This window comes from Pseudomonas sp. AU12215 (assembly GCF_001675465.2).
In the GTDB taxonomy this organism is placed as follows: Bacteria; Pseudomonadota; Gammaproteobacteria; order Pseudomonadales; family Pseudomonadaceae; genus Pseudomonas; species Pseudomonas nitroreducens.
This window is the reverse complement of record NZ_MACM02000168.1, coordinates 1-42,525: the sequence shown is the minus strand read 5'-3', so window position 1 is coordinate 42,525 and position 42,525 is coordinate 1. Positions and strand designations below refer to the sequence as shown.

The following is a 42,525-nucleotide window of genomic DNA, read 5'->3' as shown; positions in this document are numbered from 1 at the left end:
CGAATGCGCCTGATAGGGCATCCGGCGGCCTTCTGGACGCTGAGAAAATCCACCGGCAGTTTATTGCCATCACTTGCTGCGTTTTTACACGGCCTGGGCCGGTAGCTGCCCCTGCTGAGAGGCGGCTACCGGTCCAAAGCAAGCACCTCAGAAGTCGGCTTTCAGGGTGACGGCGTAGTTGCGTGGGTCGCCGTACTGGTTACTCGCGTTCAGCCAGCCGATGGAGGAGTAGTACTTCTTGTCGAACAGGTTGTTGCCGTTCAGGGCGACGCTGAAGTTCTTGTTGATCTGGTAGCCCAGGCGCGCGTTCCAGATGGCGTAGCCGGACTGCTTGATATCGCCTACGCCACCGGTGCCACCGAAGTTGGTGTTGTAGTTTTCGCTCTGGATGCTGGCGCCCGCGCCGACGGTCCACTGGCTCAGTGCTCCCGGCAGGTTGTAGTCACCCCAGAAGCGCAGGAGATGGCGCGGCGTGTAGCTGTTGAAGGTGGAGCCGGAAGATGAGGTGCCGTCGCCCGGATCGTTGAGGAACTTGGTCGAGGTATAGGTATAGCCGGCGAACAGCTGCAGGCCCCTGAGCACTTCGCCGCTGATCTCCGCGTCAAAGCCCTCGGCGCGAACCTTGCCGCCGGCCACGTAGCAGTTGTCCTCGCCGTTCTGCCCGCACTCTGAGGCGTAGTCGTACTGCGCACGGTTCTCCTGGTCCACACGGAAGATGGCGAAGCTGGTGTTCACGCGGCCCTCCATCAGCTCGCCTTTCAGGCCGATCTCGTAATTCGAACCCTCAATGGGCTTGAGCGAGGCGCTATCCTGAGTCAGCTCGGTCTGCGGCTTGAAGATGTCGGTGTAGCTGACATAGGCCGACCACTGGTTGTTCAGCTCGTAGATGAGGCCGCCGTAGGGGGTGAACTCGCCGGTTTCCTTCGAATGCGCCGGGGGGGGCGAGGAGGTGGTGAAGCGGGTGAGCTCGTAGTCGTACTGGTAGTTGCTGGTGCGCCCGCCCAGAACCAGGGTCAGCGGCTCGACCAGCTTGTAGCGCACCACGCCGTAGAGGCCGTTCTGGCGGATATGACCCTTGGAGGTGCCGGCATAGGTGGTGCTGAGCATCTCTTCTTCGCTTGGTTCGCGCGGGGATACCGGGTCGTAGATGTTGATCGGCCCGAGGTTGAGCAGTCCGCCTTGCAGGTCGTCGGTCTTCAGGTCGCTGGCGTTGGCGCCGACCACCACCTGGTGCTCCAGGTCGAAGGCGCGCCACTTGCCGGCGAGGTTGATGTCAGCGCCCTTGTTGATGTTTTCGAAGTCGTACAGGTAAGCGCGTGACTGCATGCCGTCACCGGTGGCTGGGTCGACTGCCCCCCGGCCGAAGCTGTAGAGGATGTCGTTGGTCTCGCGGATGTAGCTGCCCGAGGCATTCAGGCGCCAGTCATCGTTGAAGTCATGGGTGACGTCGGCGAAGTAGGTCGTCTGCTTGTTGTTCCATTTGTTCCAGTCGGCGCCGGTGAAGGTGGAGCGGCCCGCGTGCACTGCGCTGCCATCCTTGTTGCGCGGCAGGCCGCCGAAGGACGGTGTCGAGTGCAGGTCTTCCACGCTGGCGCCGGCGGCTACCCTGGTATCGTCGGTCAGGTCGTATTCGAGAATCCCGTAGAGCACGTTCTTGCGGCTTTCCGCCGTGTCATAGAAGTAGTCCCGATCCTCGTGGGCGGCCACCAGGCGACCGCGCAGCTTGCCGTCGGCAGTGAGCGGAGAACTGGCATCGATGCTCTGCCGGTAGGTGTCCCAGGAGCCGGCGCTGGCGGTGAGGGACAGCGACGGCTCGGCCTTCGGACGTTTGCGCACGAGGTTGATCGCCGCGCCGGGGTTGCCGCTGCCCTGCAGCAGGCCGTTGGCACCGCGCAGCACTTCGACGCGGTCGTACAGCAACGTATCGGAGGTGAAGCTGCTGCCGATGGCGTAGTAGCGGCGATCGAGCGGAACGCCGTCGTACTGGATGGTCTCCACCTCGAAGCCGCGCGAGTAAATGTACTTACCGCCGGACGGACTCTGATAGGTGGTGATGCCGGTGGTTTTCTCCAGCACCTGGTCCAGGGTGTCGAGGCGCTGGTCGTCCATCGCCTTGCGTGTGATGACGGTGACCGACTGCGGGATGTCTCTGAGGCGCTGCGTGGATTTACCGATGCTGGCTTCGTTGGATGTGTAGGATCCGGAGCCCTCCGTCGTCGCTCCCAGGCCCTGACCGGTAACGACCGTGTCGCTCATTTCCAGGGCTGTCGGGATTTCCTCCAGCACGTAGCTGCCACCCTGATCGATTGCGCGCAGGCCGGTGCCGGCGAGGAGGGCGGCGAACCCGGCCTCCCTGGAATAGCTGCCATGCAGGCCGTCCGAGTGCCGGTTGGCAGTCTTGCTGGCGTCGAACGAAAGCGCTGCCCCGGCCTCGCTGGCGAAGCGGCTGAGCACTTCGGTCAGTGAGCCGGCGGCAATGTCGTACTGCCGGACGCTTTGCACCGCACCGGTCGGTACCGGCTCTGCGGCCTGGATGGCGGATACGCCCCCAACGGCGAGGCTGAAGAGGGCGGCCTGCACCTGGATGGCGAGCCGATGGCGAACGAACGGATACAACATGGTCTCTCCCCGGTAGTGGTGACCAAGTGGGTCACTGATGCCGGGAAAGCCGAACCAGGGACGAAGAAAGTGCACGGTGTTCAGAATTATTTTTCGCCGGCATCCCGAAGGCGTCAGCTGCGTGGAATCACGGTTACCCAATACCCCGTGCGATACACCGTCGTGACGGGGAAGCTGCGCTCCAGGGATCGCAGTGCGAGGTCGGTGTCATCCAGGGGGAAGGCTCCGGAAATGCGCAGGCTGCTGATGCGTGGGTCGCACCTCAGCAAGCCATGGCGGTAGCGCCCGAGCTCTTCCAGTAACTCTCCCAGCGGGCGGTCGAGCGCGATCAGGCTGCCCTGTTCCCAGGCGCCCACCGAGGCGCTGTTGGCCTGCACGGGGCCGATGACTCCGGAGGCGACGCGGGTGTGCTGGCCTGCTTCCAGGCGCAGGGCGTTGCGCTGTCCCGGAACAGTCACTTCAACGGCTTTTTCCAGGACCGCCACATCGGTGCCGCCGCTCCAGCTGCGCACGGTGAAGCGAGTCCCCAGGGCGCGTACGCTGGCATCGGGGCTCTGGACGAAAAATGGCCTGTCGAGGGCGTCGCTGGCGGTGCTCACCAGCACCTCGCCGACACGCAAGATGATCAGGCGCTGGTTCGCGTCGAAGCGCACATCCACCGCGCTGTCGGTGTTGAGCAGCATCTGGCTGCCATCCGCCAGGGTGAAAGTGCGGCGCTCACCCACTGCGGTTTTGTAGCCGGCAGTGAAGCGTTGGCGCGTATCGCTGCGCCAACCCAGTGTGGCCAGCCCGCCCAGCGAAGCGAGCACCACGACACTGCGCAGCACCTGGCGCCTCGATTGTCCGGTCGAAGCCAGTGTTGCAGCAGCCAGGCGACCCGGCACCCGGGCCATCTGCCGGTTCACCGACTCGATGCGCTGCCAGGCGCGCTGATTGATCGGGTCGGCCGCCAGCCAGCGCTGCCAGGCTTGCTGATCGCTGGCTGCAGTCGACTCATTGGCGAGTCGCGCATACCAGCGCGCGGCTTCGCTGATGGCCTGGCGCTCATTCGGAATGAGGGCGTCGCTCACGAGAGGCGCACCATCGCCAGGCAACAGTGTTCCATGGCCTTGGCCATGTATTTGTTGACGGTGCGGATGGAGATGCCCAGTCGCTCGGCAATCTGGCTGTAGGTCAGTCCTTCCAGCTGTGACAGGATGAAGGCCTGCCGGGTCTTTTGCCCCAGGCCATCGAGCATACGGTCGATTTCCGTCAGCGCTTCGAGGAGCAGGGCCTGCTCTTCTAGGGAGGGCTGGACCGCTTCGGGAAGCAGGGCCAGCGCTTCCAGATAGGCCCGTTCCAGTGAGCGCCGGCGGTACAGGTCTATCACCAGTCCCCGTGCGATGGTCTGCAGGTAGTGACGGGGTTCGCGAATCACCCCAGCGCTCTTGGCCATCAGCACGCGCACGAAGGTGTCCTGCGCCAGGTCGGCCGCATCAGCGGAGTCGTTGAGGCGCTGGCGCAGCCAGCCGCGAAGCCAGCCGTGATGGTCGCGGTACAGCATCCCTACCGATTGCAGCGACGAATCTCCCTGCATTGCAATCCCCCAAGAACAATTTGCAAACGACAATCGTTATCAATCATACGGGATGTGGCAATGCTTGAAAACTGCCGGCTGGGGAGCGTCTGCTTCTAGCAGGAAGTGCCCCGCACAGCCGTTTTCCTCGCCTGCAAGCCCTCATGGCTGCCGTTGCCATGAGGGTGGAAAGTCGGGTGACGGAGACGGCCGTGGGGGTAACCTGAGCAAATCCGGCTAGGTGCGCCCACTGCGGATTGGGTGATTCTGTCGCCGACCGCATAACCAGGAGCTTCCATCCGGTGCCCGATATTCCGACTGCCTACGCCAAACGCTTCGATTCCGTGCTTGCTTACATCGATGGGCACCTCGAGGGTGACCTTTCGGTGAAAACGCTGAGCGAGGTGGCGCATTTCTCGGCGTTTCACTTCCACCGGCAATTCACAGCCTACGTAGGTGTGCCTGTCGCGCGTTATGTGCAACTGATGCGCCTGCGACGCGCGGCGCATCGCCTGGTGTCTGGTGCGGAATACTCGGTAATGGATGCCTCGCTCGACGCCGGCTTTGACAGCCCAGAGGCATTCAGCCGGGCCTTTCGGCGGGACTTCGGCATGGCGCCCAGTGCCTTCCGGCAGCAGCCGAATTGGCAGACCTGGCATGCGGTTTTCGCCATTCCCCATTTTTCCAGGAGCATCACTATGCAGGTACGTATCGTCGATTTCGCTGAGGTCCGGGTCGCCGCCCTCGAACACTGCGGGCCTCCCGCACAGCTCGACGAGAGCGTGCGCCAGTTCATTCGGTGGCGCATGGGTAGCGGGCAGTCGCCAGTAGACGCGAGCCGCACTTTCGGCATTCCCTACGGCAACCCCGACACAACACCAACGGAACAGTTTCGCTTCGACATCTGCGGCGAGATCGGCGAAGCCGTCGCGTCAAACGATTACGGCGTACGCGAGCTGGTCATTCCCGGTGGTCGTTGTGTGGTCGTTCGCCACGTCGGCTCGCCGGATCACATCGGCGAGAGCATCTATCCGGTCTATCGCGACTGGCTGCCTGGCAGTAACGAAGAACTCCGTGACCACCCGCTGTTCTTCCACTACCTGAGCGTCTTTCCTGAGACGCCGCTGGAAGAATGGCAGACGGATATCTACATCCCGCTGCAATAGCACTCGCTCGCACTTTGCCGGCGTCCGAGGCATTCGTGACGGCGGCACTTTGTGCTGCCCGGTCGCGCTGACGACAAGCGTTCGCTACCGCCAGTGGACGATCAAGCATTCAAGGTGATCGACGATGAGCGCCGCGCCTTGCGCCCGACGATCATCTGCAGCCGGCATCCTGGAGTGCAGCGACAACCGGCGAACTTATTCATGGCCCTGGGGCCAGCGCTTTGGCCGGCTCGGACATGGGGTGAGCGGCACGGCGCACACTAGACTGCGGCTACCCAACAGAAGGAGTGGCACATGACTTTCAATCACCAAGTGGTCTGGATCACCGGGGCATCCTCCGGCATTGGCGAGGCGCTGGCGCGCCTGCTGCTGCAGCAGGGCGCGTGCGTCATCCTCTCCGGGCGGCGCGAAGCCGCGCTGCAGGCCGTTGCCGAGCAGGCGCCGCAGCGTGCCCTGGTCCTGCCCTTCGAAAGCACCGACTATGCCGTGCTGCCACAGGTGGTGGAGAAGGCCTGGGCCTGGCAGGGTCGTATCGACTGCCTGATCAACAACGCCGGCATCAGCCAGCGTAGCCTGGCCCTGGATACCCGCTTCGAGGTTTACCGCGAGCTGATGGAAGTCGACTACCTGGCTCCGGTGGCCCTGACCCAGCAGTTGCTGCCGCGTCTGGTCGCTCAGGGGAGTGGCCAATTGGCCGTTGTCAGCTCCGTGGCCGGCAAGGTCGGTGCCCCATTGCGTACCGGCTACTGCGCTGCCAAGCATGCCGTAATCGGCTACTTCGAAGCCTTGCGCGCCGAAGTCGAACAGGCCCATGGCATCAGGGTCAGCGTGATCCTGCCTGGTTCGGTGCGCACCGGCGTGGCCGTCAACGCACTGGGTGGCGACGGTGCCCGTCGCGGTCGCTCCGACGTCAATATCGATAACGGCATGCCTGCCGACGAAGCCGCGCGGCGCATTGTCGAGGGACTGGCGGCCGGTCTGCGCAGCATAGAGGTGGCGGAGGGTACCGAGAAGCTCGCCCTGCACCTGCGAAGCACCGACCCTGAGCGCCTTTTCGCGCTCACTGCCGCCGAAGGCGCGCGCCTGGCCGAAGAGCGTGCCCGCAACGGCAATGCCGATATCGACCCGGGAGCTGTGCAGCGCCTGGGCAACTGAAACCTGTCATCGGAAGGATAAAAGGCCCAGATTACCCTGGGCTTTTTTCTCCAGCGGCGTCAGGCGCGCCCTGAGTATGGCCTGCACCTGGGGAGACTGTGTTTCACCCGCGGCGGCCGCTGCCGGCTCAATGCTGATCCTGTCTGTCGGGCTTGCAGTTTCGATCAGCCCGCACCTTGCAGACAGTGCGATCGAGCAGGAGCTTCAGGATGCCGGGCCCAACCCTATGGTCAACCGGCATCAGGACGGGTTGGTCGCTGCTGCTCGTCGCTGCGCGCAAGTCAGCTCAGCCCTCCAGGATCGCCCGCAATCGCAGTCCGCCGTACGGCGATGCAGCTCTGTCGACGGGCTACTACAGTTGCCCATCGAGGGCGATACCGTCGAAGGGGCTTCGGACCTTTGCTCAGAATGAAAAGTCATCCGTCGTGCATTCTTGCGAGGGCCTTCTCCACTCGTGTTTCCGGTTTGAATCTCGCCTGCGAAAGCAGCAACGGAGCGGGAAGTTTCAAGCAGCCAGAGCGACTGGCGTTGGAGAAAAGGCATGCCCAAGAAAATCATCATTTCCTTCGACGGAACCTGGAACACGCCGGATGCGAAGTCCGAGATCAAGGGCAGTAAAAGCACCAATGTGTGGAAGCTGCATGCATCCATCCTGCCCACCGACAAGGACGGCACGACGCAGGACAAGTGGTACGACAAGGGTGTCGGCACCGCGTGGTACGACCGTCTCGCCGGCGGGGCATTCGGCGTGGGGCTTTCCGAGAAGATCCTCGATGGCTACCGGCAACTGGTCACGACCTACGAGGCCGGTGACCAGATCTACCTGTTCGGCTTCAGCCGTGGGGCCTATACGGCGCGCAGCCTGGTGGGGCTGATCCGCAATGCCGGCCTGCTCAAGCCCGAGCACATCGACCTGACCAACGAAGCCTACGGCCTGTACCGGACCCGCGACGAGGGTGCGGATTCCGACAGTGCCAAGCTGTTCAGGGACAATTTCTCGCGGGTGATCTCCATCCACATGCTCGGCATCTGGGATACCGTGGGCGCCCTGGGTGTGCCGCTGGAATCCTTCGACTGGTTCAACAAGGCCTATTACGAGTTCCATGACACCGAGCTCAGCTCGATCGTCCACAACGCATTCCAGGCGCTGGCCATCGACGAGTGGCGCAAGAATTATCAGTGCACGCTGTGGGACCCGAAGAGCAAGCCCAACCAGCGCGTGGAGCAGGTCTGGTTCTCCGGTGCGCACGCCAATATCGGCGGTGGCTACGCAGACAACAACCTGTCGGATATCGCCCTGGTGTGGATGCTCAACAAGGCGATCGAATGCGGCCTGGCGGTGGATACCGGCAAGACCCCGAGCCTGCCCACGACCACCCAGCCCATCACCAACTCCTACAAGGAATTCCTGGGCGGCGCCTACAGCCAGCTCACCCCGCCGTATTACCGGGATATCGGCAACACGCCCTTCGGCCAGGAGGCGATCGATCCCAGCGTGGAGGACCGCCTCAAGCACGATGCCCAGTACAAGCCGAAGAACCCGGTGGGCGGCCATCTCACCGGCAACTTCACGCCGGTGGGCAAGATCCGCTGACGATCAGCCACGCTGGCCGGTGGCGTGGTTGCGTGTTCTTCGTCGAGCGGCCGGCACAGTCGCTCACGCCGCGGCGAATATCATGGCCCGCGTTAGCGTTTCACGCAGACGAACAGCGCGTTGCCTGAGCTGCCGGCCCACGGCGTGATCCGTTCGTAGTCGTGCTCGAAGACCTGGACCTCGAAGAGCGGCTCCAGCAGCCGCTGCAACTCGGCGAAGGTCACCGCGACCATCGCGTGTTCGTCCTGCCAGGCCTGGGTGTCGCCGGCGCTGGTCTTCTCGATGCTCAGGCGCAAGGCCTGGCGCTCGCCCGCGCCGCTGTAGTACCAGCCGGAACCGAAGGTGAACTGGCTACCCTCGTGCTCGACCGAATGACGCACGAAGGAGCGGTTGTCGATCTGCCCCTTGTCCACGCTGTTGAAGCAGAACACGCCGCCGTCTGCGAGTGCATCGTGCACGCTCGAAAGGCATGCCTGAAGCTGTTCCACGCCGGGGTTGTAGTGGATCGAGTAGAGGAAGCAGGTGATCAGGTCCAGCGGCTCGTCGACGTGGAAGCTGGCCATGTCCTGCCGGCTGAAGTGCGCCTCGGGGCAGCGCTGCCGGGCGATGTCCAGCATCGGCTGGTTAATGTCCAGGCCGGCGCTCTGGTAGCCGACGTCGAGGAAGTGGCGCACGTGCGGCCCGGTTCCGCAGGCGAGGTCCAGGTGCCTGTGCCCCCGGTTGCCGAACAGCTGGTGCAGGCGGCGCACGCAGTGGCTCTGCGCCTGGTAGTCGATGTCGGCGCACATCAGGTCGTAGTAGGAGGACAGGTCGGTGTACAGCGCGTTGGAGGACATAGGCAGCCAGGGAAAGGGATTCGCCGCAGGTTTGGGCGCGGCATGGTACATCAGCCGTGGCCGATCCCCGCGGAAATCGGACTGGCGTGGTCGACGAGGCAGGTGTCATGGCGAGCGTCCGGCGCCTGGACCGGGTTGCCCGGGCTGACGGCCAGCCACCCCGTCCGACAGCGGAGCCGGTCGCCGGCTCCGCAATGCACGGCCATTTTTTTCATTGGCCGCGAAAATATTTTTACTAATTTTCCTCGGCGAAAAGCTGAAGCACCATGCCGCCCCATTCCAACAACAACGTCCTTCGAGGCGGCCAGCAGGAGTGCCCAGGTGCAAGCGTTCAACGAGTGGCGGCAGTGTTTTGCAGCACGGACATTCATCGATGACGCACTGGGCGGCGCCCCTCGGCTCGCACTGCGGGAGGGGGCTGCTGCCATGCACCGCCTCCCGGCTTCCCTGGCCCCGCACGCTTGTCGGGCCGCCCCGATCGACCCCCGCTGAGTTCCTCCGGCAGCGGCTGCCCGAGGCTTGGCTTCGGCTGAGGTAATCGGGCATCCGACCGCTGCGCAGGAAGCCTCGACCGGCATCGCGCCGTTCCAGTCCAACGAGCCCAGAGGCTCGCAGTCCATGAGTCAGCCATGAAAAAAACAACAAGCGCTTCCGCTACGTCCTTGCCTGCCCATCCAGCCCATACCCCATCGCCGTCGTCGCGCAGTTTCCGCAAGTCGCTGGGGATTCCGGCGCTGGTGCTGTTCGGCCTCGCCTACATGGTGCCGCTGGCCGTTTTCACCACCTACGGCCTGGTGACCCGGATGAGCAAGGGGCATCTGCCAACAGCCTATCTCTTCACCCTTGCGGCCATGCTGCTGACTGCCTACAGCTATGGGCGCATGGTGCAGGCGCACCCGTATTCGGGGTCCGTCTACAGCTATACGCGCAAGACCTTCGGCGCAGCGTTCGGCTTCATGGCGGGCTGGACGCTGCTGCTGGACTACATCTTCCTGCCGTTGCTGAGCTACCTGCTGATCGGCATCTACATGACCGACTACTTCCCCTCCGTGCCGCTGTCGGTGTGGATACTCGGGTCCATCGCGCTGGTGACCCTGCTCAACCTCGTCGGCATCGAGTCGATCACCCGGGTCAACTGGGTGCTGATCGTCGCGCAGATGGTTTTCGTGGTGGTGTTCATTGCGCTCTCGCTGAGCCACCTGGGTGCCCAGGCGGAGCCGGTGGCGCTGGTCCAGCCGTTCTATGACGAGCACTTCAGCCTGCCGCTGGTGATGTCCGGTGCGGCGGTACTGTGCCTGTCCTTCCTCGGCTTCGATGCCGTCTCGACCATGGCCGAGGAAACCCCGGAGCCGCGCCGGCAGATTCCCGCAGCGATCATGCTGGTAACCCTGATCGGCGGCGTGCTGTTCATCGTCATGGCCTACTTCGGCCAACTGGTGTTCCCCGAGTGGCAGGCGCTCACCGATGCCGATTCCGCGGCGCTCGACGTGCTGCGCCGGATCGGCGGCGAGTGGCTGGTGACCTTCTTCACCGCGACCTACGTGGCGGGCTGCTTCGCCTCGGCGATGGTGTCCCAGGCGAGCGTCTCCCGCGTGCTCTTCGCCATGGGCCGGGACGGGGCGATTCCCCGTGTATTCGGCAAGCTGGTGACGAAGAAACGCGTGCCGGCGAATGCGATCATCCTGATCAGCCTGCTGTCGCTGATCGCCCTGTTCGTCACCCTGGATACCGTCGCCAACATGATCAGCTTCGGCGCGCTCTTCGCGTTCTCGGCGGTCAACCTGGCGGTGATCAAGCACTACCTGATCGATGAGCGCCTCACCGGCAAGGGCAACTACCTGCGCTACGGGGCGCTGCCGGCCCTGGGCTTCCTCAGCACCATCTGGCTCTGGTCGAGCCTGTCGGGGATGTCCTTCCTGATCGGCTTCGGCTGGATGTGCCTGGGGTTCATCTGCCTGGCCAGCGCCACGCGGATGTTCCAGCAGCAGCTGCCGGACCTGAACATGGCGGAGTGATCGTCGGTCGGATCGAAGCCGGGCTGGCCCCGGCTTCTTTCAAGCGAAGCCGATACTGGTTAAGGTGGCGCGAATTCGAGAAGCGGGCGGGATCGCGCCATGAAACTGCATCAACTGCGCGCCCTGCGCACCATCGCCGAAAGCGGCAGCCTGCAGGAGGCCTCGCGTCTGCTGGAGGTCACCCAGCCGTCACTGTCCAAGGCAGTGAAGGAGCTCGAAGGCGAGCTGGGCGTGCCGCTGCTGGTGCGCTCGAATCGTGGTGTGACGGTCACGGCCTACGGCGAGCGGCTGGTCAGCATGGCCCGGCTGGTCACCGAGGAAGTGCGCCGCGCGCGCGACGAGATCGATACGCTCAAGGGCGAGATGGCCGGCCGCGTGGCTATCGGCGTGTCGCCGGTGACGCCCAATCGCGCCTTTGCCAACTGCTTCAAGCGCTACCGCGAGCTGCACCCGAATGTGCAGCTGCAAATCTTCGAGCTGCGCTCGGTGCAGCTCTTCGAAGGGCTGAAGGAAGGCCGGCTGGACCTGGTGCTGACCACCCAACCGGTGCAGGACGCCGCCGACGGGCAGGTCTGGTACGAACTGGCACCGCAGCCTTCGGCATTGGCGGTGCGCAAAGGGCATCCCCTGGCGGGGGCTCGCTCGCTGCACGAACTGCTGGACCAGGAGTGGCTGTTGTCCGACCCGCTGGAAGTCGCCCTGGCCGGGCAGTTTTTCCGTGAACGCGAGGTGGCGCCGCCCCAGCGCATCACCGAATGTTCTTCCTCGCTGCTCTACCTCGAACTGGCGGCCAGCACCGACGCGGTGAGCTTCTGGTCGCAGCGCATGCTGCAGTTGCCGATGGTGGCGCAAGTGCTGGTGCCACTGCAGATCGCCGAAGCCACGCCGGTGGCGAGCATTTCCATGGTCACTCGCCCGCAGGAGTTGATGACCCGCGAAGCCCGGTTGCTGGCCGAGGAAATGGTGACGGCGTTCAACACCGCGCAAATCTGACCGGCATAACCAGCTTCAATGCTCATGTGTAGAGATCATTACTCCGCGCTTTCGCGCTGATGCATCCTGCCGGCCGCCAGATGCCACCCGAAACGGCCGGAGTCTCCATGAATGCATCGTCATATTTCTCCCAGAGCTACGCCCAGGCGCGCAGCAGGTTCCTCGATGCCTGCGCGGCCGCCGGCCTGCTGGTGGAGTCCCATGTCCATCCGCTGACCGGGCGCGATGGCGAGACGCTGGCGGTGGACGTCGCCCGCGAAGGTGCGTCCGACGCGAAGCGGCTATTGATTATCAGCAGTGGTTGCCATGGCGTCGAAGGCTTCTGCGGCTCCGGCGTGCAGAGCGCTCTGCTGGCCGACGCCCAATGGCGTGAGCATGCGCTGCGCAACGGCTGCGCGGTGCTCTACGTGCACGCCGCCAACCCCTACGGCTTTTCCTGGTGGCGCCGCTGGACCCAGGAGAACGTCGATCTCAACCGCAACTTCCGCGACTTCACCCAGGCGGCCCCGGAGAACCCCGGTTATGCGCGCCTGGACGCGGTACTCGCGCCCCGTCGCTGGCCGAGCCCGTTGGGGCGCCTGCGGCTGCTCGGCTATGCACTGCGCCATGGCCGCTGGGAATTGCAGCGGGCGATTTCCTCCGGCCAGGCGAGTCATCCCGATGGGCTGTTCTTCTCGGGCACTCAGCCGACCTGGAGCAACCGCACCGTGCGCCAGGTGCTGCGCCAGCATGGCCGGCAATGCCGCGAAATAGCCTGGATCGACGTGCACACCGGCCTCGGCCCGACCGGCTACGGCGAGTACATCTACTCGGGTGATCCGCGCCCCGCAGCGTTGCTCCGCGCCCGCGCCTGGTGGGGCGACGAGGTGCGCTCCACGGAGGAGGGCAACAGTGTGTCGGTGAAGCTCAGCGGCAAGCTGGTCCACGCGGCACTCGAGGAGTGCCCGCAGGCGCTGCTGATCTCCATGAGCCTGGAGTTCGGCACCGTGCCCGGTTCGCAAGTGCTCGAAGCGCTGCGCGCGGACCAGTGGCTGCACCGCAACCCCGGTGCGCCGGTGGCAACGGCGCAACGGATCAAGCAGCAGCTGCGCGATGCCTTCTACGTCGACACCGACCAGTGGAAACAGGCCGTACTGACTCGCGCGCGGGATACTGCCTGGAAAGCGGTGGAGGGCCTGTGCAGCGAGATTCCACGAGAGCTGGCCTGAACTCGGCTCAAGCTTCCAACGGGTTGCGCTGCTCCTCGAACCAGTCGAGCACCGCCTGGCAGGCCGGGTGGGCGGCGCCGCTGTCGCGCAGCCACAGGGCGTAGCGGCCGCCGGTCTTCAGTGCTTCGCCGAAAGGCACGATGAGGTCGCCACGCTGCAGGGCGTCGTGGGCCAGCATGCGGTCGGTCATGGCCACGCCCAGGCCGCGGGTGGCGGCGTCCAGCGCCAGGTCGTCGAGGTTGAACAGCATGTGCTTGAACTGCGCCGGTGGTGGCGCGGCCTGCGCGCGCAGCCACTGCGGCCATTCCAGGCCGCCGCTGGAGGCGTGGATCAGCGGGTGGCGGGCCAGTTCCTCCAGTGAGCGCGGCGGCGCCTGGCCGTCGTCCAGGCGCGGGGCACAGACCGGGATCAGGTATTCGTCGTACAGCGGCGTCAGCGCACGGCCCTGGGGGTCGCTGCCGCTGGGCAGGTAGAGCACGTAGGCGTCGCAGTCACCGCCGTCGTCCACCACTTCGCCGCCCACCGTCTCGATGGACAGGCACAGCTCCGGGTGCCGCGAGTAGAAGGAGCTCAGGCGCGGCAGCAGCCAGCGCACCGCCAGCGAGACGAAGATGCGGATGCGGAAAGGCCGGTCCGCCGAGGCCGGCACCAGGCGTTCCTCCAGGCGCAGCAACTGCTGCAGCATGCCTTCGGCCACCGTGTATACCTCGCGGCCGGCGTCGGTCAGCGCCACCTTGCGGCTGGTGCGGTCGAACAGCGGCACACGGTAGTACTCCTCCAGTTGCTGGACCTGCCGGCTGATGGCGCTCTGGGTCAGGTGCAGCTGTAGCGCGGCCGCTGTGAAGCTGCCGGACTCGGCGACCTGCACCAGCGCCTGCAGTGCCTGCAGGGAGGGAACGCGCAGCAGTTTGTCCATGAACCGTCCCTCCACAATCTATGCGTTTTGCGAATACAAGGATGAAAAATGAGCGTTGGTGCGACCAGCGCTGCTGCCCGTAGATTCTGGCCATGACGCGCCATTGGGGAAATCGCTTGGATACGCCCGGCGCATGGATTGTGAAGGAGTGCCGGGCAATGAACAATCACTGCGGCTGGATCGCCCTGGCGGGCGAGTTGCCCGCGCGGCCGACGCTGAGTGCAACCCAGCGGGCGGACTGGCTGATCATCGGCGGCGGCATCACCGGGTTGTCCGCCGCTCACACACTGGCTGCGCGCTTTCCGCAACAGCGCGTGGTGCTGCTGGAGCGCCAGCGCATCGCCCAGGGCGCCTCCGCGCGCAACTCCGGTTTCGTCGTCGCCCACGAGTTGCCGGCGGCCGGCGAACGCCTGGGGCAACCCGGCCATGCCGCTTACCAGGTGGCCTCGCGCATCGGCATCGCGGCAGCGCAGGAGGTCCGCCAGCGCATCGCTGAACTGAACATCGACTGCGAGCTTTACGACGACGGCTATCACTTCGCCGCTCACTGCGCCGAGCATCTGGGCGATATCGACGGCATCCTCGCCACGCTGGCCTCGGTGGGCGCCAACGCTCGCTACTACGAGGGCGCCGCCCTGGAGCAACGGCTCGGCAGCGCGTTCTATGCGCGGGCCATTCATTGCGCCGGCGGCAACGCACTGCTGCAACCTGCGCGCTATGTGAAGGGCCTGGCCGACAGCCTGCCGGCGTCGGTGGAGATCTTCGAGCAGAGCGGCGTGACCGACCTGCGCCGCAGCGGCCAGGGCTGGGTGGCACGCACCGCCCAGGGCGAAGTCCAGGCTTCGCAGGTGCTGGTCTGCCTGGGCGCATTCATCGCCCGCGCCGGCCTGCACGACAGCGGCGCCTTCCCGCTGGAACTCAGCGCCAGCATCACCCGCCCGCTGGATGAGCCACGCTGGCAGTCGCTGTTCGGCGAGCGTCAGTGGGGCGTGCTCGCGCCGTTGCCCGGTGGCGGCACCGTGCGCCTGCTGCCGGGGCGCCGACTGCTGATCCGCAACACCGTCGAGTACCGCCATCGCGACCTCGACAACCGCGCGCTGGCCGAGCGCCGTCGCCGCCATCTCATCGGTTTGCAGAAGCGTTTCCCCGGCATCGTCGACGCCGACCTCGCCTACAGCTGGACCGGCCACCTGAGCGGCACCCGCTCCGGCGAACCGTATTTCGCTCGCGTCGACCAGGGCCTGCATGCCGTGGCCGGCTGCAACGGCTCTGGCGTGGCGCGCGGCACCCTGTGGGGGCGCCTGCTGGTGGAGATGGCGACAGGGGGAAGCTCGCCGGTGCTGGCCGATGTGCTGGCGCAGGCGACTCCCGGCTACCTGCCGCCCAGCCCGTTCTTCGATATCGGCGCTTCGCTGCGCATGGCCTGGGAGGTGCGCCGCGCGCGAGCCGAGGCCTGATTCATCGCTTTACCCACGCACGACCATCCAGAAAGACCATCTCCAAGAACAACAACCGAGGGCAGCATGATCAACCGTCACATGACCCTGGCAGGCCTGGCCCTGTCGCTGTTGGCTGGCACCACCCAGGCGGCGCCGACCGTCACCATCGCCAACTGGAGCAGCTACATCGCCGACGACACCCTGGCGAACTTCACGAAGCAGACCGGCATCCAGACCACCTACGACCTGGTGGACAGCAACGAGACCACCGAAGCCAAGCTGATGACCGGCGCCAGCGGCTACGACCTGGCCAGCCCGTCCAACCACTTCCTGCCGCGGCTGATCAAGGCCGGCGCCATCCAGGAACTTGACAAGAGCAAGCTGCCCAACTGGAACAACCTCGACCCCAAGCTGATGAAGATCCTCGAGGTCAGCGACCCGGGTAACCGCTACGCCATTCCCTACCTCTGGGTGACCGTGGGCATCGGCTACAACGAGGACAGGATCAAGGCCCTCTTCGGCAACACCGACGTCACCCGCAGCTGGCAGCTGCTGTTCGATCCGAAGAACGCGGAGAAGCTCGCCCAGTGCGGCATCGCGGTGATCGACAACGCCACCCAGATGGTGCCCATTACCCTCAAGGTGCTCGGCCGCGACCCGGCCAGCCAGAACCCGGACGACTTCAAGGCGGCCGAGGCGGCGCTGCAGGCGATCCGCCCGTCGATCCGCTACTTCCACCAGTCCAAGTACGTCAGCGACCTGGCCAACGGCAACATCTGCGTCGCCATCGGCTTCAGCGGCGACGTGCTGCAGGCCATGACTGCTGCCCAGCAGGCCGGCAACGGCGTGAAGATCGGCTACAGCCTGCCGCGTGAAGGCAGCACCATCGCGGTGGACACCGTGGTGATCCCCAAGGGCGCACCGCACCTGGACAACGCCTACGCCTACATGAACTACCTGCTGCAGCCCGAGGTGATCGCCAACATCACCAACGCCGTGCAGTACCCCAACGGCAACGCCGCCGCGAGCCAGTACGTGAAGCCGGAACTGCGTGCGAATCCGGCCGTCTATCCGCCGCAGGAAGTGCTCGACACCCTGTTCCCGATCAAGACCCTGTCGCCCTCCGGGATGCGCATGAGCACCCGCCTGTGGACCCGAGTGATGAGCGGCAAATGACCCAGCCCAACGACCTGCGCCGCCACGCCCTGGTGATCGGCGCCGGCGTGGTCGGCCTGGCCACCGCGCTGCAACTGCAACGCCGCGACTTCCGCGTGACCCTGCTGGACCGCAATCCGCCGGGCCTGGCCACGTCATTCGGCAACGCCTGCACCTTCGCCACCTACTCGGTGGAGCCGGTGGCCACGCCCGGCATCTGGCGCAAGGCGCCGGGCATGTTGCTGCGCCCGGACAGCCCGCTGGCGATCCGCCCGGCCTACCTGCCGCGCATCGCGCCGTGGCTGTTGCGGTTCCTGGCGGCTTCGCGGCGTGATCGCGTGGAGGCCATCGGCCACGATCTCAATACCCTGCTGCGCCCGTGCATGGAGGCGTGGCAGGGGTTGTTCGATGCGGCCGGCGCCAATGATCTGATCCGCCACGATGGCTCGCTGTACATCTTCGAGGAGCATGAACGCGGTGGCGCCCAGGCCATGGTGGATTACCACCGGCGCTTCGAGGTGCCGATCCGCTTCGTCGAAGGCGGTGAATTGCGCGAGCTGGAACCCGCACTCAACGCCCGCGCCAGCTGCGCGGTGGAGCTGCCGGGCGTGAGCCGCACGCTCGATCCCTACGCGCTGAGCCTGCGCCTGTTCGAACGTTTCCAGGCCATGGGCGGCGAGTTCCGCCGTGGCGAACTGCTGGGACTCGAACTGGCCGGGCAGGGCCGGGACGCAGTGCAGGCGCAACTGGCGACCGGCGAGCGGCTGGCCGCCGACCGCGTGGCGCTGTGCACCGGCGCCTGGTCGCGCACCTTGGTGGAGCAATTGGGCGATGCCGTGCCGCAGGACACCGAGCGCGGTTACCACGTGCTCTTCGGCCATGCCGGCGAGGTGCTCAATCGCCCGGTGTGCTGGGGCGCCGGCGGCTTCTACATGACGCCCATGGCACAGGGCCTGCGGGTGGCCGGCACGGTGGAGTTCGCCGGACTGGAAGCGCTGCCGAGCCCGGCGCGCTACCGCTGCCTGACCCGTGGCGCGCGGCGCTTCCTGCGCCTGCAGCACGAGCCGGTGTCGCAGTGGATGGGCTTTCGCTCCTCGGTGCCGGACAGCATGCCGGTGCTCGGCCCGTCCCGGCGGCTGCCGCAGGTGTTCTACAACTTCGGCCACGGCCATATCGGCCTGACCCTCGGCGCCATCACCGGCCAGTTGCTCGCCGAGCAGGCCAGCGATGTCGTCACCAGCGTGCCGGTGACGCCGTTCCTTGCCAGCCGCTTCAGCCCACGCTGAAGCGCGGCATTCACCACGGACATTCACCCGAACAGGAAGGAGAACACGACATGCCCCAGTTGACCCTCGTCGCCCCACGCAGCCATGCCATGCGCAGCGTGGGCCTGATGCTGTTGTCGATGTTCTGCTTCGCCGTGGTGGATGCACTGGCCAAGGTCGTGGCGCTGAAATACCCGGCCAACGAAGTGACCTTCTTCCGCATGGCCTTCGGCGTGCTGCCGGCCTTCCTGCTCTGCCTGCGCGGGCGGCCGCTGGTGCAGCGCTGGCGGCAACTGGACGTACGCGGGCAGACCATTCGTGCGGTGACGCTGCTCGGGTCATCCGCGCTGTTCTTCGCCGGGTTGCCCTATGTGCCGCTGAGCGAAGCCATCTCCATCGCCTATTCCGAGGCGCTGCTGGTGATCGTGCTGGCGCCGCTGCTGCTGGGCGAACGCCTGCTGCCGCGCAACGCGCTGGCGGCGGTGCTCGGCTTCCTCGGCGTGCTGATGGTGGTCAAGCCCGACAATGCCGAAGCCAGCCTGGTCGGTCCGGCGCTGCTGGTGGCCAGTGCCTTCTTCGGCGCGCTGTCGATGATCCAGATCCGACGCATCCGCGAGACCGACGACTCGACCACCACGGTGCTGTATTTCACCGTGGTCGGCACGCTGGTGACCGGCACCACGCTGCCGTTTTCCTGGAGCACTCCGAGTTTGCCGGACCTCGGCCTGATGCTTGCCCTCGGCCTGCTGGCGACGCTGGGCCAACTGCTGTTCACCATCGCCGTGCGCCGCGCCCACGCGGCCACCCTGGCGCCTTACACCTACACCAGCATCATCTGGGCGAGCCTGCTCGGCTACCTGATCTGGGGCGAAGTGCTCAGCCTGCTGTCGTTGATCGGCATCGTGCTGATCGTCGGCAGCGCGGTGGTCGTGGCGGTGCTGGAGCAGCCGCCGGAAGGCTCGGTGGTCTGACTTTCCTCGCTTCGCACTTGGCGCCGCGCGCTCCTGCGGATGGAGTCCGGCCTTCGGTTTTCCTCGCCGCGAACCTTGTGCGCGATTCTGCTCAGGCCGAGTGCGTTGGCTGGCCCATCGCGGGCTCGGCCCGCAATAGCCTTCACCCTGCAGAGGAGTATCGCGAGCTGCGGCAGCGTCCATCGGCGTCGACTTCCCCTGGGAGGTGCTTCGACTACCGGTCAGAATCCGGCTCGTCAGTCTGGTACCATCGCGCGCCGAGCTGCCATGTGCCGCGTGATTGTCCCGCGCCTGGCGACACCGGTTTCTTCCGTTTTGCTGCAAACAGGCCGCATCGATCGGCAAGCCCCCCTGCATGGGCAGGGGCGAATCGCTTGCCGCAGGGTCGATGGGGCCTTCTGGAATCCCGATGCACGATCCGATCAAACTCAAGGACCACCAGCAGGAGTCGGCGCTGGTCAACCGCCGGCTGATCGCCTGCGGCCTGCTGGTGGCCCTGATGAGCGTGACCCTGGTGGCGAGGATGTACTTCCTCCAGGTCACCGACTACGCGACCAACGCCACCGTCTCCGAGAACAACCGTATTCACGTGCTGCCGATTCCCCCGGAGCGCGGGCTGATCTTCGACCGCACTGGCAAGGTGCTGGCCGAGAACCTGCCGAGCTTCAACCTCACCCTGACCCGCGAGCGTGCCGGCAACTCGGTGGCGGTGCTCGATCAGGTCACCGATATTCTTCACCTGAGCCCCGAGCAACGCCTGCAGTGCGACAAGGCCCTGAAGAAGAGCCGCCACCCCTTCGAGCCAGTCACCCTGCTGCATGAGCTGAGCGAGGAGCAGATCGCCCTCATCGAGGTCAATCGCTACAAGCTGCCGGGCATCGATGTGGATGCCGAATTCGTCCGCCACTACCCATACGGCGAGCACTTCGCCCATTCGGTCGGCTTCGTCGGGCGGATCAACGAGCGCGAGGCTGCCCGCCTGGACAGCACCGAGTACCGCGGCACCGAGTACGTCGGCAAGACCGGCATCGAGCACTTCTACGAACCGCAACTGCACGGCCACGTGGGCTACGAGGAGGTGGAAACCAACGCCCAGGGCAGGGTCATGCGCGTGCTGAAGAAGGTGCCGCCGGTGGCCGGCGAGAACATCGTGCTGGGCCTCGATGTGGACCTGCAGATCGCCGCCGAAAAGGCCCTGGGTGATCGCCGCGGCTCCGTGGTAGCGCTGGACCCGAACACCGGCCAGGTGCTGGCGATGGTCAGCAACCCCAGCTTCGACCCGAACCTGTTCGTCAATGGCATCAGCTCGGCGCAGTACGCCGAGCTGCGCGATTCCATCGACCGGCCGCTGTTCAACCGGGCGCTGCGCGGGCTGTATTCGCCGGGCTCGACCATCAAGCCGGTGGTAGCCATCGCTGGCCTGGATACCGGCACCATCACCCCGGCCACGCGGGTCTTCGATCCGGGCTACTTCCAACTGCCCAACTACGATCACAAGTACCGCAACTGGAACCACAGCGGCGATGGCTGGGTGGACCTCGACGCCGCCATCAAGCGCTCCAACGACACCTACTTCTACGACGTCGCCCACAAGCTCGGCATCGACCGCATGCACGACTACCTGACGCGTTTCGGGCTGGGCAGCAAGGTGTCCATCGACATGGCCGAGGAATCCCCCGGCCTGATGCCGTCCCGCGAGTGGAAACGCGCCACCCGGCGCCAGGCCTGGTTCCCCGGCGAGACGGTGATCCTCGGTATTGGCCAGGGCTACATGCAGGTGACGCCGCTGCAACTCGCCGAAGCGACCGCGCTGATCGCCAGCAAGGGCGCCTGGCACCGCCCGCGCCTGGCGGAGTCGGTGGGCGGCGAGGACGTTGTCGATGCCCATCCCATGCCCGACATCCACCTGAGCGACCCCCGTGACTGGGACGCGGTGAACTATGGCATGCAGCTGGTCATGCACGACCCGGGCGGCGGCGCTCGGGCCGCGGGGCAGGGCGCGCAGTACCGCATCGCCGGCAAGAGCGGCACCGCGCAGATCGTCGCGATCCGCCAGGGCGAGCGCTACAACCGCCTGAAAACCCAGGAGCGCCACCGCGACAACGCCTTGTTCGTCGGCTTCGCCCCGGCCAGCGCGCCTTCCATCGTGGTGTCGGTCACCATCGAGAACGGCGAAGCCGGTGGCCGGGTCGCCGGACCGGTGGTGCGCGAGATCATGGATGCCTGGCTGCTCGACCAGGATGGCAAGCTCAAGCCGCAGTATGCGGCGCCGGCCGAGACGGCTTCGGGCAAGCACGCCTGATGTCCTGCCGGAGCCCAGCCTGCGCGTCTGGGCTCCGGTATTCGACTAAACCACGTTCTCGGCCAATGCCGCCCGCACCAGCGCATGCAGTTCATCGCCCGGATGCTGTTCCTGCCAGTCCTTGAGCTCGCGGCGCATCGCCGGCGTCCAGAAGTTCTGCAGGTGCTGCTGCACGCCCTGCACCGCCAGGTCGTGGTTCGACTCGGTGGAAAAGTACTGGCCGATCTGGTTGGCCATCTTGATCAGGTTATCCACGCTCATCGACGGGCCTCCGCTTTCTCCGTGTGGCGCCGTTCCTTGAGCAAGCGCCGCTGTTCGTCACTGAACGCCTGGTAGCGATTCTGCCATTCCGAAGGCTGGAACACGCGCACCACTTCCACCGCGGTGACCTTGTATTCCGGACAGTTGGTGGCCCAGTCGGAATTGTCGGTGGTGATCACGTTGGCGCCGGATTCGGGGAAGTGGAAGGTCGTGTAGACCACGCCCGGCGCCACCCGCTCGCTGACCTTGGCGCGCAGCACCGTCTGCCCCGCGCGGCTGCCCACGCCAACCCAGTCGCCGTCGCTGATGCCGCGGCTCTCGGCGTCGCTGGGGTGGATTTCCAGGCGGTCCTCCTCGTGCCAGGCGACGTTGTCGGTGCGCCGGGTCTGCGCGCCGACGTTGTACTGGCTGAGGATGCGCCCGGTGGTGAGTAGCAGCGGGTAGCGGGCGTTGACCTTCTCTTCCGTGGGCACGTAGCCGGTGAGCATGAAGCGCCCCTTGCCGCGCACGAACTGCTCGATGTGCATGGTCGGTGTGCCATCGGGCGCGGCGTCGTTGCACGGCCATTGCAGGCTGCCGTGGCGGTCCAGTTCGGCATAGCTGACGCGGGTGAAGGTCGGCGTCAGGCGGGCGATCTCGTCCATGATCTGCGACGGATGCTGGTAGTCCATGGGGTAACCCAGGGCGCTGGCTAGCGCGATCGTGGCCTCCCAGTCTGCCTTGCCGCCCAGCGGCTCCATCACCTTACGCACGCGGGATATGCGCCGCTCGGCGTTGGTGAAAGTGCCGTCCTTCTCGAGGAAGGAGCTGCCCGGCAGGAATACATGGGCGAACTTGGCGGTTTCGTTGAGGAAGATGTCCTGCACCACCACGCACTCCATGGCGGAAAGAGCCGCGGTGACGTGCTGGGTGTTGGGGTCGCTCTGGGCGATGTCCTCGCCCTGGCAGTACAGCGCCTTGAAGGTGCCGCCCAGCGCCGCTTCGAACATGTTGGGAATGCGCAGGCCGGGATCGGGCTGCAGGGTGACGCCCCAGGCCTGTTCGAACTGGCTGCGCACGGTCTGGTTGGAAATGTGCCGGTAGCCGGGCAGCTCGTGGGGGAAGGAACCCATGTCGCAGGAGCCCTGCACGTTGTTCTGGCCGCGCAGCGGGTTCACCCCGACACCTTCGCGGCCGACGTTGCCGGTGGCCATGGCGAGGTTGGCGATGCCCATCACCGCGGTGCTGCCCTGGCTGTGTTCGGTGACGCCCAGGCCATAGTAGATCGCCGCGTTGCCGCCGGTGGCGTAGAGGCGGGCGGCGGCGCGGATTTCCTCGGCAGGCACGCCGCAGACCGGGCCGAGCACTTCCGGGGCGTTCTCCGGCAGGCTGACGAAATCGCGCCAGCGGATGAAGTCGCTGGCCTCGCAGCGCGCATCGACGAAGTCCTGCTTGACCAGGCCCTCGCTGACGATGACGTGGGCCAGCGCGTTGAGCATGGCGACGTTGGTGCCGGGGCGCAGTTGCAGGTGCAGCTCGGCGCGGGCATGGGGCGAGTCGACCAGGTCGATGCGCCGGGGGTCGATGACGATCAGTTGCGCACCCTGGCGCAACCGGCGCTTGAGCTGCGAGCCGAACACCGGGTGTGCGTCGGTAGGGTTGGCGCCCATCACCAGCACCACGTCGGACTGCATTACCGAGTCGAAGCTCTGGGTGCCGGCGGATTCGCCCAGGGTCTGCTTCAGGCCGTAGCCGGTGGGCGAGTGGCAGACTCGCGCACACGTATCGACGTTGTTGTTGCCGAACGCCGCGCGCACCAGCTTCTGTACCAGGTAGGTTTCTTCGTTGGTGCAGCGGCTGGAGGTGATGCCGCCGATGGAGTCGCGCCCGTATTTCGTCTGGATGCGGCGAAATTCGCTGGCAGCGTAGGTGACGGCCTCGTCCCAGCTGACTTCCTGCCAGGGGTCGCTGATGTGCTTGCGGATCATCGGCGTGGTGATGCGGTCCGGATGCGTGGCGTAGCCCCAGGCGAAGCGGCCCTTGACGCAGGAGTGGCCGTGGTTGGCCTGGCCGTTCTTGTCCGGGACCATGCGCACCAGCTGGTTGCCCTTCATCTCGGCGCGGAAGGAGCAGCCCACGCCGCAGTAGGCGCAGGTGGTGATGACAGCGCGCTCGGGCTGGCCGATCTCGACCACGCTCTTTTCCATCAGCGTAGCGGTCGGGCAGGCCTGCACGCAGGCGCCGCAGGAGACGCATTCGGAATCGAGGAAGTTCTCGCCACCGGCCGCCGCCACGCGCGAGTCGAAGCCGCGCCCAGAGAGGGTCAGGGCGAAGGTGCCCTGGATTTCCTCGCAGGCGCGCACGCAGCGGTTGCAGACAATGCACTTGCTCGGGTCGTAGTCGAAGTAGGGATTGGAAACGTCTTTCGCATCGCTCAGGTGGTTGGCGCCGTCGTAGCCGTAGCGCACCTCGCGCAGGCCGACCTGGCCGGCCACGGTCTGCAACTCGCAGTTGCCGTTGGCGGAGCAGGTCAGGCAATCCAGCGGGTGGTCGGAGATGTACAGCTCCATGACGTTGCGGCGCAGGCCCGCCAGCTTCGGCGTCTGCGTGCGCACCACCATGCCCTCGCTGACCGGCGTGGTGCAGGAGGCCGGGTAGCCGCGCATGCCGTCGATCTCCACCAGGCACATGCGGCAGGAGCCGAAGGCTTCCAGGCTGTCGGTGGCGCAGAGCTTGGGAATGCTGGTGCCCAGCAGCGCAGCGGCGCGCATCACCGAAGTACCGGCAGGGACGCTGATTTCGCGGCCGTCGATGCTCAGGCTGACCTGCACGTCGCTCTCGCGGGCGGGTGTGCCGAGGTCGATGTCACTCGTGCTGGACGTGGCAGGGTCGAAGAAATTGATCACGAGTCGGCCTCCGAAGTCGCCAGACCGAAGTCGGCGGGGAAGTGCTTGAGGGCGCTGGCCACGGGGAAGGCGGTCATGCCGCCGAGGGCGCAGAGCGAGCCGTATTGCATCGTGTCGCAGAGGTCGGTGAGCAGCCGCGCCTGTTCCTCGCGGGCGCTGAGGTCGGTGGCGGCGATCAGCCGGTCGACCACTTCCACGCCACGGGTCGAGCCGATGCGGCAGGGCGTGCACTTGCCGCAGGATTCCTCGGCGCAGAACTGCAGGGCGAAGCGTGCCATGCGTGCCATGTCGAGCGTGTCGTCGACCACCACCACGCCGCCATGGCCGAGCATGGCGCCGACGGCGGCGAAGGCTTCGTAGTCCAGCGGGGTGTCGAACTGCGAGGGCGGTACCCAGGCACCGAGCGGGCCACCGACCTGCGCAGCCTTCAGTGGTCGGCCGCTGGCGGTGCCGCCGCCGTAGCCTTCCACCAGCTCGCGCAGGGTCAGGCCGAAGGCACGTTCCACCAGCCCGCCGTGGCGTATGTTGCCGGCCAGCTGGAAGGGCATGGTGCCCAGCGAACGGCCCATGCCGAAGTCGCGGTAGTACTGTGCGCCCCTGGCCAGGATGATCGGCACCGAGGCCAGGGTGAGCACGTTGTGCACCAGCGTCGGCAGGCCGAACAGGCCTTGCAGCGCCGGTAGCGGCGGCTTGGCGCGGACCACGCCGCGCTTGCCTTCCAGGGAATCCAGCAGGGCGGTTTCCTCACCGCAGATGTAGGCGCCGGCGCCGACCCGCACTTCCAGCTCGAAGGCGCGGCCGCTACCGCAGACATCGTCGCCCAGGTAGCCGGCTTCGCGGGCGATCCTCAGGGCGAGGTTGAGTGTCTCGATGGCGTCCGGGTACTCGGAGCGCACGTAGAGGTAGCCCATGCTCGCGCCGACGGCGAGACCGGCGATGGCCATGCCTTCGATCAGCAGGAAGGGGTCGCCTTCCATCAGCATGCGGTCGGCGAAGGTGCCGGAGTCGCCTTCGTCGGCGTTGCACACCACGTATTTCTGCGGGCCAACGGCGTCACGCACGGTGCGCCACTTGATGCCGGCGGGGAAGGCCGCGCCGCCACGGCCGCGCAGGCCGGAATCGAGCACGGTGGCGACGACGTCGGTGCCGTCCATGCCGATGGCGCGGGCCAGGCCGTCGAAGCCGCCATGGGCACGGTAGTCGTCCAGCGACAGCGGCCGCGTGATGCCGGCGCGGGCGAACAGCAGGCGCTGCTGGGTCTTCAGGTAGGCAATCTCTTCCACCAGACCCAGGGCCAGCGGGTGGCGTGCAGGGGCGTCGGCCAGCGCATCGAAGAGGGACGGGACATCGGCTGCCGCCAGTGGACCGAAGCCCAGCCGGCCTTCGCTGCCGTCCATTTCCACCAGCGGTTCCAGCCAGTACAGGCCGCGCGAGCTGGTGCGCTGGATCTCCAGCGGAATCCGGCGTCGCTCGGCTTCGGCGACCAGGGCGTCGGTCACCTCATCGGCGCCCACCGCGCGGGCCAGCGAATCGCAGGGGATGAACAGTTTCAACATGCGGCGTCCTCCCGGCAACCGTTCACCAGCTCGCGCAGGCGTTCGGCGGTGAGGCGCGCGTGCACCCGGCCGTCCAGCTCCAGGGCCGGCGAGCAGGCGCAGGCGCCCAGGCAATAGACCGGGCGCAGGGCGATGCGGCCGTCGGCGCTGGTGCCGTGGTCGTCCAGCCCGAGCTGTTCGCGCAGTTGTGCGGCGAGGGCTTCGGCGCCGCGGCTCTGGCACGACTCGGCGCGGCACAGGCGCAGCGTATGGCGGGCCGGGGGCGCAGTGCGGAAGTCGTGGTAGAAGCTGATCACCCCGCGTACCTCGGCGACGCTGAGGTTCAGGGCGTGGGCGATTTCAGGGAGGGCAGCGTCGGGGATGTAGCCGACGCAATCCTGGATGGCATGAAGCACTGGCAGCAGGGCGCCGGGCGTGGCTTTCAGGCGTTCCAGAACATCATGGATCAGGGGCAGGTGAAGCGAATCATCAGGCATTCAGCGCACCTCGATATCGCGGATGCCCGCCATGGGCGGCGATCCGGAATCCTTCGGCTGCGGCGTACCGGCCACGTCACGGGCTGCGTGGCTGTTCGGGGCGCCATTCTTATTATCCGGCCAGGCATCTGGGCGCGCCTGGTCCTCGACAGTATGGAAGCTTGCCATCCCTTGTGTTCAAGGATTGCACCGCAGCGACCCTGCGCATCCTGAAACCGACAGACCCTTAAACCGACAGACTGCCGAAACGGCCACGCTGTCCGCTCAGAGCCCCCTTGTTGGCCGGCAAAGCCCTCGGTGGCGAGCGGCGCTCGACTTAACCTGCTGCTGCCCATGACAACAAGAATCCGCGCCGTTCCCGCGCGCGGGAAGAAGGGGAGCACCATGCATAAACCCGCAACGGCCTGGCTGCCGTTTGCCCTGCTGGCCCTGGTCGGCCTGCTCGGCGGCTGTGGCGATGACGCCGCGCCGCCTACCCGCAACGCCGCCGCCCTGGCGCCTGCCGATCCCGCGTTGGCGAAAATCTATGACAGCAGCTGCAAGCTCTGCCACGCCAACCCGGCGTCGGGAGCACCGCAGGCCGGTGATGCGAAAGCCTGGCAGCCCCGGGTCGCCCAGGGTGCCGACAGCCTGCTGGACCACAGCATCAACGGTTTCAAGGGCATGCCGCCGATGGGCATGTGCATGCAGTGCTCGGAGGACGAGTTCCTGGCGCTGATTTCCTTCATGTCCGGCCAATCGGTCCGGTAAGCGCGGGGTTGCTTGCATGTCTATTCATCTCACCCGCCGCCAACTCCTGCACAGCGCTGGCATTGCCGGCGCGTTCGCGGCGCTGTCGAGCAGCCCGCTGGCCGCCGAACTGGCCCGCGCGCCGCGGCTGATTCCCTGGCGCAACTGGTCCGGCGGGCAGAGCTGCCTGCCGGCGGCGCGCCTGGCTCCGCAGAGCCTCGACGAGCTGGTGCAGGTCATCCGCCAGGCCGAGGGCAAGGTGCGCCCTGTGGGGTCGGCGCACTCCTTCAGCGCCCTGGTGCCGACCGACGGCACGCTGGTCTCGCTGGCCTACTTCAACGGCCTGCTCGGCCACGATGCCGACACATTGCAGGCGGAATTCGCGGCCGGCACGCCGATGTCGCTCATGGGGCCGGCACTGAAGGAGGTCGGCCAGGCACTGCCGAACATGGCGGACATCGATTACCAGACCCTGGCCGGGGCGATCTCCACCTCAACCCACGGCACCGGAGTCGGCTTCGGCTCCTATTCCTCGCGCGTCACCGGCTTGCAACTGGTGACCGCCAGCGGCGAGGTGCTGGACTGCGATGCCCAGCGCCACCCCGAGGTGTTCAACGCCGCGCGGGTATCCCTCGGCGCCTTTGGCATCGCCACCCGCGTGCGCCTGCAGAACCGCCAGGCCTATCGCCTGCGCGAGCGGCAGTGGGTGGCCAGCACCGAGGAATTGCTGGAGGACGTGGAAAAGAACACCCGCGAGAACCAGCACTGGGAAATGCAGGTCATGACCCATTCCGACTATGCGCTGTCCATCGCCCTGAACGAGACCACCGACCCGGCCACGCCGCCGCTGGACCCGGCCGAGGAGGGCGGCAACCAGTTCGTCAGCATCATCGAGAACCTCGACAAGTACGGCAGCGACTTCCCCGCCGCGCGGCGCTTCCTGCTCAACAGCCTGCGCCATGTCGCCAGCTTCGACGACCGCGTCGGCGACTCCTACGACATCTACGCCAACGTGCGCAACGTGCGCTTCAACGAGATGGAATATTCGGTCCCGGCGGAACACGGGCCGGCCTGCCTGCGCGAGATTCTGAAGAAGATCAACGACAAGGACCTGCGCACCTGGTTCCCCATCGAATACCGCTACGTGAAGGCCGACGACATTCCGCTGAGCATGTTCGAAGGCCGCGACAGCTGCTCCATCTCCGTGCACCAGCACTACAGCATGGACCACCACAACTTCTTCGCCGCCATCGAACCGATCTTCTGGAAGTACGCCGGCCGGCCGCACTGGGGCAAGCTGCACACGCTCAACGCGCGCACGCTGCAACCGCTGTACCCGCGCTGGAAAGAGTTCACCGAAGTGCGCCGCGAGCTGGACCCGCAGGGCAAGTTCCTCAATGCCCACCTGTCATCGATCCTGGGCGTGGCCTGACAAGGAAGAACAACCCATGAAACGACGCCATTTCATCGTCGGTGCGGCCGGGGCAGGTGTTCTGCTCGTCGGCGCCGGTGCCTGGCTGCGACCGTCCGACCACGGCGTGCCATACGACGACTACTTCGCCCGGCTGAACCGCGAACTGCGCGAGCACGGGCCGATGCGCCCGGTGATGCTGATCGACCTCGACCGCCTGGACCACAACGTCGACGTGGTGATGCAGTCGGTGGCGCGCACCGGCAAGCACCTGCGCGTGGTGGAGAAGTCCCTGCCGTCGCCGCAGTTGCTCGACTACATCGCCCAGCGCGCCGGCACTCGGCGGATGATGTCGTTCCACCAGCCGTTCCTCAATCACGATGCCGAGCGCTTTCCCGATGCCGACCTGCTGCTGGGCAAGCCACTGCCGGTCGGCTCGGCACAGCAGTTCTACGAGGAACTTCGCGGCCCGTTCGACCCGACGAAGCAGCTGCAATGGCTGCTCGACACCCCCGAGCGCCTGCAGCAGTACCTGGCGCTGGCGCAAGGGCGCAACACCCGCCTGCGGATCAACATCGAACTGGACGTCGGCCTGCACCGTGGCGGTGTGGCGGACCACGCGACGCTGGACAGGATGCTCACGATCATCGGCGCCAACCCGCAGCACCTGGAGTTCGCCGGATTCATGGGCTACGACCCCTTCGTCGGCATGGGCGTGCCCGAGGTGCTGGGCTCCTCCGAGGAGCTTTTCGCCAAGGTCATGACGCTCTACGACGGCTTCGTCGACTACGCCCGCACCCGCCATGCGCCGCTGTGGAAGCCGGGGCTGACGCTCAATACCGCCGGCAGCCCGAGCTACAGGATGCACGAGAACGAACGCACCAGCACCGAGGTGTCGGTGGGCTCGGCGCTGGTCAAGCCGACCCACTACGACCTGCCATCGCTGGTGGACCACCAGCCGGCTGCCTTCATCGCCACGCCAGTCATCAAGAGCACCGGGCCGGTGCGGATTCCGGCACTGGACGACAAGTCGGCACTGTTCTCCTGGTGGGATGCCAACCAGCGCGAGACCTTCTTCGTCTACGGCGGCAACTGGATGGCCGAACCCGAGTCGCCCAGGGGATTGCAGTTCAACGGCCTGTACGGGCGCAGCTCGAACCAGGAGATGGTCAACGGCTCCAGCGCCGTGAACCTGAAAGTGGACGACCAGATGTTCCTGCGCCCGACCCAGTCCGAGTCGATCCTGCTGCAGTTCGACGACCTGCTGGCGATACGCGGGGGGCGCATCGTCGAGCACTGGCCGGTCTACAGCTGAGCGGCGCAGCGTTGGCGTTGGGCGGGCGGCATGGAGCCGTCCGCCCGCGCCAGCGGGGCATTGCGCGAGGTCGTCTGTAATATTCTGTTACGCCCGCTCTTGGCGAGCCTGCGAAAGCGTTATGATGCGGCCATCCTGCGCCGCCCACATGACAAGAATCGCCGGCGCCCCCGCTCGAGAGCAGCCTACATGCCCAGCACAAGCATCGACGCGCAATTCGACCTGGCCCTGGTTTCACCTTTCCTGCTGCAGACCCTCGCCGAAGTCGCCAGTGACCAGGGAGTGAGCAGCGAACGCCTGTGCCGCGGGCTCGGCTTTACCGCCGAGGAGCTGCAGGACCCGGCGCAGCGCGTCACCTACCGGCAGACGGTGGCGATGATCCAGCGAGCCCTCGCGGCGCTGCCCGAGCGTGGCCTGGGGCTCTGGGTCGGCCATCACAACGTGCTGGGCACACTCGGCCTGCTTGGCCACGTACTGTCCCTCTGCAAGACCCTGCGCGACGCCTTCGAGGTGGGCCGGCGCTTCCAGCACACCACTGGCGGCATTGCGCTGTGCAACCTGATCGAGGGGCCCGAGGAAAGCTTCATCGAAGTCGAATGCCGGTTGCCCTACGCCGACATCCAGGTGTTCGCCGTGGAAGAGTTCTTCGCCAGCCTGCTGGTCTACAACCGCACGCTGATCGGGCGCCAGTTTCAGCCCCTGCGTTTCGAGTTCACCCATGCCGCACCGGTCTATGAGGCCGAGTACCGCCGGCTGCTCGGGCCGAACCTGCAATTCGGTTGCCTGCACAACCGGGTGGTCATCGCCAGCCACTGGCTGGATGTGCAACTGCCCAGCCACCACCCGGTCGCGCTGCGCCAGGCGCTCAGCCTGCTGGAGGGGGAGTACGCCCAGGTGCAGCAGAAGACCGGCCTGCTGGAAACGGTGGAGCGTGCCATCGCTCGCGACCTGGCCAACGGCAGCCCCATCGACAAGGTTGCAGGCGAGCTGAACATGAGCAGCCGTACCTTGCGTCGCCGCCTGAGCGAGCACGGGATGAGCTTCGACGCCCTGCAGGAACAGGTGCGCCACGCACGCGCCATGAGCCTGCTGAACAACCCGGAGATGCCCATCGAGCGCATCGCCGAGGCGCTCGGCTACAGTGATGTGCGCGGCTTCCGCCGGGCCTTCAAGCGCTGGACCGGGCAGAGCCCGTCCGCCTGCCGCGACGAGGCGATGCCGGCGCACTGAAGCACCGCTGGGCGATTACATTGACGCGGCACAAGGGTGCTGCCGGCCTGTGCGGTTAAGGTCGTAGTGCCCATTCAACGAGGAGCACAGCATGTACGAGCACGTACTGGCTGCCGTCGACGGCAGCCCCGTTTCCCTCAAGGCCCTGGCCGAAGGCGCAAGGCTGGTCCGCATGAGCGGTGGTGAACTGCATGTCATCACCATCGTCGATCGCCCGCTCGGCCATCTGCCTTACTACGCCAAGTATTACGACGCCGAGGCCCTGCAAGCCGCCGCACTCAAGGCCGCCGACGATATCCTGAGCAAGGCGCGGGACGTGGTGGCCGAATACGCCGTGCCGGCCACTTACCAGCGGGTCAGCATGGAAACTGCCGGTGAGGAAGTGGCCGATCGCATCGAGCGCGAGGCCGACGCCGTCAAGGCCGACGCCATCGTCATGGGCACCCACAGCCGCCGCGGCGTGCGCCGGCTGATGCTGGGCAGCGTGGCCGAAGGCGTGCTGCAATCGAGCCAGCGACCGGTGCTGCTGGTGCGCGACCTGTAGTGAACCGCTGGCGCGGTGGCTGGCCTATCGACGCTCCGGCCGCTGCAGCCCGAGGTGTTCGCGCAACGTGCTACCGCGGTATTCGCGACGGTACAGCCCGCGCTTCTGCAACTCCGGCACCACCAGTTCCACGAAGCTGTCCAGGCCATTGGGCAACAGCGGCGGCATGATGTTGAAGCCGTCGGCGGCGCCGGCGCTGAACCAGGCTTCCAGATGGTCGGCGATCTGCTTGGGGTCGCCGACCAGCGTGCAGTGCCCACGTGCCCCGGCTGCCCGCAGGTAGAGCTGGCGCAACGTCAGCTTTTCCCGGCGCGCCAATTCGACGAACAGCGCCTGCCGGCTCTTCATCGCATTGCTGGGTGGCAGCTCCGGCAGCGGGCCATCCAGCGGGAAACGGGACAGGTCCAGCCCGCCGGCCATGCCTGAGAGCAGGGCGAGCCCCAACTGCGGTTCTATCAGCCCCTGCAGCTCGGCGTGGAGGTCTTCGGCTTCGCTCTGCGTCCGTCCGATCACCGGGGAGATTCCCGGCATGATCTTCAGTTCGTGGGCTTCGCGTCCGTAACCGGCCAGACGCCCCTTCAGATCGCTGTAGAAGGCGCGTGCATCCTCCAGCGTCTGCTGGGCGGTGAACACCACCTCGGCGGTGCGCGCGGCCAGGGCCTTGCCCGGTTCCGACGAGCCCGCCTGTACCAGCACCGGGTGGCCCTGCGGCGAGCGCGGCTGGTTCAGCGGGCCGCGCACGCGGTAGTAGTCGCCATGATGGGCGAGGGTGCGCAGTTGCTCCGGGTCGAAGTAGCGGCCGCTGAGCTTGTCGCGGCGGAAGGCGTCGTCGGCGAAGCTGTCCCACAGGCCGCGGGCCACATCGATGAACTCCTCGGCGCGGGCGTAGCGGTCGGCGTGGTCGAAATGCTGCTCCAGGCCGAAGTTCTGTGCTTCCTGGTCCGTCGCCGAGGTCACCAGGTTCCAGCCGGCACGGCCGCCGGACAGGTGATCGAGCGAGGCGAAGCGGCGCGCCAGCAGGTAGGGATCGTTGTAGCTGGTGGAGACGGTGGAAATCAGGCCAATGCGCTCGGTCACCGAGGCCAGCGAAGCGAGGAGCATCAGTGGATCGAATACCTCGCCGAGGGTGGTGTGCGCGGCCAGTTCATTGCTGCCGAGCAGGGCGAGGTTGTCGGCGAAGAAGATCGCGTCGAACAGGCCGCGTTCGGCGGTCTGCGCCAGGCGGCGGAAGTGTGCGAAGTCCAGGGCGCCGGCGGGTGCCAGCGGGTGGCGCCAGGCGGCCAGGTGGTGACCGCTGCCCATCAGGAAGGCGCCGAGGCTGATCTGTGTCTGGCTCATATGTACCTCAGAAGTCGTAGCGCAGGGTCACGCCGGTCACGCGCGGCTGGCCGGGATAGCCCACGTACAGGCCGTTGGAGGAAGCGATTACTGCCTGGTAGTACTCCTTGTCGAAGGCGTTCTTCACCCACAGGGAGGCGTCCAGCAGCCCGTCGCCGACTTCGTGGCGCAGGCCCACCGAGAAGTTGGCTAGGCCATAGCCGGGGATCTTCGACAGGCTGGAGTTGTCCAGCGTGCCCTCGGCCTCGGAGCGGTAGGCGTAGCTCGCGGTGACATAGGGCTCGAAGCGGTTGTCCAGTTGCCACTTGTATTCGCCGTTGAGGTTGGCGATCCAGCGCGACGCGCCCATCACCCGCTCGCCGGAGAGATCGCAGGTGGCCGGCGCGCCGGGCTGGCTGCTGACTTCGGCCGGGCAGGGGGCGTCCTTGAACGACAGATAGGTGACATCGTTGAACGAGCCGTTGAAGTTCACGGTCAGGCCTCGCAGCGGCAGCGCGGTGGCTTCGAACTCCAGGCCGCGCGAACGCAGGTCGCCGGCGTTGGCCAGTACCTGGTAGCCGGTCAGCGAGCCGGCGGGCTGGTAGTAGGTGGTGGCCTGGTAGCCGGTGATGCCGGTCCAGAACAGGTTGGCGTTGAGCTGCAGGCGACGGTCGAAGAGCGTGCTCTTGATCCCCAGTTCCGCATCGTTGGCGCGCTCGGGACCGACCAGCAGGGAGTCGGCACCAGCGCTGGGGGCACTGCCGATGGTGAGGTTCACCCCGCCGGACTTTTCGCCGTGGGACAACGAGGCGTAGCCCAGCAGATTGTCGTCGAACTTGTAGCTCAGGCTGAGCAGTGCCGAGGGCGCGGCGTTGTGCAGGCTGAGGTCGCCGGAGTCGTAGGCGCCGGCCTGGCTGGCGCGGATCGCCGCAGGCAGGCCGCCGACCGGAGCGCCGCCCACGGGGGCGGAGCGCTCGACCTGCGCCTGCTTCTCTTCATAGGTGCCGCGCAGGCCGAGGGTGAAGTCCAGCTTGTCGCTCAGGTGCCAGGTGCCCTGGGAGAACAGGGCGAAACTGTCGGTGTCGATCCAGCCCTTGCTGGTGCTGCTGACGTTGTTCAGCGCATTGAGGTTGGCGCCGATCAGGTTGAGGTCGGCCAACGGGCCGAGGTCGACGAAATAGCGGTTGTTCAGGCTCTGGCGGAAGGCGTACGCGCCCACCACATAGTCGAAGGTACCGCCGGTGGGCGAGGCCAGGCGGATTTCCTGAGAGAACTGGCGGTCGTGGATTTCGTAACCCAGGTCGCGGATTACCGGCACGTCCAACTCGTCCGAATCGTTGGCCGGGTTGAAGTGCCAATAGCGATAGGCGCTGATGGAGGTCAGCTTGTAGCCGCCGTCGAGGTTCCAGTTGGCTTCCACCGAGCTGGCGTTCTGGTGGACGCTGACGTTCTGCCGGCCGTCGATGTTGGATTTGCCCTCCACCGGATGGGCGCCCACCAGGGCTGCGCGGCGCCAGAACTGACTGGAGCCGCCGTAGATCACGCCGCTGCCCTGGCTGGAGTTCTCGCTGTTGTATTCGTTGATCCAGCGCAGGCTGAAATCATCGTTGGGCTGGAACAGCAACTGGCCGCGTACGCCTTCGCGCTCGCCGCCCAGGAGGGTGCGGCCGTCGGCAAGGTTTTTCAGGTAGCCATCGTCGCGGGTGCGGTAGAGCGACAGCCGCCCGGCCAGGGTCTCTGTCAGCGGGCCGGAGAAACTGCCCTTGCCCTGGAAGTAGCCGTTCTCGCCGCCGGAGGTTTCGATACTGCTTTCGGGGGTGAAGGTCGGTTTGCGCGTGGTGATGTTCAGTACACCGGCGGTGGTGTTCTTGCCGAACAGGGTGCCCTGCGGACCACGCAGCAGGTCGAGTTGTTCGATGTCCATCAGGTCGAACACCGCCATGCCGGGGCGGCCGAGGTAGACGTTGTCCAGGTAGATCCCGGCGGAACCTTCCAGGCCGTCGCTGGCCGGGTTGTTGCCGATACCGCGCACGGCCAGGCTCGACTGGCGCGCGTGGATGTAGGCGACGTTCACGCTGGGCAATGCCTGCTGCAGGTCCTGGATCTTGTAGATGCGCTGCTTGTCGAGGGTGTCGCCGCTGAGCGTGGTGATCGGCGTCGGCACGTCCTGAGCGTTTTCCTCGCGGCGGCGGGCGGTCACGGTGACCGTCTGCAGGGCATCGGTAACGGCTTGGCCGTCGTTGCCGACGGCGCTCTGCCCATCGGCGGCGGCATTGCCAGCGGCCAGCAGCAGCGCCAGGGTCAGTGGGTGCAGCGCCAGGCCGGTGCGGCTGGCGCGCGAAGGGAGTCTATGCATGGCTTGTCCTTGCAGCAGGGCCGTGGCACGCACGGCTGGAAGTCGGCGAAGCGGGGGCTGGTCACCCCTCTGGTCGCCGATGCTAGGCAAGCTCACTCGAAGACGATGGGCTTTGGCGGACAATCCATGGTCCGCCGCAGACAGATACCGGTCTCACAACGCCAGGGCGAAGCCGCCGGTTGGCCGGACGGCGGCCGGTGACTCGGCCAGGCCCAGTTCGCCCTGGCGCCATTGCCCCGGGCTCTGGCCGGTCCAGCGGCGGAATGCACGGTTGAAGCTGCTGGGCTCGTTGAAGCCCAGCCGGTAGCAGACTTCGTTGACCGAGCAGTGAGGCTGGCGCAGGTGCGCGAACGCCAGTTCACGGCGTGTTTCCTCCAGGAGCTGGGTAAAACTGGTGGCATGACGCAGCAGGTGGCGATGCAGGTTGCGCGTGCTCATGCCCAGTTCCTCGGCGACCAGCCCCTGCTGGACTTCGCCGCTGGGCAGTTGGCGCACGATGGATTGGCGGACCTGCTCGGGCAGGTCGTGGCCGGACAGGCGCTTGAGGTAGCTGTTGAGGCTGCCATCGAGGATCTGCGCCAGCTCGCGGTTCCCGCTGCGCAGCGGGATTTCCAGTAGCGCCGGGTCGTAGTCTACGGCGTTGTGTGCAGCATCGAAGACCAGGCGCTGGCCGAAACGCGCTTCCCAGGCGTCGGCGTCGATGGGGCGGGGCCGCGCCAGGTGTACGCAACGCACCACGCCCAGGCCCCAGATCGGCGTGGCATGCCGCAGTCCGGAAGCGAGCAGTGCCTCGGTGGCCATCTGCTCGACCTGTGCGCGGGGGATGCGCCGGTGGATCAGGCGGCAGACTCCGTCGCCGCGCTCCAGGCTGACCTGGCCGGACGTGCTCACCACGGGGGAAAAGCGCACCACGCGCTCCAGCGCTTCGCCGACGGTGGCGCTGCTTTGCAGGGCGAACAGCAGGCCATGGAAGTCCGTGGGCAGGCTGTGCGCGGCGACTTCAAGGCCGAACGCCGGATCGCCGGTGGTGCGCTCCACGGCGCGCCACAGGGCGCTCATGCGCTCGAGCGGAATGCGAAGGTTGGCGTCCTGCAACTGTGCCGGGTCGATGCCGGCGGTGCGCAGCAGGGGTCTGGGATCGTGTCCGTGGGCCTGCAAGGCGCGGGCGATGACCTGGGCCCAGGTGGCTATGGTGTCGGCATGCATGTGCGCTACTCCCTGGGTAAAGGCCCGCGCCGCTCTGCGACAGTCGTTTGCGACGGAGGGAGCGCCATGATGGCAAGCATTTTTTAGCTCATGAAGGAATTATTTTCATTATTTAAATAACTGAAATGCCTAAGTGGAGGCCGTTGCGGGTTGTGACCACGACGATGCGTTTTCAGCATGGAAAATATGCCTGGCGGGTTGCGGTGCAGGGGCGTGCGCCGTGGTCCCGGAAAACCGCCGGTATCGCCGGTGCTCACAATGTTCTTGGCTGTCGCGTGAAGACGCGCAGCAGACCACGCGCCAGCTCGCGGAACAGGCGGCCGGCGAAGCTGAAGTCGAGCACACCGGTTTCGTCGACATAGCGCTGCCATTGCTCCACCAGAGCGCGCAGGCGTTCCGGCTCCCGCTCCGCCAGGTCGTGGATTTCGCCGGGATCGCGCGCGAGGTCGTAGAGCTGCCAGCGCCCCGGACCGTCAGGCTTGGGAATATACAGCGCCTTCCAGCGGCCCTGGCGGATGGCACAAGCGCGGAACAGCTCCCAGCCGGTGGTTTCGTCCTGCGCGTGCGGCTCGGTTTCTTGTCCCTGAAGGTACGCCAGCAGCGAACGGCCACGGATCGGCAACACCTCGCGGCCCTGGTAGTGGGGGCCCGGATGGCGCGTGTCGGCCAGTTCCAGGAGGGTCGGCACGATGTCCATCACCGTGGCGAAGGCATGGCTGATGGTTCCCTGCAGATGCAGCCCGGGCCAGGTGATGAAGGCTGGAACGCGGATGCCGCCCTGACTGGTGAAGAGTTTGAATTGGCGCGAGGGGGCGGTGGCCGCCTGGGCCCAGCGTGGACCATACCAGACATAGGAGTTGGCGCGGCCCACGTTCTCCAGGCGATTGTCGTAATGCTTGGCGATGAAGCGCTGGGCGCGCTTGCCGACGATGGGCAGGGCTTCAAGCGCTGCACCTTCGGCGCCGTTGTCGGAGAGGAACACGATCACTGTGTTGTCCAGTTCGCCGCTGGTGCGCAGGTGCTCGATGACCCGGCCGACGTTCCAGTCCAGGCGATCGACCATGGCGGCATAGACCTCCATGGCGCGGGCCGACTGTTGCCTGCCTGCGTCATCCAGTTCGTGCCAGTTCGGTGTGTCGGCTACTACCGGGTGGGCTTCAACGTCTTCGGCGATCAACCCCAGCTCCTTCAGCCGCGCCAGACGCTGTTCGCGCAGCACATCGGGACCGCCGTCGTAGCGCCCCTTGTACTTGCTGATCAGCTCGTCCGGTGCCTGTAATGGGAAGTGCGGGGCGGAAAAGGGCAGGTAGGCGAAGAAGGGCCGTCCATCGTCCGTCGGGCGCTCGTCCAGGTAGTCGAGCAGGCGGTCGGTGAAGGCATCGGAGGAATAGAAATCCTCCGGCAGTTCGCTTACCGGGTCGAGGCCATCGCGGTAAGTGCCTTCCACCGCATGCAGCAGGCGCGGCATCTTGTGTGGCACCACGTCGGGCGACCAGCCGTAGTGGTTGTGTGCGGCCCCTTCCAGGATGAACGAACGCTCGAAACCGCGTGCCGCCGCCGAGGTCTCCGCCGTACGGCCCAGATGCCATTTGCCGGAGATCAGCGTGTGGTAGCCGGCGTCGCGCAACAGCTCGGCGAGGGTTACCACGCGCCGGTTGAGGTGGCCTTCGTAGCCGGGGTTGCGGCGGATGGTCTCGTCGCTGAATTCGGCCATCGCTCCGATGCCGGCGAGATGATGGTCGGTGCCGGTCAACAGCATGGCGCGGGTCGGCGAGCAGGCAGACGCTGCATGGAAATCGGTGAGACGCAGGCCGGCCGTGGCCAGGGCATCGAGGTTCGGTGTGTCGATCTCGCCGCCGAAGGCGCCAAGGTCGGAGAAACCCAGGTCGTCGGCAACGATCAGCAGGAAGTTCGGGCGTTTGCTCATGGTCGTCTCAGGCAGGTGGTGCGGTGCATCGTGAGGGCTGGCAGCTGCGCGCGATGGGCGCTTCGCAGCCTGTTTCCCTGGCTTGAGTGCAGCCTGGGGAAGCTCCTTTTCCGGCATATCCAGGAAGATATCGATGCCTTCAAGCGATAAGAGCGCCCATTAAGGACGCCCTTGTGCGAACGCGCCATTGCCTTCGGCGAATACTTTTCATGCCTTATCGGCATCGAACACGACCGCCCGCACAGGCGGGCTTTCCGGGTCGCCGGGCTTGGGAAGGGGGATCAGTCAGTTGCCGGCGGAGTCACACAGCTCGAGGCAGCGCCGCGCCCGTTGCTGATCGGGCGAGTCGAAGCCTTCGGTGAAGCGACGGTAGACCGGCTGCAGCAGTTGCCGCGCGGCTTCCGATCGGCCCTGCGTGTGCCACAGCCCCGCCAGGCAGGTGGCCGAGCGCAGTTCCCAGGCCAGCGCACCTTGTTCCTGGGCCAGCGCCAGGGCGCGGCTCAGCAGGGTTTCCGCGCCGAGCAGGGATTCGCGGTCGTCGCGCTCGAGCAGGGCAACGGCTTCATTGCGCAGGATTTCCGGCGCACACCAGCCTGCGGCGCCAGTTCTTGCACGCATCAACTGGGCCGGGTCTGCGGGCAGGGGACGGCCGCCGAGGGTTTGCACGATGTCGCGCACCAGGCCGACCGCGGGGGCGCCGGGTGAGTCCTCGAAGCGCATGGCCCAGGCATAGTGCCGCGCCCAGTCGGTGAACAGCGGAACGCGGTGGCGCTCGGCGACCTCGACCATCTGCCGCACGCGTTGACGAGCCTTGTCGAGTTCGCCGTTATAGAAAGCGATGACGCAACCGGCCGCGGCGAGGCTGTAGGCGATGGAGGCGCTGTGGTCGATTTCGCAGGCCAGTTCGATGGCCTGCGCTGCCATACGCTCCGCCTGTTCCGGCAGGCCGCGCAGCCAGAGCGTGCGAGCCTGGGTGGCCAGGGAAGCGACCTGCTGGTCGTATTGCACGCCCAGGCACGGAGCGAAGCGGTTCGCCTGCCGCTGTTGTTCCAGGCGCTCAAGTACGTCGTCGCCGACGGACTGGGCCAGTACCTGATTCCCCGAGTAATGCAGCGCCAGTACCTTCAGGCGCAGTGCGCTGGTGGCGAGTATCTCGCCCTGGCCGCTGCTCAGGCGGTCGAAGCGCTGGCTATGCTCGGCCGCCAACTGGTACTGGCCGGCCCACAGCAGCACCGCCAGGCCACCCGACAGCGCGGTGAGCTCGCCAGGGCGGTCACCGATCTGCTGGGCGAGGAACCGCGCGTTCTGGAAGGCCTCGTTCGCCTGGCTGTTGCGCACGTCGTGATAGGTGGTGTTGCCCAACGCCAGCTCCAGGCGCATGGCCAGCTCCAGCGATGCAGCGGATTGTGCGCCGAGCAGGCCCAGTGCGGCGCTCACGTGGGGGCCGTACTCGTGCAGCAGCGACAGCTCCTGCCACAGCGGTGACGAACAGGCCGCGAGATGGATCGCCAGGGTGTGCCGGACCTCGGCGTGCAGGCCCCAGTCGAGCGCGGCGCGAACATCGGCGAGCCATGGCGCGTGGCGTTGCAGCCAGCCCTGGGACGCCGACCGTTCCCACTCATCCTGCGCGGCCTGCATCGCGCGCTCGCAGAGTTCCAGATGACGCTCCCGGGCTTCGTGGAGTTCGCCGGTGGCCTCGAGTTTTTCCAGCGCGTAAAGACGGGTTGGTTCGAGCAGTCGGTAGGTGACTTCGTCGCCGCGAACCTCGGTGCTCAGCAGCGACTTGGCCGTCAGGTGATTCACCAGCAGGAAGGCCGTGCCCAGGTCCGCCGGTTGGCCGAGGGCCGCGGCGACGGAGTCCAGCGTGAAGCTGCCGCGAAAGACGCTGAGGCGCCGCAGGCAGGATTGCTCCGCGGGACGCAGCAGCGCGTAACTCCAGTCGAGCATCGCGCGCAGGTGTTGGTGGCGATCGGATTGCAGCGGCAGGTCGAGGTAGCCACCCTGCAACAACGCATCGATGCTGCCGTCGGCCTGGCCCAGGTGCCCGGCGGCGAGTTCCAGCGCCAGCGGAATGCCCTCCAGGCGCCGGCAGATTTCGCCGACCCGCGGCAGGTCCTCGGGGCGGAATTCGAACTCTTCGTGGGTCTCCTTCGCCCGCTCGATGAGCAGCGCCACTGCCGGGTAGGCGAGGGCGTCCTCGATGCTGGCGACCTGCGCTGGTGGGCAACCGAGCGGCCGCAGCGGCTGGATGTGCTCGCCGGTGGCGCGCAGGCTTTCGCGGCTGGTGGCGAGGATATGCATCTGCGGCGCATGGCGCAGCAGGCACTCCACCAGATGCGCGGCGGCTTCGATCAGATGCTCGCAGTTGTCGATGAGCAGCAGCATCTGCCGGTCGGCGACCTGGGTGCAGATCTGTTCCAACGATTCGCCTGCCAGTCCCGGAATGCCCAGGGCACTGGCGAGGGTGCTGTTCAACGGCCGTGCGTCCTGCAACGGGGTCAGGTCGAGCATGCGGATGCCGTGGCGGTACTGGCCGATGAAACGCTCGGCGGCCTGCAGGGCGAGGCTGGTCTTGCCGATGCCGCCGCTGCCCACCAGGCTGATGCAGCGGCGTTGCGGCAGTTCGGCAACCAGGCGCTCCAGCTCCGTTTCGCGCCCCAGCAGGCGATTGCGCCGCGGCGGCAGATTGTGGTTCGCCGCGGCCCCCGGGTCATGGGCCGGCGTGGATTGCGTCGAAGCGGTCAGCGGCTCGACGAAGCTGTAGCCACGCAATGCCACCGTGACGATGAAGCGCCGGCCATTCTGGCCATCGCCCAGGGCTTTGCGCAGGGCGGCCATGTGCACCCGCAGGTTGCCTTCGTCGATGTCCTGGCCGGGCCAGGCGCGGGCCAGCAGTTCGCCCTTGCTCACCACCTGGCCGGCGCGCTCCAGCAGCGCCAAAAGGATGTCCAGTGCACGCTGGCCCAGGCGCAGCGGACGGCCGGCCTCGAGGATCATGCGTGAGGTGGGGAATATCTGGTAGGGGCCGAAATGAAGCACGGTTTCGACCGTCGCCACGGGCTCGGGAGTCATCGTCTGGTCGTCGCTTTCGCACGCTGGGGCAGTTTTCGCGCCGGCCCAGGTGTTCGCCCTGGTGGCGCAGGTCCATCGACTCTGCGGTCGATTGGCCATTCTTTTTGTGAATGACACTCAGGGTAAACGACGGCTCGGCGTTGGGCCATCGTGCGCCGGCGAGCCTGATCCGGACATTTTGCCTAATAACGATTAACGCCGCGTTCACCTCGACATTGCCTTTCGGGTGTCCTGCGCTGCTGGCTGCTCTGCCTCGCAGGCCTGGCCGGGCAAGGCTTGGCGGGTGTCAGTCGGGAGCTGTCGCGATGATCGCAAGTGACGACGCGGGCAATGGAAAATCCGCTTCCCGGTCTTCGGTCCGCCGCCTTTTCTCTCCCTCGGGTTAATGCCGTTTAACCAGCTTTAACTCGCCGCCACCCCTTCGCCCACAAAAAATGGCCAGCAGACCGCAGGGGAGGGACCAGCATGCTTCAGAGACTGATCGGCCAGATGCCAGTGGACGCGCCAAAGCGTGATCTTGCGCCCTGGCAGCGCGAGCGCGCCCAGGCCTTGCTGCTCAAGCATCTGGACAGCGGCATCGCGGTGAGCGACCTGGCCGCCGCCTGCGCCCTGTCGCGCAGCGATTTCACCCGTAAGTTCAAGGTCGCCACGGGTCACTCGCCCCAGGCGTGGATGCGCATCCTGCGGGTGGAGAAGGCCAAGCAACTGATGCGCGAATCGTCCTTCCCGCTGGCGGAGATCGGCCTGCAGTGTGGCTTCTGCGACCAGGCGCATTTCTGCCGGATTTTCTACCGCATCGAAGGCGTTACGCCCTTGAGCTGGCAGCGCCAGTTCTTCCATGAGGAACACCGTTCGACCTGGCGGCACGCGGGTTAGCCCGAGCGCCCAGCGGTGCTCCATGTGTTTGTCGTTCTGTAAATGGAACGCTAGAGGCAATTTTTGCCGTCTAGTGGATCAAGGGTGTCGAAATTAATCTTTGTTCCATGCAGTGACGCACTGCAAAACGAGTCCAAACCCTTTCCGGCAGCGCCGGCACCCACTGAAAGCAAAT

32 protein-coding genes are annotated in these 42,525 nt (G+C 66.3%); 17 read left to right on the top strand and 15 right to left on the bottom strand.

Annotated features, from left to right (window positions below):
* Positions 1-147: 147 nt before the first annotated feature.
* The 3 genes from A9513_RS27785 to A9513_RS27775 form a co-directional block, all read right to left on the bottom strand.
* Positions 148-2,619: a TonB-dependent receptor gene (locus A9513_RS27785; RefSeq protein WP_065327912.1), complete on the bottom strand. Its 2,472-nt coding sequence runs from the start codon at positions 2,617-2,619 to the stop codon at positions 148-150.
* 113 nt (positions 2,620-2,732) lie between these two features.
* Positions 2,733-3,689 carry a FecR domain-containing protein gene (locus tag A9513_RS27780; protein ID WP_065327911.1) on the bottom strand — a complete coding sequence of 319 codons (957 nt, stop codon included), beginning with the start codon at positions 3,687-3,689 and terminating at the stop codon, positions 2,733-2,735.
* Positions 3,686-4,195, bottom strand: a complete 510-nt coding sequence (locus tag A9513_RS27775; RefSeq protein ID WP_024765890.1) for a sigma-70 family RNA polymerase sigma factor — start codon at positions 4,193-4,195, stop codon at positions 3,686-3,688. Before A9513_RS27775 ends, A9513_RS27780 begins: the two co-directional genes overlap by 4 nt.
* Before the next feature lie 281 nt (positions 4,196-4,476).
* On the opposite strand from A9513_RS27775, the gene A9513_RS27770 reads away from it, so the two are divergent.
* The 3 genes from A9513_RS27770 to A9513_RS27760 all read left to right on the top strand — a co-directional run bounded on the left by A9513_RS27770 (position 4,477) and on the right by A9513_RS27760 (position 8,089).
* A complete protein-coding gene (locus A9513_RS27770) occupies positions 4,477-5,340 on the top strand; it encodes a GyrI-like domain-containing protein (protein WP_065327910.1) in 864 nt (287 codons plus the stop codon).
* Between the two features lie 294 nt (positions 5,341-5,634).
* Complete coding sequence (locus A9513_RS27765; protein ID WP_065327909.1) at positions 5,635-6,495, top strand: SDR family NAD(P)-dependent oxidoreductase; 861 nt, start codon at positions 5,635-5,637, stop codon at positions 6,493-6,495.
* Between the two features lie 541 nt (positions 6,496-7,036).
* The gene (locus A9513_RS27760) at positions 7,037-8,089 is read left to right on the top strand and encodes a DUF2235 domain-containing protein (RefSeq protein ID WP_065327908.1); all 1,053 of its coding nucleotides are present in this window, start codon (positions 7,037-7,039) and stop codon (positions 8,087-8,089) included.
* A 92-nt stretch (positions 8,090-8,181) separates the two neighbouring features.
* Here A9513_RS27760 and A9513_RS27755 read toward each other — a convergent pair whose 3' ends face one another.
* Positions 8,182-8,925 (bottom strand): class I SAM-dependent methyltransferase, encoded by a 744-nt coding sequence (locus tag A9513_RS27755; protein ID WP_065327907.1) that lies wholly within the window; start codon positions 8,923-8,925, stop codon positions 8,182-8,184.
* Positions 8,926-9,554: 629 nt separating this feature from the next.
* Between A9513_RS27755 and A9513_RS27750 the strand changes: the two genes are divergently transcribed.
* From A9513_RS27750 to A9513_RS27740, 3 genes are all read left to right on the top strand, one after another.
* Complete coding sequence (locus A9513_RS27750; RefSeq protein WP_024765884.1) at positions 9,555-10,940, top strand: APC family permease; 1,386 nt, start codon at positions 9,555-9,557, stop codon at positions 10,938-10,940.
* A gap of 99 nt (positions 10,941-11,039) precedes the next feature.
* The gene (locus A9513_RS27745; RefSeq protein WP_065327906.1) at positions 11,040-11,933 is read left to right on the top strand and encodes a LysR family transcriptional regulator; all 894 of its coding nucleotides are present in this window, start codon (positions 11,040-11,042) and stop codon (positions 11,931-11,933) included.
* 107 nt (positions 11,934-12,040) lie between these two features.
* On the top strand, positions 12,041-13,141 hold the full coding sequence (locus tag A9513_RS27740) for a M14 family metallopeptidase (RefSeq protein WP_065327905.1): 1,101 nt from the start codon (positions 12,041-12,043) through the stop codon (positions 13,139-13,141).
* A gap of 7 nt (positions 13,142-13,148) precedes the next feature.
* Here the strand turns inward: A9513_RS27740 and A9513_RS27735 are convergent, their stop codons facing one another.
* Complete coding sequence (locus A9513_RS27735; protein ID WP_065327904.1) at positions 13,149-14,057, bottom strand: LysR substrate-binding domain-containing protein; 909 nt, start codon at positions 14,055-14,057, stop codon at positions 13,149-13,151.
* Between the two features lie 158 nt (positions 14,058-14,215).
* Between A9513_RS27735 and A9513_RS27730 the strand changes: the two genes are divergently transcribed.
* The 5 genes from A9513_RS27730 to mrdA all read left to right on the top strand — a co-directional run bounded on the left by A9513_RS27730 (position 14,216) and on the right by mrdA (position 21,189).
* A complete protein-coding gene (locus A9513_RS27730; protein WP_065327903.1) occupies positions 14,216-15,514 on the top strand; it encodes an FAD-binding oxidoreductase in 1,299 nt (432 codons plus the stop codon).
* 66 nt (positions 15,515-15,580) lie between these two features.
* Positions 15,581-16,672, top strand: coding sequence for a polyamine ABC transporter substrate-binding protein (locus tag A9513_RS27725; protein ID WP_065327902.1), 1,092 nt, complete (start codon positions 15,581-15,583; stop codon positions 16,670-16,672).
* On the top strand, positions 16,669-17,937 hold the full coding sequence (locus tag A9513_RS27720; protein WP_065327901.1) for an FAD-binding oxidoreductase: 1,269 nt from the start codon (positions 16,669-16,671) through the stop codon (positions 17,935-17,937). The genes A9513_RS27725 and A9513_RS27720 overlap by 4 nt, the downstream gene beginning before the upstream one ends.
* Positions 17,938-17,987: 50 nt before the next feature.
* Entirely contained in the window at positions 17,988-18,887 is a 900-nt protein-coding gene (locus A9513_RS27715) for a DMT family transporter (protein ID WP_065327900.1), read from the top strand.
* Positions 18,888-19,296: 409 nt separating this feature from the next.
* Complete coding sequence (gene mrdA / locus A9513_RS27710; RefSeq protein WP_065327899.1) at positions 19,297-21,189, top strand: penicillin-binding protein 2; 1,893 nt, start codon at positions 19,297-19,299, stop codon at positions 21,187-21,189.
* A 45-nt stretch (positions 21,190-21,234) separates the two neighbouring features.
* On the opposite strand, the gene A9513_RS27705 is transcribed toward mrdA, so the two are convergent.
* The 5 genes from A9513_RS27705 to A9513_RS36230 are packed head-to-tail and all read right to left on the bottom strand — an operon-like array spanning position 21,235 to position 26,535.
* A complete protein-coding gene (locus tag A9513_RS27705; protein ID WP_065327898.1) occupies positions 21,235-21,450 on the bottom strand; it encodes a formate dehydrogenase subunit delta in 216 nt (71 codons plus the stop codon).
* A complete protein-coding gene (fdhF, locus tag A9513_RS27700; RefSeq protein WP_065327897.1) occupies positions 21,447-24,335 on the bottom strand; it encodes a formate dehydrogenase subunit alpha in 2,889 nt (962 codons plus the stop codon). The genes A9513_RS27705 and fdhF overlap by 4 nt, the downstream gene beginning before the upstream one ends.
* Positions 24,332-25,891, bottom strand: a complete 1,560-nt coding sequence (locus A9513_RS27695; protein WP_065327896.1) for an NADH-quinone oxidoreductase subunit NuoF — start codon at positions 25,889-25,891, stop codon at positions 24,332-24,334. Before A9513_RS27695 ends, fdhF begins: the two co-directional genes overlap by 4 nt.
* Entirely contained in the window at positions 25,885-26,367 is a 483-nt protein-coding gene (locus A9513_RS27690; RefSeq protein ID WP_065327895.1) for a formate dehydrogenase subunit gamma, read from the bottom strand. Before A9513_RS27690 ends, A9513_RS27695 begins: the two co-directional genes overlap by 7 nt.
* Positions 26,368-26,535, bottom strand: a complete 168-nt coding sequence (locus A9513_RS36230) for a hypothetical protein (protein WP_157837666.1) — start codon at positions 26,533-26,535, stop codon at positions 26,368-26,370.
* A gap of 216 nt (positions 26,536-26,751) precedes the next feature.
* On the opposite strand from A9513_RS36230, the gene A9513_RS27685 reads away from it, so the two are divergent.
* The 5 genes from A9513_RS27685 to A9513_RS27665 all read left to right on the top strand — a co-directional run bounded on the left by A9513_RS27685 (position 26,752) and on the right by A9513_RS27665 (position 31,596).
* The gene (locus A9513_RS27685; protein ID WP_024765872.1) at positions 26,752-27,117 is read left to right on the top strand and encodes a cytochrome c5 family protein; all 366 of its coding nucleotides are present in this window, start codon (positions 26,752-26,754) and stop codon (positions 27,115-27,117) included.
* A gap of 82 nt (positions 27,118-27,199) precedes the next feature.
* Complete coding sequence (locus tag A9513_RS27680) at positions 27,200-28,528, top strand: D-arabinono-1,4-lactone oxidase (RefSeq protein WP_169887229.1); 1,329 nt, start codon at positions 27,200-27,202, stop codon at positions 28,526-28,528.
* A 16-nt stretch (positions 28,529-28,544) separates the two neighbouring features.
* Positions 28,545-29,822 (top strand): DSD1 family PLP-dependent enzyme, encoded by a 1,278-nt coding sequence (locus A9513_RS27675; protein ID WP_065327893.1) that lies wholly within the window; start codon positions 28,545-28,547, stop codon positions 29,820-29,822.
* Positions 29,823-30,011: 189 nt separating this feature from the next.
* Positions 30,012-31,052, top strand: a complete 1,041-nt coding sequence (locus A9513_RS27670; RefSeq protein ID WP_065327892.1) for an AraC family transcriptional regulator — start codon at positions 30,012-30,014, stop codon at positions 31,050-31,052.
* 91 nt (positions 31,053-31,143) lie between these two features.
* Complete coding sequence (locus A9513_RS27665) at positions 31,144-31,596, top strand: universal stress protein (protein ID WP_065327891.1); 453 nt, start codon at positions 31,144-31,146, stop codon at positions 31,594-31,596.
* Positions 31,597-31,620: 24 nt separating this feature from the next.
* On the opposite strand, the gene A9513_RS27660 is transcribed toward A9513_RS27665, so the two are convergent.
* From A9513_RS27660 to A9513_RS27640, 5 genes are all read right to left on the bottom strand, one after another.
* Positions 31,621-32,934 carry an LLM class flavin-dependent oxidoreductase gene (locus tag A9513_RS27660; protein WP_037007423.1) on the bottom strand — a complete coding sequence of 438 codons (1,314 nt, stop codon included), beginning with the start codon at positions 32,932-32,934 and terminating at the stop codon, positions 31,621-31,623.
* 7 nt (positions 32,935-32,941) lie between these two features.
* Positions 32,942-35,269, bottom strand: a complete 2,328-nt coding sequence (locus A9513_RS27655; RefSeq protein ID WP_038803641.1) for a TonB-dependent receptor — start codon at positions 35,267-35,269, stop codon at positions 32,942-32,944.
* A 153-nt stretch (positions 35,270-35,422) separates the two neighbouring features.
* Positions 35,423-36,475 (bottom strand): AraC family transcriptional regulator, encoded by a 1,053-nt coding sequence (locus tag A9513_RS27650; protein WP_065327890.1) that lies wholly within the window; start codon positions 36,473-36,475, stop codon positions 35,423-35,425.
* Positions 36,476-36,728: 253 nt separating this feature from the next.
* Positions 36,729-38,402, bottom strand: coding sequence for an arylsulfatase (locus A9513_RS27645; protein ID WP_065327889.1), 1,674 nt, complete (start codon positions 38,400-38,402; stop codon positions 36,729-36,731).
* Between the two features lie 285 nt (positions 38,403-38,687).
* The gene (locus tag A9513_RS27640; protein ID WP_065327888.1) at positions 38,688-41,474 is read right to left on the bottom strand and encodes a winged helix-turn-helix domain-containing protein; all 2,787 of its coding nucleotides are present in this window, start codon (positions 41,472-41,474) and stop codon (positions 38,688-38,690) included.
* 465 nt (positions 41,475-41,939) lie between these two features.
* Here A9513_RS27640 and A9513_RS27635 point away from each other — a divergent pair, with 465 nt between their 5' ends.
* Positions 41,940-42,350, top strand: coding sequence for a helix-turn-helix domain-containing protein (locus A9513_RS27635; RefSeq protein ID WP_024765865.1), 411 nt, complete (start codon positions 41,940-41,942; stop codon positions 42,348-42,350).
* Positions 42,351-42,525 lie beyond the last annotated feature (175 nt).

Bases quoted from the DNA above. Each gene is read 5' to 3' on its own strand.
- A9513_RS27765 (WP_065327909.1), top strand. From the start codon at position 5,635: ATGACTTTCAATCACCAAGTGGTCTGGATCACCGGGGCATCCTCCGGC.
- A9513_RS27785 (WP_065327912.1), bottom strand. From the start codon at position 2,619: ATGTTGTATCCGTTCGTTCGCCATCGGCTCGCCATCCAGGTGCAGGCC.
- A9513_RS27655 (WP_038803641.1), bottom strand. From the start codon at position 35,269: ATGCATAGACTCCCTTCGCGCGCCAGCCGCACCGGCCTGGCGCTGCAC.
- A9513_RS27715 (WP_065327900.1), top strand. From the start codon at position 17,988: ATGCCCCAGTTGACCCTCGTCGCCCCACGCAGCCATGCCATGCGCAGC.
- A9513_RS27735 (WP_065327904.1), bottom strand. From the start codon at position 14,057: ATGGACAAACTGCTGCGCGTTCCCTCCCTGCAGGCACTGCAGGCGCTG.
- A9513_RS27675 (WP_065327893.1), top strand. From the start codon at position 28,545: ATGAAACGACGCCATTTCATCGTCGGTGCGGCCGGGGCAGGTGTTCTG.
- A9513_RS27775 (WP_024765890.1), bottom strand. From the start codon at position 4,195: ATGCAGGGAGATTCGTCGCTGCAATCGGTAGGGATGCTGTACCGCGAC.
- A9513_RS27695 (WP_065327896.1), bottom strand. From the start codon at position 25,891: ATGTTGAAACTGTTCATCCCCTGCGATTCGCTGGCCCGCGCGGTGGGC.
- A9513_RS27670 (WP_065327892.1), top strand. From the start codon at position 30,012: ATGCCCAGCACAAGCATCGACGCGCAATTCGACCTGGCCCTGGTTTCA.
- A9513_RS27755 (WP_065327907.1), bottom strand. From the start codon at position 8,925: ATGTCCTCCAACGCGCTGTACACCGACCTGTCCTCCTACTACGACCTG.
- A9513_RS27650 (WP_065327890.1), bottom strand. From the start codon at position 36,475: ATGCATGCCGACACCATAGCCACCTGGGCCCAGGTCATCGCCCGCGCC.
- A9513_RS27645 (WP_065327889.1), bottom strand. From the start codon at position 38,402: ATGAGCAAACGCCCGAACTTCCTGCTGATCGTTGCCGACGACCTGGGT.
- A9513_RS27660 (WP_037007423.1), bottom strand. From the start codon at position 32,934: ATGAGCCAGACACAGATCAGCCTCGGCGCCTTCCTGATGGGCAGCGGT.
- A9513_RS27640 (WP_065327888.1), bottom strand. From the start codon at position 41,474: ATGACTCCCGAGCCCGTGGCGACGGTCGAAACCGTGCTTCATTTCGGC.
- A9513_RS27685 (WP_024765872.1), top strand. From the start codon at position 26,752: ATGCATAAACCCGCAACGGCCTGGCTGCCGTTTGCCCTGCTGGCCCTG.
- A9513_RS27665 (WP_065327891.1), top strand. From the start codon at position 31,144: ATGTACGAGCACGTACTGGCTGCCGTCGACGGCAGCCCCGTTTCCCTC.
- A9513_RS27730 (WP_065327903.1), top strand. From the start codon at position 14,216: ATGAACAATCACTGCGGCTGGATCGCCCTGGCGGGCGAGTTGCCCGCG.
- A9513_RS27690 (WP_065327895.1), bottom strand. From the start codon at position 26,367: ATGCCTGATGATTCGCTTCACCTGCCCCTGATCCATGATGTTCTGGAA.
- A9513_RS27635 (WP_024765865.1), top strand. From the start codon at position 41,940: ATGCTTCAGAGACTGATCGGCCAGATGCCAGTGGACGCGCCAAAGCGT.
- A9513_RS27725 (WP_065327902.1), top strand. From the start codon at position 15,581: ATGATCAACCGTCACATGACCCTGGCAGGCCTGGCCCTGTCGCTGTTG.
- A9513_RS27745 (WP_065327906.1), top strand. From the start codon at position 11,040: ATGAAACTGCATCAACTGCGCGCCCTGCGCACCATCGCCGAAAGCGGC.
- A9513_RS27760 (WP_065327908.1), top strand. From the start codon at position 7,037: ATGCCCAAGAAAATCATCATTTCCTTCGACGGAACCTGGAACACGCCG.
- A9513_RS27740 (WP_065327905.1), top strand. From the start codon at position 12,041: ATGAATGCATCGTCATATTTCTCCCAGAGCTACGCCCAGGCGCGCAGC.
- A9513_RS27720 (WP_065327901.1), top strand. From the start codon at position 16,669: ATGACCCAGCCCAACGACCTGCGCCGCCACGCCCTGGTGATCGGCGCC.
- A9513_RS27750 (WP_024765884.1), top strand. From the start codon at position 9,555: ATGAAAAAAACAACAAGCGCTTCCGCTACGTCCTTGCCTGCCCATCCA.
- A9513_RS27705 (WP_065327898.1), bottom strand. From the start codon at position 21,450: ATGAGCGTGGATAACCTGATCAAGATGGCCAACCAGATCGGCCAGTAC.
- A9513_RS36230 (WP_157837666.1), bottom strand. From the start codon at position 26,535: ATGGCAAGCTTCCATACTGTCGAGGACCAGGCGCGCCCAGATGCCTGG.
- mrdA (WP_065327899.1), top strand. From the start codon at position 19,297: ATGCACGATCCGATCAAACTCAAGGACCACCAGCAGGAGTCGGCGCTG.